The sequence below is a fragment of the Paraburkholderia caffeinitolerans genome (assembly GCF_902859945.1).
GTDB lineage: Bacteria > Pseudomonadota > Gammaproteobacteria > Burkholderiales > Burkholderiaceae > Paraburkholderia > Paraburkholderia caffeinitolerans.
In genome coordinates, this window is the sequence record NZ_CADIKL010000052.1 from 1 (window position 1) to 51,594 (window position 51,594).

At 60.1% G+C, this 51,594-nt stretch carries 40 protein-coding genes and 3 pseudogenes; 17 read left to right on the plus strand and 26 right to left on the minus strand.

What is annotated here, in order from left to right; genetic code table 11:
- Nucleotides 1–111: 111 nt before the first annotated feature.
- The 5 genes from HV773_RS32385 to HV773_RS32405 form a co-directional block, all read right to left on the minus strand.
- On the minus strand, nucleotides 112–1,230 hold the full coding sequence (locus tag HV773_RS32385) for a porin (RefSeq protein WP_175197970.1): 1,119 nt from the start codon (nucleotides 1,228–1,230) through the stop codon (nucleotides 112–114).
- Between the two features lie 43 nt (nucleotides 1,231–1,273).
- Nucleotides 1,274–2,593 (minus strand): MFS transporter, encoded by a 1,320-nt coding sequence (locus tag HV773_RS32390; RefSeq protein WP_129564270.1) that lies wholly within the window; start codon nucleotides 2,591–2,593, stop codon nucleotides 1,274–1,276.
- Nucleotides 2,594–2,861: 268 nt separating this feature from the next.
- The gene (locus HV773_RS32395) at nucleotides 2,862–3,869 is read right to left on the minus strand and encodes a fumarylacetoacetate hydrolase family protein (RefSeq protein WP_129564269.1); all 1,008 of its coding nucleotides are present in this window, start codon (nucleotides 3,867–3,869) and stop codon (nucleotides 2,862–2,864) included.
- The gene (locus HV773_RS32400) at nucleotides 3,866–4,444 is read right to left on the minus strand and encodes a VOC family protein (RefSeq protein ID WP_129564268.1); all 579 of its coding nucleotides are present in this window, start codon (nucleotides 4,442–4,444) and stop codon (nucleotides 3,866–3,868) included. The genes HV773_RS32395 and HV773_RS32400 overlap by 4 nt, the downstream gene beginning before the upstream one ends.
- Nucleotides 4,445–4,688: 244 nt before the next feature.
- Complete coding sequence (locus tag HV773_RS32405; protein ID WP_129564267.1) at nucleotides 4,689–6,413, minus strand: FAD-dependent monooxygenase; 1,725 nt, start codon at nucleotides 6,411–6,413, stop codon at nucleotides 4,689–4,691.
- A 138-nt stretch (nucleotides 6,414–6,551) separates the two neighbouring features.
- Between HV773_RS32405 and HV773_RS32410 the strand changes: the two genes are divergently transcribed.
- The gene (locus tag HV773_RS32410) at nucleotides 6,552–7,361 is read left to right on the plus strand and encodes a response regulator transcription factor (protein ID WP_160113508.1); all 810 of its coding nucleotides are present in this window, start codon (nucleotides 6,552–6,554) and stop codon (nucleotides 7,359–7,361) included.
- A gap of 343 nt (nucleotides 7,362–7,704) precedes the next feature.
- Here the strand turns inward: HV773_RS32410 and HV773_RS32415 are convergent, their stop codons facing one another.
- Nucleotides 7,705–9,354, minus strand: a complete 1,650-nt coding sequence (locus HV773_RS32415; protein ID WP_129564264.1) for an acyl-CoA dehydrogenase family protein — start codon at nucleotides 9,352–9,354, stop codon at nucleotides 7,705–7,707.
- 128 nt (nucleotides 9,355–9,482) lie between these two features.
- Between HV773_RS32415 and HV773_RS32420 the strand changes: the two genes are divergently transcribed.
- The gene (locus HV773_RS32420; RefSeq protein WP_129564263.1) at nucleotides 9,483–10,172 is read left to right on the plus strand and encodes a TetR/AcrR family transcriptional regulator; all 690 of its coding nucleotides are present in this window, start codon (nucleotides 9,483–9,485) and stop codon (nucleotides 10,170–10,172) included.
- Between the two features lie 10 nt (nucleotides 10,173–10,182).
- Here HV773_RS32420 and HV773_RS32425 read toward each other — a convergent pair whose 3' ends face one another.
- Both HV773_RS32425 and HV773_RS32430 read right to left on the minus strand, forming a co-directional pair.
- Nucleotides 10,183–11,994, minus strand: a complete 1,812-nt coding sequence (locus tag HV773_RS32425) for an AMP-binding protein (RefSeq protein ID WP_343052413.1) — start codon at nucleotides 11,992–11,994, stop codon at nucleotides 10,183–10,185.
- Nucleotides 11,995–12,370: 376 nt separating this feature from the next.
- On the minus strand, nucleotides 12,371–12,847 hold the full coding sequence (locus HV773_RS32430) for an Lrp/AsnC family transcriptional regulator (RefSeq protein WP_129564262.1): 477 nt from the start codon (nucleotides 12,845–12,847) through the stop codon (nucleotides 12,371–12,373).
- 42 nt (nucleotides 12,848–12,889) lie between these two features.
- Here HV773_RS32430 and HV773_RS32435 point away from each other — a divergent pair, with 42 nt between their 5' ends.
- From HV773_RS32435 to HV773_RS32455, 5 genes are all read left to right on the plus strand, one after another.
- On the plus strand, nucleotides 12,890–14,101 hold the full coding sequence (locus tag HV773_RS32435) for a branched-chain amino acid ABC transporter substrate-binding protein (RefSeq protein ID WP_227875469.1): 1,212 nt from the start codon (nucleotides 12,890–12,892) through the stop codon (nucleotides 14,099–14,101).
- On the plus strand, nucleotides 14,098–14,655 hold the full coding sequence (locus HV773_RS37130; RefSeq protein ID WP_129564261.1) for a peptide deformylase: 558 nt from the start codon (nucleotides 14,098–14,100) through the stop codon (nucleotides 14,653–14,655). Before HV773_RS32435 ends, HV773_RS37130 begins: the two co-directional genes overlap by 4 nt.
- Nucleotides 14,652–15,599, plus strand: coding sequence for an aminotransferase class IV (locus HV773_RS37135; RefSeq protein ID WP_129564260.1), 948 nt, complete (start codon nucleotides 14,652–14,654; stop codon nucleotides 15,597–15,599). Before HV773_RS37130 ends, HV773_RS37135 begins: the two co-directional genes overlap by 4 nt.
- Nucleotides 15,589–16,344, plus strand: a complete 756-nt coding sequence (locus HV773_RS32450) for an aminotransferase class I/II-fold pyridoxal phosphate-dependent enzyme (RefSeq protein WP_160113507.1) — start codon at nucleotides 15,589–15,591, stop codon at nucleotides 16,342–16,344. The genes HV773_RS37135 and HV773_RS32450 overlap by 11 nt, the downstream gene beginning before the upstream one ends.
- Before the next feature lie 156 nt (nucleotides 16,345–16,500).
- Nucleotides 16,501–17,766 (plus strand): MFS transporter, encoded by a 1,266-nt coding sequence (locus HV773_RS32455; RefSeq protein ID WP_160113506.1) that lies wholly within the window; start codon nucleotides 16,501–16,503, stop codon nucleotides 17,764–17,766.
- A 71-nt stretch (nucleotides 17,767–17,837) separates the two neighbouring features.
- Here HV773_RS32455 and HV773_RS37140 read toward each other — a convergent pair.
- Nucleotides 17,838–17,948: pseudogene (locus HV773_RS37140) on the minus strand (IS6 family transposase); the annotation flags it as partial.
- Nucleotides 17,949–18,340: 392 nt separating this feature from the next.
- Here HV773_RS37140 and gfa point away from each other — a divergent pair.
- Nucleotides 18,341–18,916, plus strand: coding sequence for an S-(hydroxymethyl)glutathione synthase (gene gfa, locus HV773_RS32460; protein WP_129564257.1), 576 nt, complete (start codon nucleotides 18,341–18,343; stop codon nucleotides 18,914–18,916).
- A gap of 102 nt (nucleotides 18,917–19,018) precedes the next feature.
- On the opposite strand, the gene HV773_RS32465 is transcribed toward gfa, so the two are convergent.
- From HV773_RS32465 to HV773_RS32475, 3 genes are all read right to left on the minus strand, one after another.
- Nucleotides 19,019–22,651: a hydantoinase B/oxoprolinase family protein gene (locus HV773_RS32465; RefSeq protein WP_129564256.1), complete on the minus strand. Its 3,633-nt coding sequence runs from the start codon at nucleotides 22,649–22,651 to the stop codon at nucleotides 19,019–19,021.
- A 47-nt stretch (nucleotides 22,652–22,698) separates the two neighbouring features.
- Entirely contained in the window at nucleotides 22,699–24,006 is a 1,308-nt protein-coding gene (locus HV773_RS32470) for an MFS transporter (RefSeq protein ID WP_129564255.1), read from the minus strand.
- A 151-nt stretch (nucleotides 24,007–24,157) separates the two neighbouring features.
- Complete coding sequence (locus tag HV773_RS32475) at nucleotides 24,158–24,982, minus strand: putative hydro-lyase (protein WP_227875535.1); 825 nt, start codon at nucleotides 24,980–24,982, stop codon at nucleotides 24,158–24,160.
- Between the two features lie 168 nt (nucleotides 24,983–25,150).
- Between HV773_RS32475 and HV773_RS32480 the strand changes: the two genes are divergently transcribed.
- Nucleotides 25,151–26,083, plus strand: a complete 933-nt coding sequence (locus tag HV773_RS32480; RefSeq protein ID WP_129564253.1) for a LysR family transcriptional regulator — start codon at nucleotides 25,151–25,153, stop codon at nucleotides 26,081–26,083.
- A 176-nt stretch (nucleotides 26,084–26,259) separates the two neighbouring features.
- Here HV773_RS32480 and HV773_RS32485 read toward each other — a convergent pair whose 3' ends face one another.
- The 7 genes and pseudogenes from HV773_RS32485 to HV773_RS32515 all read right to left on the minus strand — a co-directional run.
- Nucleotides 26,260–27,402, minus strand: a complete 1,143-nt coding sequence (locus tag HV773_RS32485) for a patatin-like phospholipase family protein (RefSeq protein ID WP_129564252.1) — start codon at nucleotides 27,400–27,402, stop codon at nucleotides 26,260–26,262.
- Between the two features lie 60 nt (nucleotides 27,403–27,462).
- On the minus strand, nucleotides 27,463–29,415 hold the full coding sequence (locus HV773_RS32490) for a hypothetical protein (RefSeq protein ID WP_129564251.1): 1,953 nt from the start codon (nucleotides 29,413–29,415) through the stop codon (nucleotides 27,463–27,465).
- A gap of 8 nt (nucleotides 29,416–29,423) precedes the next feature.
- On the minus strand, nucleotides 29,424–32,771 hold the full coding sequence (locus tag HV773_RS32495) for a WD40 repeat domain-containing protein (RefSeq protein WP_129564250.1): 3,348 nt from the start codon (nucleotides 32,769–32,771) through the stop codon (nucleotides 29,424–29,426).
- Nucleotides 32,768–33,946 carry an AAA family ATPase gene (locus HV773_RS32500; RefSeq protein WP_129564249.1) on the minus strand — a complete coding sequence of 393 codons (1,179 nt, stop codon included), beginning with the start codon at nucleotides 33,944–33,946 and terminating at the stop codon, nucleotides 32,768–32,770. The genes HV773_RS32495 and HV773_RS32500 overlap by 4 nt, the downstream gene beginning before the upstream one ends.
- A 52-nt stretch (nucleotides 33,947–33,998) precedes the next feature.
- The gene (locus HV773_RS32505; protein WP_129564248.1) at nucleotides 33,999–34,634 is read right to left on the minus strand and encodes a hypothetical protein; all 636 of its coding nucleotides are present in this window, start codon (nucleotides 34,632–34,634) and stop codon (nucleotides 33,999–34,001) included.
- A gap of 19 nt (nucleotides 34,635–34,653) precedes the next feature.
- Nucleotides 34,654–35,187, minus strand: coding sequence for a toll/interleukin-1 receptor domain-containing protein (locus HV773_RS32510; RefSeq protein ID WP_160113505.1), 534 nt, complete (start codon nucleotides 35,185–35,187; stop codon nucleotides 34,654–34,656).
- A gap of 714 nt (nucleotides 35,188–35,901) precedes the next feature.
- Nucleotides 35,902–36,396, minus strand: a pseudogene (locus HV773_RS32515) (TonB-dependent receptor domain-containing protein); the annotation flags it as partial.
- 197 nt (nucleotides 36,397–36,593) lie between these two features.
- On the opposite strand from HV773_RS32515, the gene HV773_RS32520 reads away from it, so the two are divergent.
- Nucleotides 36,594–37,451, plus strand: a complete 858-nt coding sequence (locus HV773_RS32520) for a glycosyltransferase family 2 protein (RefSeq protein ID WP_129564246.1) — start codon at nucleotides 36,594–36,596, stop codon at nucleotides 37,449–37,451.
- Nucleotides 37,452–37,696: 245 nt separating this feature from the next.
- On the opposite strand, the gene HV773_RS32525 is transcribed toward HV773_RS32520, so the two are convergent.
- Nucleotides 37,697–38,530 carry a 3-oxoadipate:acetyl-CoA acetyltransferase gene (locus HV773_RS32525; RefSeq protein ID WP_174220110.1) on the minus strand — a complete coding sequence of 278 codons (834 nt, stop codon included), beginning with the start codon at nucleotides 38,528–38,530 and terminating at the stop codon, nucleotides 37,697–37,699.
- 369 nt (nucleotides 38,531–38,899) lie between these two features.
- On the opposite strand from HV773_RS32525, the gene HV773_RS37315 reads away from it, so the two are divergent.
- From HV773_RS37315 to HV773_RS32535, 3 genes are all read left to right on the plus strand, one after another.
- Complete coding sequence (locus tag HV773_RS37315) at nucleotides 38,900–39,028, plus strand: hypothetical protein (RefSeq protein ID WP_257791197.1); 129 nt, start codon at nucleotides 38,900–38,902, stop codon at nucleotides 39,026–39,028.
- 252 nt (nucleotides 39,029–39,280) lie between these two features.
- The gene (locus tag HV773_RS32530) at nucleotides 39,281–39,793 is read left to right on the plus strand and encodes a hypothetical protein (protein WP_174220099.1); all 513 of its coding nucleotides are present in this window, start codon (nucleotides 39,281–39,283) and stop codon (nucleotides 39,791–39,793) included.
- Between the two features lie 874 nt (nucleotides 39,794–40,667).
- A complete protein-coding gene (locus HV773_RS32535) occupies nucleotides 40,668–41,129 on the plus strand; it encodes a CHRD domain-containing protein (protein WP_129564243.1) in 462 nt (153 codons plus the stop codon).
- 267 nt (nucleotides 41,130–41,396) lie between these two features.
- Here the strand turns inward: HV773_RS32535 and HV773_RS32540 are convergent, their stop codons facing one another.
- On the minus strand, nucleotides 41,397–42,599 hold the full coding sequence (locus HV773_RS32540) for a TIGR03118 family protein (protein ID WP_129564242.1): 1,203 nt from the start codon (nucleotides 42,597–42,599) through the stop codon (nucleotides 41,397–41,399).
- A gap of 329 nt (nucleotides 42,600–42,928) precedes the next feature.
- On the opposite strand from HV773_RS32540, the gene HV773_RS32545 reads away from it, so the two are divergent.
- Together HV773_RS32545 and HV773_RS32550 are read left to right on the plus strand one after the other, a co-directional pair.
- The gene (locus HV773_RS32545) at nucleotides 42,929–43,105 is read left to right on the plus strand and encodes a hypothetical protein (RefSeq protein ID WP_160113503.1); all 177 of its coding nucleotides are present in this window, start codon (nucleotides 42,929–42,931) and stop codon (nucleotides 43,103–43,105) included.
- On the plus strand, nucleotides 43,102–43,308 hold the full coding sequence (locus HV773_RS32550; protein WP_129564241.1) for a hypothetical protein: 207 nt from the start codon (nucleotides 43,102–43,104) through the stop codon (nucleotides 43,306–43,308). Before HV773_RS32545 ends, HV773_RS32550 begins: the two co-directional genes overlap by 4 nt.
- A gap of 453 nt (nucleotides 43,309–43,761) precedes the next feature.
- On the opposite strand, the gene HV773_RS32555 is transcribed toward HV773_RS32550, so the two are convergent.
- The 3 genes from HV773_RS32555 to HV773_RS32565 form a co-directional block, all read right to left on the minus strand.
- Nucleotides 43,762–44,583 carry a hypothetical protein gene (locus HV773_RS32555; RefSeq protein ID WP_129564240.1) on the minus strand — a complete coding sequence of 274 codons (822 nt, stop codon included), beginning with the start codon at nucleotides 44,581–44,583 and terminating at the stop codon, nucleotides 43,762–43,764.
- A gap of 578 nt (nucleotides 44,584–45,161) precedes the next feature.
- Entirely contained in the window at nucleotides 45,162–45,437 is a 276-nt protein-coding gene (locus HV773_RS32560) for a hypothetical protein (protein ID WP_129564239.1), read from the minus strand.
- Between the two features lie 716 nt (nucleotides 45,438–46,153).
- A complete protein-coding gene (locus HV773_RS32565) occupies nucleotides 46,154–47,764 on the minus strand; it encodes a S10 family peptidase (RefSeq protein WP_129564238.1) in 1,611 nt (536 codons plus the stop codon).
- A 1,243-nt stretch (nucleotides 47,765–49,007) separates the two neighbouring features.
- On the opposite strand from HV773_RS32565, the gene HV773_RS32570 reads away from it, so the two are divergent.
- Entirely contained in the window at nucleotides 49,008–49,484 is a 477-nt protein-coding gene (locus HV773_RS32570) for an LEA/WHy family protein (protein ID WP_227875533.1), read from the plus strand.
- A gap of 219 nt (nucleotides 49,485–49,703) precedes the next feature.
- On the opposite strand, the pseudogene HV773_RS37145 reads toward HV773_RS32570, so the two are convergent.
- Nucleotides 49,704–49,841, minus strand: a pseudogene (locus HV773_RS37145) (NAD(P)H:quinone oxidoreductase); the annotation flags it as partial.
- Between the two features lie 223 nt (nucleotides 49,842–50,064).
- Complete coding sequence (locus HV773_RS37675; protein ID WP_129564236.1) at nucleotides 50,065–50,352, minus strand: DUF2798 domain-containing protein; 288 nt, start codon at nucleotides 50,350–50,352, stop codon at nucleotides 50,065–50,067.
- 135 nt (nucleotides 50,353–50,487) lie between these two features.
- On the opposite strand from HV773_RS37675, the gene HV773_RS32580 reads away from it, so the two are divergent.
- Nucleotides 50,488–51,420 carry a LysR family transcriptional regulator gene (locus tag HV773_RS32580; protein WP_129564235.1) on the plus strand — a complete coding sequence of 311 codons (933 nt, stop codon included), beginning with the start codon at nucleotides 50,488–50,490 and terminating at the stop codon, nucleotides 51,418–51,420.
- Nucleotides 51,421–51,594: the final 174 nt, after the last annotated feature.

Here is a 51,594-nt window from a genome sequence, read left to right on the forward strand (position 1 = left end):
CGGCCCTCGGGCCGCTGCCTGAGACGCCACCGTACGTTTCTTCTTCATCGGCATATCCATGATTTTTACCTCTCATGATATGCCTCGCCCACAAAATGCCGGATAGGTCCCCTAAAACCGGTGGCGAATACCACACATCACCAAATTCTGGTTCGAAGTGGTCGACGGCGCATTGCCATAAATCGCCGCGACCGCATATCGTCCCGACGCAGCCTGAAAATCATCATAAACGTATATGTCGGTCCGTTTAGACAGAAGGTAATCGAGGCTGATCTGCGCAGTGTGCCAGTGGGCACGCGAATCGGCTGCACCGCCATACCGGCCCATCGAGAAGATGTATGCGGCACCAACCGTTAAGGCCGGGTTGATCGGGTAGCTATAAGACGTGTCGAAATTAGTAAGCCGAAAGCTCGTCCCATCGAGGTAGCGAAAGCTCGACTGGTCGACTATAACGTTCCAGGTTCCAGCTTTTCCGAATTGAACGGTCGATCCAACGCCGTAGTTGCGTTGCCGCTCGGTTCCGACCGATCGATTGATGGGGCTTGTCCGAAAGAGGAAAAATGGCGCAGCTGCATAGTCATCGGTCACCGCGCCAGCGGTATTTGCGGTACCTGGTCGATCCAGCTCCGCATATGCCGCGGCAATCTTGATGTTCGACCAGGTGTAGCTGCCGCCAGCACTCCACGCCCGATTGAAGTTGAACGCGCCTGCCGCATTGCTGAATGCGTAGAGGACCGACGCATTGAAACCACCGATTGACGGAAAGCTATATTTCACCGAGTTGTTGTAACGCCAACTGCCCATCAAGTTGTCGGCGTCGCCAGGGTGTGCGGCGAGGCCATTCGTCGTGAGCGGCGCCATCTGGCTGAGATAATCCCAGAACTCGTCGTACTGTCGTCCCAATGTTAACGTGCCGAAACGCTGGTCGCCGAGGCCTACGAAGGCCTGCCGTCCGAACATACGGCCCCCTTGCTGGAACGCGCCACTCGTTACGTCGAACCCATTTTCAAGTTGAGCGAGCGCGTAAAGACCACCTCCCAAGTCTTCACGAACCTTGAGGCCCCAACGAGAGTTCTGGTTTGCGCCACTCAACATCTTGTAGACGTGGCTTCCGCCTGAGTTGTTAACCCATTCGACGCCAACGGACATGATTCCGTACAGCGTCACGCTGCTTTGGGCAAAGGCATTGCACGACAGAAGTAGCGTGCCGATTGCGAGGTAGTGCTTCATTTCTGGGTATTCGGCTTGTTATTAATATCTCGTTGCATTCGGATCACGCTGCAATATGTGCAGCGCGACGGACGTTTTTACGTGAGTGAATGAGCACCACGATGCCGCCGGCAATCAGCAAAGCAGCAAGGACATAGAGGCCCGCATCAAGGCGCCCTGTGGAAGTCTTGATCCATCCGATTAGCGATGGGCTGAAAAAGCTTCCGAGTTGACCGAGGCTACTAATGAGGGCGATACCACCAGCCGCACCTGTCCCGGAAAGATAGTCCTGAGGCATGGACCAAAAAATTGGCAGCGCAGCGAAAGTCAGCACAACCGCGATACTGAGAAAGAGCAAAGCCGAGTAGAGATCGCTCCCGTACAGCCCGATCAGGAACAACGCAATGCCGCCGCCAATCGTGCAGAAGGCATAGTGAAAATGTCGCTCACGATGCTTGTCCGAATGTCTTGAGATCAGGATGATCCCAATAGCGCCGATTCCGTACGGGATGGCGCTCAGCAATCCGGTATCCAGAAGGCTGTGAATTCCCGCACCGTGGATGATCGTGGGCAACCAGAAACTGATAGCCATCGTTCCGCAAGTCAGCGTGAAATAGACCGCTGAAAACAGATACACCATCGGGTTGCGGAATGCACCCTTTACTGACTGCGATGCAGCCGGTGCTTTCAAGGCGAGATCACTGGCCAGGTCACGCTCGACAAATTGCTTCTCATGGTCGGTGAGCCATCGCGCGTCGGTGGGACTATCGACGAGAAAGAATCGAACGACGAAGCCCATCAGGACCGCCGGCATACCTTCCAGAATGAACATCCATTGCCAACCCGCCAACCCGTGCAGACCTGCTGCGTACTGCATGATCGCGCCTGACAGAATTCCACCGGTCACACCAGCGACTGCGACCGCAACGAACAACCATGCCGTGACTGACGCCCTGCGCGAGGCGGGGAACCAGTAGGTCAGGTAAAGGATGATCCCCGGGAAAAAACCTGCCTCAAATACGCCGAGAAGAAAGCGCATCACATAAAGCATCCATGGCGTGGTAACCAGCGCCATGCATGACGAAATGATGCCCCAGCCGATCATGATCCGCATGAACGTGCGTCTCGCGCCGATACGTTCGAGCAGCAAATTGCTCGGCACCTCGCAGATGAAGTAGCCCAAAAAGAACACACCAGCGCCGAGACCGTAGACGGCATCGCTGAATCCCAGATCGGACTTCATCTGCAACTGGGCGAAACCAATGTTAATGCGGTCAAGAAATGCAATGACGAAGCCCGTGAATACAAACGGCACGATGTGGCGGCTTATCTTGCGGTAAAGGCTGTTGGTGTCCCCTGGGTGTATCGTGGGATTCGGTGTCATGCTCGTCTCCAAACTGCAACGCAAGCGGCGTTGCGTGATTTATGTAGTACGGCCCGGCATGCCAGTGCCGGTGGTCTGCCCCATGCTCTGACTTGATCAAAGTTAAGTTGCATACCTTCGATTTTGAGAGAGTCGCAGCCCTTTGCTTGTCATAAATTATTAGGACGTGCTTTCCCTTATGATGTGCCCATTGAGCGGCGTGATTTGAGACCCAAAATAGAAAAAGCCCATCCGTCCGGATGGGCTTCTCTGTGATGATTCAGGCCGTTTAGCGTATTTCGACTGCCTGATCGATCGGGCCGAAGACAGACGTGCCGTCCTCTGCAATGGCCTCCATTTTGATCCGATCGCCGTTTTGCAGGTAACGCTGCTGCTCGCTCTCTGCAACGCCGGCAAGTGCTTGCCGAACTCGCGCTTCCGTCACGCACGCGCTACCAGTCGTCGGATCGGCGTTACTTATCGTGCCTGCGCCAACGATGGTCCCGGCGCACAGGGCGCGGGTCCGTGCCAGATGCGAAATGATCTGCCCGAAGTTGAAGACTGTATCTTCACCAGCATTCGGTGTTCCGAACACTGCGCCATTGAACTCGATCCGCACGGGTAGATGCAGCATCGCGTCGCGCCATGCGTTGCCTAGCGCTGCCGGAGAAACTGCCACCGGTGCGAAACTGCTCGCGGGCTTGCTTTGGTAAAAGCCAAAGCCTCGGGCAAGCTCACTGGGAATGAGCCCACGCAATGACACGTCATTCACAAGGACGACGAGAGCGATGCAATCGGATGCTTCTTCGACCGAAGCGCCTAAGGGCACATCGGTGGTAATTACAGCGATCTCCGCTTCGAAGTCGATCCCATGGTCCTCACTGATCGCGATAATGGCATCATGGCCCGCAAGCATTACATCGGAGCCGCCCTGATATACGAGGGGATCTACCTCGTAACGGTCAGGTATCGGTTCCTTTCGCCACTGGTACATGAGCCGCGCGTGGTTTCTATACACCGATCCATCAGCCCATTGATACGCGCGCGGTAGAGGCGCGAGCGCCATGCGGGGATCGAACGAGTCACATGATACCCAGCCGCACGCGTCAAGGCGACGGCACAAGGTTTCGAGTTGCGGTGCGATGTCAGACCAGTTATCGAGCGCCTGTTGAAGGGTTCTCGCGATGGTGGACACGGCCACGCATCGCTGATGGCTCGACGACACAACGACGAGTTCACCGTCACGAGTGCCGTTCGACCGTGTTGCCAGTCGAAGAATGGGAGATTTCATGCTCATGCTGTTTCCTTCGCGCTTTTCTTTCGTTCGTTTGCCTCAGCGGTCCACTCCGCTAATTGCTGATGGGCGTGTGTGGCAAATGCCTGGATGACCTCGGACGGCGCGACTTCAATTGTCAATTCGAGGCGGAATCCATTGGGATCGAAAAAGTAAATCGACTCAATGTAGCCATCGTGATCAACAACCCCAAGCACCTCCACGCCATGGTCAAGCAAGCGTGCTTTCATTTCCTCAAGCCGTTGCCGGTTATCGACCCGCAGGGCAATGTGGTTGACCCATGCAGGCGTGTTCCCGCTGGGTTCTGCGCGCGTGCCGTCGCCGAGATCGAAGAACGCGATATGAGATCCGTCGTACATGCGGAAGAAGATGTGGACATATGGGCAGTATTCGCCGGTGCTCGGCACGTGATCCTTTTTGATCACGTGGACGAGAGGCATTCCCAGAATGTCCTCGTAGAAATGTCGAGTCTCTTCAGCATCACGTGATCGCCACGCGAAGTGATGGAGACCGAGAACTGCACCGAGTGGCGCGGTGGCGTCAGGGCCAGTCGAAGTATTCGTATGTGGTGTGTTCATGGCGAAATCCCGGACGAGTGATTGAGCCAACGTGGTTGTATGAACGCTGAGCTTTATGCAGAAAGGGAAGGTGTCGGCAGATCACGGAGCGCCGTTCCGATTGCTTCCTCGCAGAGCACTTCGTCTCCCACACGCTCGAACAGCAGTAAAGTCAGTCTTGCAAGAAAGAGCGATTCGGCTTCTCTACCTGCGCTGCTCACGGCTCGAGCGCACAGTGTGTAGATTCGATCCCTTGCGCTCGCATTCAGCTGTGACATGATTCCTCCAATTCATCAAACACCGTGGCGCATGCGCGCGATAGACCATCCCATACGTCCTCGACTGACGGTTGACGCCACCTTGCCGCAACGTGTCCATCGGGTCGCAACAGGTAGGCACACCCGTCGGCGGCACCGTACGACTGCAGGATTTTTTCGTATTCATCGGCGGCGGCAAAAAGGTCAGCTTCGCTACCGACAACGCCCAGATTTCGAACCTGAACCGGAACCGGGATTTTGGCGACGAGATCCGCAAGCGTTCGCACACGGCCCGCAGACATGCCGAATCCAAGCAGCGTGAAGGCCGCGAAATCGAAGACATCGCTAAGGAACCGGCCTTCGATATCCAGCGGCAAATCAACAGCAACAGAACCGGGAGCCGGACCGGCATCGAATCCGGTGTCAGGCGTCCCCGCGTTCACTGAATATGTGACTGCGTGGGTTTGCCGAGGATTGACGAGTTTGGCGATGGACGGATTGTCCTTTGCGAGCGACAGGCACGCTTCTCGCATCAGATCGAATCCGCGCGAAGGGGGGGACATGAACTCCGTGCTTCGCATGGCATTTGCGGCGTTCTCATGAAAGGCTTCGATTCGCTCGGCGCTATAACCGTCGAGAAGCGCTTCATTGGCGCGACCCGTTGCGACAAGTGCGAGCTTCCATGCCAGATTGTCCGCGTCATCAAATCCCGAGTTGAGACCGCGTACCCCAAAAATCGGCATGGCGTGTGCCGCGTTGCCTGCAAACAGAATTCGCCCATGGCGATACGAATCGAGCGTCATCGCTCCTGCGCGGTAGACCGATGTCCAAACAGGCTTCCAAGGCAAGTGCCCCTCGCCGATAGCGTCGAGATGGGTCTGCACGAATTCCTGCACGCGTGACGGTGAAAGCGCATCTTCAGGGGAATCCCCGTCTCGCAACTGGTAGTCAATTCTCCAGATGTTGTCGGGCTGACGATGCATCAGGATGGTCGAGCCAGGCCACCATGGCGGATCGAACCACGCCCGTCGTTCAGTCGGTGCGTTGCTCGGAAGTTCGATATCGATAATGACGTATCGACCCTCATAAGCCGTTCCTTTCAGCTCAAGCCCGAGCTCTTTGCGGACGAAGCTTTGGCCGCCATCGCATGCGACAAGCCAATCCGTGCTTGTTCGATATTTTTCGACCCCGTTGTCGACTTCAAGCTCAGCTCCGGCGTCGAGCGCAACAAAGCGTGTCACCCGTGAGTTCCAGCGCACATCAATCACGCCGGGCGTAGACGCGTTGACTCGCTCGATGGCCTGAAGCAGGAAATGCTCGATGTAGTATTGCTGAAGATTGATCATCGGCGGCAGCTTCTCCGATGGGTCATCGTGCATCGTGAAGTCAAAAACCTCATGCTCGCGATAAAAGCTGCGGCCGCGACTCCATCGCAGGCCCTTTTCAAGAAACTGGTCCAGCGCACCCAGTCTTTCGACGATCTGCAAACTGCGCCGCGAAATGCATGCAGCGCGGCTTCCTTCACAGACCGAATCGTCAGCTTCGATCACCACCGAAGACACGCCAAAACGCGCCAGTCCCAACGCGGTGGCAAGTCCCACCGGTCCGCCGCCGACGATGATGACTTTGTGTCTGACAGGCTCCGATCCGTTGTCCAGCAGCGGAACCGTGGGAGCAAAGCGTTGATATGCAAAGGGACCGATACGGTCGATACCTTTGTATGTGTCGTTCATGAAATGTCTCCTTCGCTGATTGCGCTTAGCACGCCCTTTAGCGTCTAATGTTTGTGCATCGACGAGCTGGTGCTATTGTTCGCGAAATGTCGTGTTTCGTTGTCGTATGTTCTTATGACGTATAAACCCTGGGGAACAATGAAATACTGGAGAATCAAGGCGCCAAACGAGGACGTCCCGTTGCCTTTCGTGACCAAAGTCGTTGCGGGAATCGGCACCGAGGAACTCGCGCAATACATACTTGACGCGATGCAAGCGCTAGTTCCAGTAAGCCACTGCACCGTGTTTGCTCTTCAGGCAAACGGTCGTGTGTCGGCTCTCTCGACTGCCAGTGCGCATGGGGCCGTGGCCACGATTACGGCGGTCGATTACTACAGCAACCGATTCGACCTACTGGATAGCAACATGACGTGGCTTTCGCGCAAGCGCTCGCCTGCACGTTCGCAGCTTTGGATGAGTCACCAGTTTGCTGAAGACGTTAGCGACCTGAAGTATCGAGACCTCTGCTACACGAAGCCGGGCATTCGGGAACGAGCCTCAATCCTGCTGCTCGACTGTCAGGGGCTTCGCGCCGCGATTAGTCTTTACCGGAACCTGTCTTTTGCGCTTTTTTCGGAACGGGACTTTGAGACAATCACGCGGTGCGCGCCTGTGCTACATGAAGCCGTACTCGCTCAGGTACGGAAGTCATCGCGTCGAGCGGTCAGCGACGAATTGCACCATCGCATACTGACGAATCTTGCACATCGCGAGAAGCAGGTTATTTCGTACCTGCTTGAAGGAAAGACGTCCAGAGAGACTGCTGCGCTGCTGGAGCTATCCGAAACGACAGTCTTAACTTATCGCTATCGAGCCTTCGCCAAGCTGGGGATAAAGTCTCAGCGCGATTTGCTAACGACACTTGATCGCCTGCCGGCAAATTTGGGGGCTCCAAAGAAGCGTCAATAGCGAGTAAGCAAGCCGAGGACACGGAACTCGGTCGGAGCAGTCAAGTGCAGCGCCGAACGCCCCTTCAGGGGTTCCCGGACCAGCCCTCAGCCTCCATACGTGTTGTCCGCCTTTGAGCGTGGATCTGAAGCGGTCCTCGCGACGGGAGTCGCCTGGGGCATCGGCCTTGCCGTCGCCGGTGCGATCTTCAGCGACTGCAACTCGTGCTGGAGAGGTGGCGACGTCAACATCAACTCCGACAGGGCCACGAAGATCGACCGACGCGCGGATCACGCCGTGGAGAAAGTTGGTCGCGACCTTGTCGCCAATCGCGACGATCAAGTTGCAACCCGCGCGCAATGAATTACGCGATCGGAAACGCGCGCTCCAGAATCGCGGCCACATTCACGCCGGCGGGCAGCGTGCCGAACACGCGGCCCCACTGGTCGTCGAAGCGGCTGGCGATGAACGCGTCCGCGACCGGTGCGGGCGCGAATTCGCGCAGCAAACGCGCCTGCACCAGCAGAATCAAACGTTGCGCCTCGCGACGCGCGAGGAATTCGAGCGTATCGGCGTCTTGCCGGAACGCGCGCGGAATGGCTTCGAGGCTGGGGCGCAAGCGCGCGTCGTCGCCGCACACCGAGGCCAGATCGGCCATCAAGGCTTCGAGCGCATCCGGCTCGCGGCCGATCGCACGCAGCATGTCGAGCGCCATCACGTTGCCCGACCCTTCCCAGATCGAGATGACCGGCGCTTCGCGATACAGGCGCCCCATCGGGCCTTCGTCCATATAGCCATTGCCGCCGAACACTTCCATCGCTTCACCGGTCAGTTCGATGCTGCGCTTGGCGACCCAGTACTTGGACGCAGGCGTCACAATCCGCTTGTAGGCGCGCTGAAGCGGCGAGTCTTCCGCACGCGCGAACGCTTCGGTCAGGCGCATCATCAATTGCGTCGCGGCCTCGCTTTCCAGCGCCAAGTCGGCCAGCACGTTGCGCATCAGCGGCTGGTCCACGAGGTATTTGCCGAATGCCTGGCGACCGCGGGCGTAGTGAATCGACTGCACGAGCGCCTGGCGGATCGTGCCGGTGCTGCCCATGACGCAATTCAGGCGCGTATAGGACGCCATCTCGATGATGGTCGGGATGCCGCGCCCTTCTTCGCCGATCATGCGCCCCCAAGCCCCCAGGAATTCGACCTCGCTGCTGGAGTTGGAGCGGTTGCCGACTTTTTCCTTCAAGCGCTGGATATGAATGGCGTTCTTGGTGCCGTCCGGACGCCAGCGCGGCACGAAGAAGCACGAAAGACCATTCTCAGTGCGCGCGAGCACGAGGTGCGCATCGCACATGGGCGCCGAAAAGAACCACTTGTGGCCGGTGATCTCGTACTCCGCGCCGCGCCCTTCGCCGCGCAGCGGCGTGGCGCGCGTGCTATTGGCGCGCACGTCGGAGCCGCCCTGCTTTTCCGTCATGCCCATACCGACGAGCATCGACGACTTCTGCTCAAACGGAATATCGCGCGCGTCGTAGCTGAGCGAATAGAGCTTCGGCGCAAGCTGCTCAAATAGTTCGGGTTCCTTCTGAAGCACCGGGATGCATGCGAAGGTCATCGAATTCGGGCATTGCGAGCCGGCCTCGATCTGGCCATGCATCGAAAAACCCGCCGCGTACGCCGCCCATGCGCCCGGACGCGAATCGCTGAATGGCCGCGCGATCAGATCATGCTCGCGCGCCATTTTCATGAAGCCGTGCCACGCGGGGTGGAATTCCACGCGGTCGATGCGATTGCCCTGGCGGTCGAACGTGTGGAGTTCGGGTTTGAAGTGGTTGGCGTCCTCGGCCATTTGCACCATTTCCGCGCTGCCGAGCAGCCCGCCATGGCGTGTCAGCTCCTCCTCATAGGCCGCGCCGCCGCCGCGCCGGACCGCCTCTTGCAGCGCGATATCGGTGCTGTAGAGGTTATAATTTTTTAATTCCGGCACGACATTCGTGACTTCATGGGTTTTCCAGTTCATATCGCAATGTCCCTTTCCTGTTCCGTTATCTTGCGTCGACACCCACTGGCACGCGAACTGCCCAGCCAGCGGCCGACACGGGATTCACATAACAGTGTAGGGAGGAATGCTCGCGGGGGTGTTCGGGTTTGAAAAACGTCACGCCGCCAACCTCAGGCGCAATAGCGACGACGGCAACAACCGCATCGAAGCGCCGCCGGCCCGCCCAATCACGGGCACTCGCCACAACCGAAGCCATTCAGCAAGCGTTTATCCAGTTGCTGGTCGAGCGCAGCTACCGCGCGGTATCGATTCGCCAGATCGTGGCGCTGGCGGGCGTGGGCACCGGCAGCTTCTACGAATACTATTCGAGCAAAGACGAACTGGCCGCCGTGTGCATCCGCCTGCGCATCCGGGACATCGCGGCCACGATGCTCGAATGCATCGACGCACACCAGAACGAACCGTTGCCGCAGCGCGTCGACGCGCTGATCCATGCCCAAAGCGCCGCGCCATTGGCCGATCCCGAACAGTGGAGCGCCCTGTTCGTTCTCGAGCGCCGCATTTCGGAAATGGAAACCTATCGGGATCTCTACGGCGAGTTCGTGCGGATGTGGACAAAAGCGCTTGCTGGAGGGCCCGGATGGCCCGATGGCGCGCCAACCCAGGACGCGGCCTTCGCCGCTCACTCGATGGTCTACGGCCTCGTAACGCAGGCGCTCATAACCCGAACGGTCCCGCCCGATGCCGACGCGATCGGCCGGTTGCTGCGCACGGCGGTGCACGGCTATCTTTCAGTGGTCGCGCCGCTGGCGTACCGGTTGCATCGTTTCGCCTAGTCCGCCAGCGTCAGAGGCGATTCACCAGCCGGTCCCGCAATTGCCGGCGCAACACCTTGCCGATCGGCGATTTCGGCAGATCGTTCACGAAGATCACATGCCTCGGCACTTTATAAGCGGCGAGGCTCGTGCGCGCAAATTCAATCACGTCAGCCTCGGTCAGCCCCGCGTCCTTTTTCACCACGAAAGCGGCAGGTGTTTCTCCGGATTGCGAATCCGCCACGCCTACCACCGCAACCTCCAGAATGCCCGCGTGCTGAAACAGCACGCCCTCCACCTCGTTCGGGTAGACGTTGAAACCCGAAACCAGAATCATGTCCTTCTTGCGATCGACGATCTTGATCACGCCGCGCTCGTCCATGATCCCGATGTCACCAGTCGCAAAGAACCCATCGGGGCCGATCACGCGCTCGGTTTCCTCCGGCCGGTTAAAGTAGCCTTGCATGACAGAAGGCCCAGCGACACAGATCTCGCCCGGCATGCCCGCGCCTACCGCCGCGCCGCTGTCATCGCGGATTTCAACGCGCACGGAAGGCAGCGGCACGCCGATCGTTCCATCGAAGGCAGTACGCGTGACGGGATTGGCCGTCACGGCTCCTGCGGCCTCGGATAAACCGTAGACCTCCAGCACCGGAGTGCCCGTGAGTTTTTGCCAGCGTTCGGCCACTGCGGGCTGTGTCGCGGTAGCGCCGCCAAAGGTTTTGCGCAATGCGGAGAAGTCGAGTGCACCGAAGTCTTCATTGTTCATCAGCGCCGTGAATAGCGTGTTAAGACCACCAACGAAGGTTGGGCGGTGCGTTGCGAAATCTTTCACGAGGGAGGGAATATCGCGTGGGTTCATGACCAGAACGCAGCGCTGCCCCAGATGGAACGTGACCAGACATTGGCACACCAGAGCCGCCACGTGATAGAGAGGCAGCGCGACGAGCGTAATTTCACCGCTCTCGCGGAACGCCGGCTTGATCCAAGCCGCAACCATCAGCACATTCGCGACCACGTTGCCGTGCGTTAGCGCCGCCCCTTTGGGCTCGCCGGTCGTGCCGCCGGTGTATTGCAGAAACGCCCGGTTTGCGTGATTCAGTTCTGGTTTCGTGAAGTCCGTAGCCGCGTGCGTGGTCATGGCCACTTTGAAGGCAATCGCAGCGTCGATCGTCCAGTCCGGGACGAGCTTTTTCCTTTTTCGAACGACATAATCGACAATCACGGATTTCGGAAAGTGCTGCATATCCGACACGTGCGCAACGATAACGTGCTCGATCGAGACATGAGCAAGCGCCTGCTCGACGGTGGCGGCGGAAATCTCAAGGACCACGATTGCACGCGCACCGGAATCCTTGATCAAATTCACCAGTTCCGGCGCGGTATACAGCGGGTTCACGTTGACCACGGTGAGCCCGGCCCGGAGTGCGGCGAACATCGCGATAGGATATTGCAGAGAGTTCGGCAACATTAGCGCGATGCGGTCCCCGGGGTTCAGTCCAAGGTCCTTCTGGAAATAGGCGGCGAGGCGCGCGGAGTACTCGTCCAACTGGTGATAGGTGAGATCCACGCCGAATTGATGAAAGGCGATCCTGTCGCTGAAGCGCGCAACGGCTTGCTCCAGGAGAGCCGCCATCGAGGGACAGTCATTGAGGTCGATGTCCGCCGCAACGCCAGCGGGGTATTGCGAAAGCCAGGGCTTGGGTGACATTTCGTCCTCCGCTGCGGATTGCTGCGAAGTTTGCTGTTTTTCCAGCGAGGTTTCTGAACGTTGTACGGAGAACGTTTGGCGTGGTGAGCTGGAAGCGTTTTGAAGGCTCGACTTCCAGAGTAGTCTCGCCATGAAGTAGCGCGTGTGTTGTAGCGCACATATGCGTGAGATCGGATGGGCATATCTGCGCTAAGGTCTGTTGATTAATGGCGGCCTTAAGATTGTGGCCATCCTGCCTACGATCTGACGCGGTCGTCCGAAATCGAGCCCTTGCAGCCGGTCAAGAGAGCGCGACCACGAGTGTCAATTCGCTCTCCTTGTTTGGCTCTTCCCGGAAAACGTCAGGCACGAGCTGCTTCGCATCCCCTTCCCAGCCGGTGAAGTACGTTTCAGAGCGGCTTCGTTGATAGCTTTTTCCTGTTTCGTTCAGATGTAGTGCTTATCAATGCGTTTGTGGTATTCGGGTTTTATTCCCGGCGTGATGAAGTGGCGACTTTCAGAAATTGCGTCAGATCGGCAACGACAAACCAAATTTCACGCGCGACATCACCACCATCGTTTCGAAATGGCGAATGTTCGGGTTTTGCCGAAACACTCGATTGGCAAATTCCTCGTAGTTATCGATGTCGCGCACCGAAATTAGTAGCACGAAGTCGGCCCTTCCGGTTACGACGTAGCACTGCATGACTTCGGGCACTTCGTTCAAAAAACGCTTGAATTCGTCGAGCAGGTCGAGCCGTTCCCGCTCGACCTGCACCTGTACCCACATCATGATCGGCAAACCGACCTTGTTCGGCGCCAGCACAGAAGTGTCCTGCAGGATATAGCCGTCCTCGCGCAAGCGCTTGACGCGCCGCAAGCACGCAGGTGGGCTCAAATTGACCAGCGCGGCGAGCGCCTGGTTGCTGATCTGGTTGTCGATTTGAAGTTGGGCCAAGATGCGGCGATCGTAATCATCCAGCGGCGACTCGGGCGGTTTGTCCATATTTCGCGCATGCATTGAAAAACGAAATCCAATTAATCAAAAATGGCCTTCGAGAATATTGGATTTCTCAAAGCCTCCCTAGAATCGTATCACCACCCGGTGCTTGATTTCACGGAGAAAACCATGCGACACCCGCTCCTCACCGCCGCGCTCGCGCTGGCGTTTTGCTGCGCCGCCGCGCATGCGCAAACCGTCGTCACAATTGGCTATGCGGGCGCACTCACTGGCGCTCAGGCTCATTTCGGCAAGGACAGCGAACGCGGCATCCGGCTGGCGTTGGACGAAATCAACGCGTCGCATCCGGTGATCGGTGGCAAACCCGTGAAGTTCGAGCTCGACGCGCAGGACGACGGCGCCGATCCGCGCCTGGCAACCACGGTCGCGCAGCGGTTCGCCGACAATCGTGTAAGCGCCGTCATTGGTCATCAGAATTCGGGCACGTCAATCGCGGTAGCACGCATCTACGCGCAGCAACACATTGCCGAACTGACTCCATCAGCAACTAGCCCCGAGTTCACCCGGCTGGGTTTCGATACCACATTCCGCATGCTGGCCAACGACGATTTCCTCGGTGAAGCGCTCTCGCGCTATGTGTCCGACACGCTGCATGCCAAGCGTGTAGCAGTCGTCGACGACCGCACCGCCTACGGCCAGGGCATCGCCGATGTGTTCGCCAAGCAAGTACAGGCATCCGGTGACACGATCGTCGCGCGGGAATATACGACCGACAAGGCCTTTGATTTCGCGGCGGTGCTCACCCGTGTCAAAAGCGCCAACCCGCAGGCGATTTTCTTCGGCGGCATGGACACGCAAGGTGGCCCCATGCTCAAGCAAATGCGCCATTACGCTATTGAGGCGCCGCTCATTGGCGGAGACGGTCTGTGCACCGCCGAGATGAGCAAGCTCGCAGGCGCGGCACTTGACGGCAACCTGTATTGTGCCGACGGCGGCCGCAGTCTTGCGAAGATGCCAGGCGGGCCAGCCTTCGCTGCGAAGTTCACGAAGACCTACGGCGAACCGGTGCAGTTGTACGCGCCCTATGCCTATGACGCGATGATGGCCATCTACCATGCCGCCGTGCTTGCACAATCAACCAAGGCACCGGACATCGTATCTGCCCTGCATCGTGTCGTGTTCCAAGGCGTCACGGGGTCGATCGCCTTTGACGCCCACGGCGACCTACGCACGCCTGCCGCCACTATATCCACCTATCACGCAGGCAATAAAACGGCTTTGACCGAGGTATCGAAATGACGCGGGAAATCCTTCCAGTCGGCACGCCATCGCTGCGCGAAACGGCATCTCCTGTAACCGACTTGAGCGACCTCGCTGTTGTCGCCGAAGCGTCTGCCCTGGGAGACGCGATACGCGCCTTTCGCGCCAAGCATGGCTTCGGACGCGCCATCGCGGCGCCTCAGATCGGGATACACAAACGCATGATCGGCCTCGCGCTGCCCGGCTGGCCCGAGGTAATCGTCAATCCCGAAATCGTCTGGCAGAGCGACGAACGCATGACGCTTTGGGACGATTGCATGTGCTTCCCCGACATGCTCGTACGCGTTGAGCGCTTCGTTTCGATTTCGGTGCGCTTCACCGATCTCACCGGCGCGGTGCATCTTAAGGAACGCTTGTGCCAGGCGGACGCAGAGTTGATGCAACACGAGATCGACCATCTGGACGGCAAGCTCTCGTTTGACCGCGCGGTAGGGGCCAACCCGATCGTGCACCGCAGCGTCTTCGAAGCTGCCCGCGTCGACTTCGCCCGCGAAGTCGACTATTACCCCCAAACTGTACGAGATCCTTCATGACCCAACCTGACGTGGGGCGCATCGATGGCCTGACCTACCCGCACGGCGTCGCTTATATGGCGGGGCGCTTCCTTCCCATGTCCGAGGCGCGCATCTCGGTGCTTGATTGGGGCCTGCTTCATTCTGACGTGACGTACGATACCGTGCACGTCTGGGACGGCAAGTTCTTCCGCCTGGACCTGCACATCGAACGCTTTCGCCGTTCGCTGGCCAAGCTGCGCCTTACCGTGCCACACGACGACGACGCGCTCCGCGGCATTCTCATCGAGTGCGTGCGCCGCTCGGGACATCGCAACGCCTATGTCGAGATGCTCTGCACGCGCGGCATCTCGCCGACTTTCAGTCGCGATCCGCGCGAGGCGCTCAATCAATTCGTCGCTTTCGCCGTGCCGTTCGGCTCGGTGGCTAACGCCCGCCAGGTCAAAGAGGGCCTGCATTTGTACCTGATCGACAGCGTGCGGCGCATTCCGCCAGAGTCGGTCGATCCGCAGATCAAGAATTATCACTGGCTCGACCTGGTGACCGCGCAGTTCCATGGTTTCGACGCCGGTGCAGAAACGGTTGTCATCAAGGACATGGACGGGAATATCGCCGAAGGCCCGGGGTTCAATATCTTTGCCGTCAAGAACGGCACGCTATACACGCCCGAACGCGGCGTGCTGCATGGCATCACGCGCCGCACGGTGTTCGACATCGCCGCGCAAGAGGGCTTTGCCGTGAACGCAGGCGCAGTGGACGAAACATTGCTGCGTGATGCCGACGAGATCTTCATTACTTCGACAGCAGGCGGCATCATGCCGGTCTCACGTCTGAACGACACGCCGGTAGGTAACGGCCGGCCGGGCGAGATCACCCAGGCGGTCTTCCGTGTCTACTGGGCCTGGCACAATGATCCGGCGTACACGCTCGACGTCGATTACGACGGGGACCATCATGCTCGATGAGGCGTTGCGCTTTCGGCTCGACGCGCGCCAGCAAGCACTGGCGACACGACACGCGACCACGCGTGAATTGGCGATCACCTCGGCGCAGGGCGGGACTGTAGTGGCGCAAGCGTCGCCGGGCGGCAGGACGCACGACTACGTCAACCTATGCGCCAACCGCGACGCGGCCACTGCCGCGCACGCCCTTGCCGCGGCGTCCGACGGAGGCGCGCGGCTGCTGGTCACGGACGGGGTCTTCTCGATGGACGGCACGCAGGCGCCGCTGGCCGCGCTTGGCGCCGTGTGCAGGCAGCACCGCTCGCAGCTGGTAATGGACGATTCGCATGGCATCGGTGTGATCGGTGCAACTGGGCGGGGCACTGCCGAGGTCCGGCAGCAGATAGCGGCGGTCGATCTCTACGTCGGCACGTTGTGCAAGGCACTGGGCGGCGCATCGGGCGGCTTTGTCGCAGGTCCCGCCGTCGCCGTGAACACCATCCGCCAGTTCGGCCGTCCCTACTTATTCTCGAATGCGCGGATGCCGACTATCGCGGCGGCGTCGATCCGCGCACTGGACCTCATCGAGCGTGGTGAGATCGATTTCGCACGACTGACTGCGATGAGCATGTACCTGCGGCGTGCGCGTTGGCCAATTGCGGTGTGTTCGCCCAGTCCTTCTCGTATCCCGTCGTTCCCGAAGGACGGGCCCGTCTTCGTTTGCAGGTCTCGCTTGCCTTGTCCGACAACGATCTCGAGTGCGTGCTGAGCGCGTTCCGTTCGATACGCCGCTGAGCGCCGACTGCGCTACGCCATGACTTGATGGCGTAGCGCGTCTCTCTTCCCCTTACCTTTCGTAGGTCCGACCATGAACACGCATACTTCCCGAGCGCACGACACTCGGGCTCGCCCCGGCACGTCTATCGTGACCACGCCGACCCGCGCTCGGCGGGCCGTGATTGCGGCATCCCTCGGCAATATCCTGGAGTGGTACGACTTCGTGCTGTATGCGTACTTCTCCCCCCAAATCGCGCATCACTTCTTTCCGGCCGCCAGTGAGACGACGTCGTTCCTGGTCGCCACCGCCACGTTCGGCGTCGGTTTTGTGGCGCGGCCACTGGGAGCGATCGTGCTCGGCGCCTACGGTGACCGGGCCGGCCGCAAGGCGGCGTTGCTGTGGGTGATTGTTATGATGTCGATCGGCACTGCTCTGATCGGCTTGACGCCAGGCGTTGAAGTGGCAGGCGTCGCCGCCTCGACGTTGATCGTTGCCGCACGGGTGTTGCAAGGCTTTGCGTCGGGAGGTGAATGGGGCGGTGCGACGAGCTTTATTGTCGAACATGCCCCGCCCAACCGGCGAGGTCTCTACGGCAGTTGGCAGCAGGCCAGCCTTGCCGTGGCGTTGCTGCTCGGATCCCTGAGCGCGGGGACGATGACGTGGCTGATGTCGGCCGCTACGCTGGCCGACTGGGGGTGGCGCCTGCCGTTCGTGGCGGGGGCAGTGCTGATCGGTGCGTTCGGCTTTTGGCTGCGGCGCAATGTCGAGGACTCCCCGTGCGCCGTGGCACATGATACCGACACGGCACCGATCCGCACCGCGCTGCGCGAGCACGGCCGCGTGTTGAGCATCGGCAGCCTGTTCACGATCGGTTGGACGGTTACCAACTACCTGTACCTGCTTTACATGCCGATCTACCTGACACGTACGCTCGGCCTACCCGCGTCGCAGGCACTCGTGGCCGCAAGCCTGCAGATCGCCTGCTTCATGATTTTGTCGCCGGTCATCGGACATCTCTCGGATCGCTGTGGGCGTCGCCCCGTGATGACAGTGGGCGCGCTATGCGTGTTGCTCGGCACCTATCCGCTATTCGCTTTCATGGCGACGCAACCACATCTCGGTCAGATTATCGGCGCCGTGTGCGTATTGGCCATTTTTATGGCGACGCTGACCGGCGCAGCACCCGCTTGGCAGGCCGAGCTGTATCCGTCGGCAATACGCACCACGTCGATATCGCTCAGCTACAACTTTGCCGTCACCATCTTTGGCGGCTTCGCCCCGTTCGTGGCGACTTGGCTAATCGGCATGACGGCGGACGCGCTCTCGCCAACCTGGTACATCGCTGGCGGCGCTCTCGCGAGCCTGGTCGCAGTACGCCTCTCACGCGAGACAGCGCATGTACCGTTGCGCTAATGCACAAGAACGGAGGGTTGTATCGCGATAATAGAAGTGAGGCGTGCGCACTCCGGAATGAATAGGAATGCTTACATGATCAGCAAATAGAATTTCCCGGCCGCAGTTCTAATGTTTCGCTCGTCGTGCATCTGCCTTTTGCGAATCATGTGCATCAACTCGATGCCGGACAGAATGCTGCGCGTCATCAACAACGTCTCCGAACCATTAATACCGGCGTTCAAGGTGGTGCGAGACTCACGCCAGGTCTGGGTGGATCAACGAAACACGTATACTCCCCACCAGTACTGTCATATACTACCATCCAGTATCCACACTTCGATGCCGTCATACCCCTTTCCCCTGACAATTAAGAATCGCGTACTCACGCGAGTGCATCAGGTTCGCGGTTCGATTCGCCGTTGGGAGATACTTGGCATAGTGGAAGACGTCATGAAGGGCAAAATCCAGTTCGCGCCTTGCGTCACGCACACAAGCCGCTCACCTGCATCAATGAAGCCTTCGATCTGACGCACGAAGGCAAGTCGGTCCGCACCCGTCGTTCACTGTTGATACTCAAGAAAGGAGAGAGACTATGGCTTCAGCAATTCATCCATCGGTTGACAACGGCATTCAGAAAGGCGCCGATAATTTCGCGGGCGGCACGTTGCGCTGCCAGTGCGCGCATGATCCTGTTGAGGTTCGCGTCGACTCGCAGGTCGCGTTCAACCATGCGTGCGGATGCACCAAATGCTGGAAACCTGAAGGCGCGCTGTTCTCCGTCGTGGGTGTCGTATCGCGCGACAAGCTGACGGTGACGGCGCATGCGGAGAAGTTGAAGGTCGTGGACGCTCAGGCCGTGATCCAGCGTCACGCCTGCACCGTCTGCGGTACGCATCTGTATGGCCGCATCGAGAACAAGGACCACCCGTTCTACGGCCTCGATTTCATTCACACGGAATTGTCGAAGGAAACCGGCTGGGACGGCCCCGGCTTCGCGGCTTTCGTCTCGTCGATCATCGAGAGCGGCACGCCGCCTTCAACGATGGCCGAGGTGCGCCAGACGCTGCGTAACAAAGGCCTGGAGCCATACGACTGTCTCAGCCCCGCTCTGATGGACATTCTGGCCACTCACGCAGCCAAGGCGAAAGGCACCTACCGCGAAGCTTAGTTCCAGCTCTGTCACGTTGCCACCGCGGTAACGTGATATCTGGGCATGAAGGATGCACGTCGTACGAAGGCCGCGCGTGCAGCACGGCCCTCGGCAACGCGCTTACGCCTTCCCGAAACCGCCGCCACCCGGCGTTTCCACCACGAACACATCGCCCGCACCCATCTCGACGCTCGCAATGTGGCCCAATGCGACGACATTGCCATCCGCGCGCTCGACGCGATTGCTGCCCCGTCTTCCCGCGCGTCCACCCGCAGCGCCGAATGGCGCGTGAAGGCGGTTGTTGGAGAGAATTGAGGCGGTCATCGGCGCGAGAAAGCGGATGCGCCGAATCGCACCGTTACCGCCGCGCCAACGTCCTTCGCCGCCCGACCCTTCGCGGATCAGGTGGGACTCGAGTCGCACGGGATAGCGCCATTCGAGCACTTCCGGGTCGGTCAGGCGCGAGTTGGTCATATGCGTCTGTACCGCGTCGACGCCGCAAAAGCCCTCGCCCGCGCCGCTGCCGCCTGCGATCGTCTCGTAGTACTGGTAGCGCGCGTCGCCGAACGTGAAGTTATTCATCGTGCCCTGACTCGACGCCACGATGCCCAGTGCACCATAGAGCGCATTCGTGATCGCGGACGACGTCTCCACGTTTCCAGAGACCACCGCCGCCGGATAGACCGGATTGAGCATCGAGCCGTCCGGGACAATGACCGAGAGAGGCTTCAGGCAACCCGCGTTGAGCGGGATATCGTCGCCAACGAGCGTGCGGAACACGTATAGCACGGCAGCCATGCAAACCGCCTTCGGTGCGTTGAAGTTGTTCGGCAGTTGCGCGGACGTTCCGCTGAAGTCGACGGTCGCGCTACGCGTCGCTGCGTCGACGCGAATGGCGACGTCGAGCACCGCGCCGTTATCGAGTTCGTATCGGTACGCGCCGTCCTTGAGCGCGCCGATCACGCGGCGCACCGCTTCTTCGGCGTTGTCCTGAACGTGCTGCATAAAGGCGAGCACCACGTCGCGGCCGGAATGGGCGACCAGGCGGCGCAGTTCGTCCACCCCCTTCTGATTTGCTGCGATCTGCGCGCGCAGATCGGCCATGTTCTGCGCGACATTGCGTGCCGGATAGCGGCCCGACGCAAGCAGCGCGCGCGTTTCGGCGTCGCGCAGCACGCCCGCCGACACGAGTTGCCAGTTATCGATCAACACGCCCTCTTCTTCGATATGCGATGAGGCGGCTGGCATCGATCCGGGCGTGACGCCACCAATATCCGCATGATGTCCTCGCGAGCCGACATAGAAGAGCGGCTCGGCCGAATCGTCGGCAAACACGGGCGTAATGACGGTCACGTCGGGCAAATGCGTGCCGCCGTGATAGGGATCGTTGAGCATGAACACATCGCCGTCTCGCATCGCACCGCAATTTCGCTCAATGACGGTCTTGATGCTCTCGCCCATCGATCCCAGATGCACAGGCATGTGCGGCGCGTTCGCAATCAGATTGCCCGCGGCATCGAAGATCGCGCACGAGAAGTCGAGACGCTCCTTGATGTTCACTGAATACGCGGTGTTCTGCAGACGCAACCCCATCTGCTCGGCAATCGACATGAACAGATTGTTGAAGATCTCGAGGCGCACCGGGTCGGCCTCAGTGCCGATCGAGCGGCGTGTCGGCAGCGGTTGTCCGCGCGTCATCACCACGTTGCCCTGATTGGTCAGCACTGCCTCCCATCCCGGCTCGACCACGGTCGTGCCATTCTTTTCCGCAATGACCGCCGGACCGTCGAGCACGTCGCCTGCACAGAGCGTCTCGCGCTGGTAGAGCGATGCGTCGTGCCAGCCGCCGCCCGAATACATGCGCACGACCGTTTGCGCGCGCGGCGCTTCGCCCGCCGCGCGCTGCGGCACCGCGCCAACATCGACGGGTGCGTCCGAGCGACCGATGGCTTCGACCGAAGCGAGTTCCGCGACGAGCGGCGTATCCCCCATCAAAAACGCATAGCGCTGACGATACGCGGCTTCGAAAGCGGTGCGCATCGCCTCAACGCTGCCCGCTGGCACTGAAAGCGTCGAATCGGTGCCCTGATAGCGCAGATGAACACGTCTCTCAGTCGTGATACGCGCGGCATCCACACCCTGATCGAGCAGTGCGCTGGTCGCCTCGGCTGCAAGCCCATCAAGCGCGGCTTCCAGGGTCGCTAGCGAAGACTCATCGAGCGCGATTTCGAGCGCTCGCTCGCGCATCGCGGACTGATCCGCCAGCCCCATCCCGTATGCGGAGAGCACGCCCGCGAGCGGATGTGCGAACACCCGCGTCATGCCGAGCGCGTCGGCCACGCCGCACGCATGCTGGCCGCCCGCGCCGCCGAAAGTCGTCAGCACGTACTGCGAGACGTCGTGACCGCGCTGCACGGAAATCTTCTTGATCGCATTCGCCATGCTGCCAATGGCGATCTCCAGGTAACCTTCCGCGAGTTCTTCTGGCGTGCGACGCTGCCCCGTCGCTGCGAAGATTTCATCGGCGAGCGCCTGAAAGCGTTCAATGACAATGTCGCGGTCGAGCGGCTCGTTCGCGTGCGGACCGAAGACGCACGGAAAATAGTCGGGCTGAATCTTGCCGAGCATCACATTGCAGTCGGTGACCGCGAGCGGGCCGCCGCGCCGGTACGCAGCCGGGCCAGGATTAGCGCCCGCCGAGTCGGGGCCGACGCGCAAACGGGCGCCGTCGAAACCGAGCACCGAGCCGCCCCCTGCCGCCACAGTATGGATACTCATCATCGGCGCGCGCATGCGCACACCCGCCACCTGCGTTTCGAATACGCGCTCGAACTCCCCGTTAAAGTGCGATACATCCGTCGACGTGCCCCCCATGTCGAAGCCGATCACGCGCTCGAAGCCCGCCGCCTGTGCCGCGCGCACCATGCCGACGATACCGCCGGCCGGACCGGAAAGAATCGCGTCTTTGCCCTGGAATACGTCGGCGCGTGTCAGTCCGCCGCTGCTTTGCATGAACTGCAGGTTCACGCCCGGCATCTCGCCGGCAACCTGGTCCACATATCGGCGCAGGATCGGCGACAGATAGGCATCCACCACAGTTGTATCGCCGCGCGAGACCATCTTCATTAACGGCGAGACTTCGTGGGAAACCGAGATCTGCGTAAAGCCGATGCGGTGCGCCAGCTCCGCAAGCCCGCTTTCATGCGACGTGTAGCGATAACCGTGAATCAGCACGATCGCGAGTGCGCGAATGCCCTTGTCGTAGACCTCCCGCAGCGCGTGCTCCGCAGCCGCGCGCTCGAGCGGGGCGACCACCTCGCCTTGCGCGCTCACGCGCTCGTCGATTTCCACCACACACTCGTAGAGTGCTTCCGGCAACGCGATGTCGAGATCGAACAGGCGCGGACGATTTTGATACGCGATGCGCAATACGTCGCGAAAGCCGCGCGTGGTGATGAGCGCGACGGGCTCGCCCTTGCGTTCGAGCAGCGCGTTGGTCGCCACCGTCGTGCCCATCTTCACCATCTCGACGTCGCGCGGCGTAATGGGTTCTCCGGCTCGCAGGCCAAGCAAATGGCGAATCCCAGCAACAGCCGCGTCTTGATACTGCTCCGGATTTTCGGAGAGCAGCTTGTGCGTGGTGAGCGTGCCATCCGGGCGGCGCGCGACGATGTCGGTAAACGTGCCGCCGCGGTCGATCCAGAATTGCCAGCGGGAGGGGGTGCAAACGTCGGATGCGTGATCGTGATTCATGGTGTCGTCGTGATGCGATAGGGGTAATGGAATACGCAAGGTGCAAATCAGGCCGATTCGAGTTCGCGGCCGCGCGTTTCAGGCAGCGTGAGTGCGGCGACGATCAGTACGCCATACGCGGCCACGGCGAACATGCCGATGCTCGCGCCGAGGCCGAAGCGGTTCGACATAGCGCCGATCAACACCGGAAACAGTGCTCCGATCGCGCGGCCGACGTTGTAGCAGAACCCCTGGCCCGAACCGCGCACACGCGTCGGAAAGAGTTCAGTGAGAAACGCGCCCATGCCGGAGAAGATGCCCGAGGCGAAAAAGCCAAGCGGAAAGCCGAGCCACAACATCGATGCGTTTGTGAGCGGCAACGACGTGTACGCGAAGGCGATCGCCATTGAGCCTGCCGCGAACAGAATGAAGTTAGGCTTGCGTCCGAGGCGGTCCGTGAGCCATGCGCTACATAGGTATCCCGCGTACGAGCCGGCGATGATCATCGCCAGATAGCCGCCCGTGCCCATCACCGTGAGATGACGTTCGGTCTTGAGGAAGGTCGGCAGCCAGGTCGTGATCGCGTAGTAGCCGCCTTGCGCGCCCGTCGTGAGCAGCGCGGCGCGGACCGTCGTGGAGAGCAATTTCGGAGAGAAGATCTCAGTGAAGCGCGGTGTGTCGTTTGTGTCCCGCTGCTGAACCTTGGCCTGCTCGAACACTTCAGGTTCCTTCACGTAGCGGCGAATCACGAGCACGAGGAGAGCTGGCACGAGGCCGATCAGAAACAACGCGCGCCACGCGATTTCAGGGGCCATCGTGGAGAACAGCACCGCGTAGAGCAGCGCCGCGATGCCCCAGCCAAGCGCCCAGCCCGACTGCACGAGACCGACCGCCTTGCCACGGTCGCGGGCGCGGATCACTTCGCCTATCAGCACCGCGCCCGCCGTCCACTCGCCGCCGAAGCCGAAGCCCATCAATGCTCGAGCCGCGAGCAACTGGCCATAGTTCTGGGCGAGGCCGCACAGACCCGTAAATACCGCAAACCACAGGACGGTGAGCTGCAACGTGCGCACGCGGCCGATGCGATCCGAAAGAATCCCCGCGATCCAGCCACCAAGCGCGGAGGAGAGCAACGTCGTGGTGCCTATAAAGCCCGCGTCCGCGAGCGAGATGCCCCAGGTGGCGACGAGCGTCGGAATGACGAAGGAAAGCATTTGCGTGTCCATGCCGTCGAGCATGTAGCCGATCTTGCAGCTCCAGAACGCGCGCCGTGCGCGTGGACCGGCTTCGGCGTACCAGGAAAGTTGCGGGCTTCCGGTGGTTGCCTGCATGTCGGCGGCATCGTCGACGCTTGCCGTGAGTGTCTTGCTGTCCATCTGCTGCTCCTGGGGATAGACGCATGGGTAACGATTGAAGCCACGCATGAGCGTAGGGATGCGTCATTCCCTCCGGGCTGCGCGGCCGGATGGCTTCAAGGTGCTATGAATCGCGTGTTGTGCAGCGGCGCGGCGCGCGCCGCCGGGATGATCAGAAAATAGCGAGCGACGTGTTGGTGATATCCGTCATCAGCATGTGGCCAGGCGCATGCGCGATCGCAAGCGGCAGCTTCGCGGCCATCAGCGCCGTTTGCGGCGTCACACCGCAAGCCCAATAGACAGGCAGTTCGCCCGCGCGGATTGTCACCGCGTCACCGAACTCGGGGTGCGCGAGATCGGCAATGCCGAGTTCGGCCGGATCGCCGATATGCACGGGGGCGCCATGCACGCCCGGAAAGCGGCTCGTAATCTGCACGGCGCGGATCGCGTCGGCGCCGCGCAGCGGCCGCATCGACACGACGAGTTCTCCGCCGAACACACCCGCGCGCCGGTTGGGGATATGGGTGCGGTACATCGGCACGTTGCGGCCTTCTTCGACGTGGCGCAGGCCGATGCTTTCCTTCGCGAGCATGTGTTCGAACGAGAACGAGCAACCAATCGCGAAGACGACAAAATCGTCCTGCCAGATCGCTTCAATCGATTCGACGCGCTCGCTCATATGGCCGTCGCGATAGACGTTGTACGCGGGGACGTCGGTGCGGATGTCTATGTCGCGACCCAGCATCGGCACGCGGAAGTCACCGGGTTCCCCCACGCCGAGCAGCGGACACGGTTTCGGATTCGCATGACAAAAGCGCAGGAAATCGTGAGCGTACGCGGCGGGCAGGATCGCGAGATTGGCTTGCGCATAGTCGCCGCAGTGTCCGGCCGTCGGACCACGGAAGTCGCCGTGACGAACGGCCTGGCGGAATTCGAATGGAGTCATGGTGTCAGCGGTGCTCTGGTGGGTTTGCGTCGGTTGATTTGCGGTGGCGATGCGTTTTTCTTACCGTCAGGCGAAGCATAGGAAAGAAGGTTTTTTGACGCCAACTAGTTTTCTTTGCCTCCGATGGATAGAATTTCTTAACGGATTAGCGGGTTTTCCCGTAGTCGCGTTGAGTTTTTTGGATCGGTTTGACCCACTGGCAGCGGCCAACTTTGGGCTATGAATACGCGCTTTCTCGAAACCTTCGTCACGCTCGCCAAGCTGCGCAGCTTCCGGACCACCGCGACAGCCCTGCACGCCACGCCTGCCGCGATCTCGCAGCGCCTGAAGGCACTGGAAGACGAACTGCATACCGTGCTCGTCGATCGCGAGAGTCGCGAATTCCGGCTCACGCCGAACGGCGAATATCTGCTCGGCTACGCGAAAGCTGTGGTCGAGGCGACGCGTCAGTTGCAGGCTGCCGCGTCGCAAGAAGGCGCGATGCGCGGCAAACTGCGGCTCGGCGTGATCGAGACGGTGGTGCATAGCTGGCTCGCCGATTACATGCGACGACTCTCGAAAGACTTTCCACAGCTCGAAGTGGAGCTAGCGGTAGATGTGAGTGTGGTGTTGCAGCGGCGTTTGATGGCAGGCGAACTCGATCTCATCATCCGCGTGGAAGGCAGTGACGAAGAATCCGTGGTGTGCGATGCGCTCGCGAATTATCCAGTGCACTGGATAGCGCGGGCGGGGCTACTGCCGCTTTCGCGCAGTGGACTCGCGAAGCGCGTGCTGCGTCATCCGATCCTGACATTCGGGCGCGGGACGGCACCGCATCGCGCGCTGGAGGACATCGTCGGCAAGCTTGCGCTCGCCAACGGCGTGCCGCTCGCGGATACGCGCATCACCGGTTCGCCGTCGATTTCGGTGATCGTGCAACTGGTACGCGACGGCTTCGGCGTGGCGGCGATTCCACGCCTGTTCGTCGATGATTTGATCGCGCGTGGCGAGGTGGTCGAATTGCCATTGCAGCCTTCGCCGCCGTCGATTGTGGTGTCGATGTCGCGACGCGCAGATGCACCGCTTTTCGTGCATGGAGCGGCCAACGCTGCACGCACGGCATGCCACGAGTATTGTGAACACGGCGACGCACGACTGATCGAGCGGTTATAGATTGTGGCTTTGCGCGATTGATGTGAGCGCTGTCTGCACTATATTTTTTTATCACCAGCGCGCTCTTCAGCATCTTGCGCGAGGCAAACTTAGAGGGTGTTAAGTACTTTCCACGACTTTCCGCCTTGGAAGCTTATTTACCAGCAGACGCAACGCTGGATTATTTCGGCGTACGGCTAGACGTTGGCATCGAACGCAGCCGGCAGATGTTCCGCCTTCACCTGGCGTGTCGCCGCACGCTGCCCGATATCCGAGAGTTCCTGCATGGAGCCCGTGTTGTCCATCTCGGCGATCGCTTTCAATCGCGCGTCGTCGTATTGAAGGTCCAGCTCGTGCTCCATCCATTCCCTCTCGAGCAACACGTTGTAGCGCACGTAGGTGGCGAGGTTCGGGCCGTCCTCGCTGTCTTTATGCATGTCGCCAATACCCGCGTCGATAGTCCACGGCGTGAGGGTCGCACTCAGCCATTGCAGCATCATTTGATTCACGCGCTGGCAATCGTCCATCAGCGACTTCAGCGAGCGCACGCCCTGCTCCGCCGGCAGCATGCGCATCACTTCGTCGGCGGGCGCGGTGGACCGTCGCGAGCCCGTGCCGACCGAGACGATCAGCAATTGCTCGCGGCCCGTGCGCCAGCGAAAACCATGCTGATGCAGGATGGCCACCATCAGCAATTGCAGCGCGGGATCGTTGAACGGGCTCACGCCGCCGTCGACGAACACGCCCTGAAGTGGCGCGCCGGTCCTCGTTTTGAGCGTGATGCGCTCGGGCGCGAAGTAGGTCGGCGCGGCCGTGCTCGCGCGGACCACCTGCGAAAGCAGAAGCTTGTGGTCTTGCGCCGCGTACACCGAGCCGGGATGATTGTGCAACGACCACAGCGCGCTGTTGTCGAGGCGCTTGGCCATGATCATCAGGCCGGTACGGATCGCGTCGTCACCGAGCGTGACATTCGCGCCCAGGTTTGCGTTGAGCACGGCCTGGACCCGCGACGCAGGAAATTTCGCGGCAACGAACGGCAGTCGCAGTGGCGAGGTGGCGAAGACGTCCGTGCCGATCTGGCGATACAGCGTCTTCAACTGATCGACCGACATCCCGCAGGCAAGCGCGGCAGCGATGATCGCGCCTGTCGAAGTCCCGCCGATCAAATCGAAGTAGTCGCTCAGACGCAGGTCAGCGCGGCCATGGCGCGTGCGCAGCAGCGCCTCCAGCACGCCGAGATATTCGAGCGTCAGGATGCCGCGTATACCGCCGCCGTCGAGCGAGAGCATGCGCTTGGGCGCGAGTTCCCGATCGAAATGTTGCTCGCGGGTCATGGCCATGACTCTTCTCCCTGGGGCGAGAATGGAGCGTCTCTATTGAAGCTGGTGAGGCAGGTGTCGTTAAGGCGGCGACCCGGATACGGTGAACGACGGCGGCGTGAAGTCGGCCGGAGCACCTTCGTCCGTGCGCAGACGCCGGCGCGTTCGCCGGTACCAGCTCGGCACCGTCCATCCGAACAGCCCCCCCACGCCGCCGCCGAAAACGACCGGGAAATACAGCCTGGAAATGTGGCTGTGCGGTAGGCGCGCGAGGTCGAGCGCCGTCCACTTCATGATGGCGAGTCCCGTCACCGCAAGGCACACCGCCAGCCCCGCGCTTTCCACCCACTTGAGCCAGCGGGGATCGACGGGCCGGGCAGCGAAGTTATCGCAACACCACGCGAGCGCGACGGAGAGCACGATGGACTGGATCAGCCATCGGATCTGAATGTAGAACGGCGTGATTGAGCCTTCGGCAACGAACGTGCGAATGACATAGTTCACCGTGGAAAGCGTGCCAACGGTGATCATGGCGAGCAGACCCGACAGCAGATACGTCCTGATGAGCCTGCGCTGCTCCCCAAGCGGCGCGACGCCCGGTGCAAGCCTTCGCGCGAAGATGGCGCAAGCCGCCGCCACACTCTGATTGATTGCGATGGAGATTCCGGTCGAGAGCCAGGCCACGGTGCCCGCAGTGTGAGGAACGCTCGCTGCCGCGGCGCAGAACAGCAGGACCACGGCAAATCCGTTCACGACCAGCAGCTTCCACGGCAGCGCCGGCGGTGGGGGCGGATCGGGCGGCCGCACGAGGTTGTAGAGCCGGTTAGCGAGCGTGAGCGCAGCCTCGACGTCGTGCCTGCCTAGCAGCCTCACGTGCAGGCCCTGGAGGCTCGCCGCCATGACTTCGCTCGTCAGGACAAAGGTGCGGCCAAGCGGCAGCAGCGCACGGATGCCGTCGAGGCGGCGCTTGGCCTGATCGGCCTTGGCGAGGTCCTCGTTACCCGCAACGAGCAGTACCCAGCTTTCGGGGCTCAGGCAGTGGGAGAAACTCTCGGCCAGCAAGGGTTCGTAGGGGTAGAGTTCGCGCGCGGGCAATGCCTTCCACGACTGTTCCGGTGGAAGCCGTGCCGGCAGGTCGCGCAATATGGGCGCCGCACGCGGGAACAGCAGGTCGAGCCGCCCGGCGCGTGCGGCCACGCGCGCGTAGGCACCGTGCAGCGCAGGGGCATCAGCGGCCGGGGCGATCAGCGTGACCGGCCCCGGCGACCAGTAGCCCGCCAGCCGCGAAATCAGCCGCCGCAGCGAACGCGGGTTGCCCGAGTCGAGCATGACGATCACGAGCGACGCGGGTGTATGGGCATCCGGCCGCGCGTACCAGACGCGGCCCGACACAAAGGCGATAACCGTGGCCCATTGGCTGAACGGCCGGAAGAAGTAATCGTGGATCGAGGAGACCCAGTAACCCCATCCACCGAGCGCGCCCATCGACCAAACCACGGCGGCAAACCACAGGCACTCGTCGGCGGCGAGGCTCGTAATGCGCCCGGCGAACTGCAGGCGGCCCAGCAAACGCGGCAGATACACCAGCGTCGGCACGAGCACGAGCGCCGCGATCACGCCCGAGCAAAGCCAGAAGCCCGGCACCATGCCCTCCAGCGGCGTTGCTCGAAAGCTGCTGTCGGCCAGTTCGTCCACCTGGTCGGCTAGCAGCAACACGAACCTCACAATCAGGAGCGAGCCGCCGCCGTAATAGAACAACGCCCAAAGATTGCGTATCAGCGAGGCGCCATAGGGGCGGTGGTCTTCGACCGAGGCGAATGCCCACGCGATGAGCCACGCCAAACCGATGAAGGTCAGGTTGCTGAGCGGGACTTTCGTGAACGCCACCGGCAGTCCAACGCCGTTGGTCATGGCCGCCGTCAGGTCGATGGCCGCGCCGGCAAAAATGGAAGCGCACAGCGCGATGACGCGCCCCGGCGCGAGCAACGGCGGCAGCTTGAAGCGCAGCACCGGCGGTTCCATGCTCGCGGTCATGGTGTGCTTCATGTCGTGCCGGCCACGGCCGGTGCGCTCAAGCGCCTGACCCGGCGCCGCAGCGTGAATGTGTACGTCCACGCTACGAGCGCGCAGTAGATCAAGCCGACGACGCTGCAGCCCAGTTGATTCTCACGCAAAAAGCCGCGCACGCTCTCCTGGATTGCAGTAATACCGCCTTCGGCGATCGAGTTCGCGCGGCCATCGCTGCCCCAGAGCCGTGCCTGGTCGCCGTCGCCTACCACCATGTAGCGGCCGTCGGGGCTGAATGCCGCTGTCGTAACCGCCCCTCTGACCCGTATCGAATCGCTGGCGCCTGTGTTGGGGTTGCCCGCGGTCACGTCGTAGAGCCTCCCTTTGCCGATCGCCGGCGACGCGTTGCCCTCACTTTCTTTGCGGCTGTCCCACAGTCTCACGTACTGCCCCGAAGCGATCAGGGCTTTGCCGTCCGCGCTTAGCGCGGCCACGACGCTGCTGTCGGGGTCGCGCATCATGAAGGGGGTCGAAGGATCGTCCGGGCGGAGACTCAGCATGTCGTGAAGCTGGGCGCGACCACCGGCTACCGTCAACAGCTGCTCTCCGGCAGGGTCGAATGCCGCCGCCTGGATGTCGCTTTGCCAGCGGTGAGCGACTTCGCCTGTCGCGACGTCCACCGTGCTGATGCCGAATCGTCCCGCCACCACGAGTTCGTTGCCGTCCGGCGAGAATGCGGCGGCGAATGGAAACATGGATATTCTGAGGCTGGACAGTTTTGCCGCGTTCGAGCCCGACGTGTCCCAGATCTGGACCATGCCGCGCAGTGACAAGGTGGCGAGACGCGTGCCTGCCGGGTTGAAGGCGACGCCCAATATAGCCTCGCCGCGGTCGAGCAGAAGGTTGTTGAAGCCGCCGTCGGTCGTATTGAACAAGTGGACCGTGCCGTCGTACGACGCACTGGCGACGATCCGGCCATCAGGGCTGAAGGCGACCGCCGAAACCTGACCATCGTGGGGCGGGAGTTCACGCGAGAGATTGCCGTCCGCGGTATTCCAGATGCGCACATCGCCGTCTGATGCGCCCGTGACCACCCTTTTGCCGTCGGGGCTGAAGGCCACCCTCGTGACGCTGGCGCCGTAATGCCCATAGCCCACCCGATGCTCCGCCTTCGCGAACAACATCGTTGTCCAGAAGTCGCTGAGCCATGCGGGCCGCGCGAGCGCGAGCGCGCACAGTGCGCCGAGCCATAGCAGAAAGCACGCGGCGAGCAGCCAGATCGTGCGCCGAGGTCCCTTGAAAGCGAGGCCCTCGTGAAAGGCGAGCCGCGCGCACGCAGCCCGGATCCAGTCGCGTGCGCCGTCGAGCCGGTCTCGCAGGCCCCAGCCGTCCGCGCGCTGCGCGGCCAACAGCTTGCGCACCCACGGCTGCCATTTCGCGGGGGCGCGCATCACGAGCTGCCGGGCCGTGAGTCCGCTCATATAGCCGAGGTATAAGGTGTCGCCGTCCTTCGCGTCAGGTTTGAACCTGGGCGTGTGCTTGCCCGGCGGCGGTTCGATACTGAGCAGCACGCCGCCGCCCGCGTGCGGATGCAGCGGCGCAAGCAACTCGCGCACCGCCTCGCGGATGCGCTTTTGCGTTTCCTTCGACAATTCCTCGAGCAGCCGCACGCGCAGCCAGTCCGGCATGTGCCCCGCCCTCATCCACGGCAGCCGCGCGAGCCGCCGGTAGTTGCGCGATATGACCAGGCGCAGTTCTGTTTCCTTCCTGACCCCGGCCATTTCGAAGAACGCTTCGCCGAGCAGAAGTGTCAGCTCCCAGCGCATGACGGGCGCAACCGCACAGGCCGCGAGCCACTGATAGCCGTTATCGCCAAGAAAGAGCTTGAGTTGGGCGATCAGTCGCTCGACCTGTGCGATCGGCGTGTCGGAAAGCACGTCCACGCTGCTATCCATGAGCAGGCGCGGATAACGTTGCGGGTCGGCCAGCAGAACATCCGGCAACTCGCCCGAGGCAAGCAGACCCGCCCAGGCGCGCAAGGCATCCTCTTCAAGCGGCAGCACAATGAAGCCGGGGTCGGCAACCCGCTCGGGCTGCTCGATCGACTCTTCGCGCGCGCCCCAGTCGCGCGGTTCGTTCGGCGTGAACAACACCCGCTCGCGCCAGCGGTAAAAGCGCGAGCTCTTCATCCAGTCCGCCCAGTTGCCCTCCTCGTCGGCGAATGCATCGCCGTTGGATACTACGACAAGGCGTTGCCCGACCGGTGGATCGTCGAGGCGGTCGAGCGGCGAGCCCACCGCGCCTTCGCGCCAGCCCTCGCGCCAGCTTTCGGGGTCGGCGCGAACCCAGACCGGGACGCCATCGCCAGTGCGCCGAAAGAGCCTGATCTCCACGTCCAGACCTTCGAGCCGCAGCCGGTCCGCCCACAGATAGAACAGCCTTCCGCGTGGGTCGCTCTCGCCTTCGGTGTCGACCAGCAGCAAATACGACGGTCGCAGCTTGGTGTGGCGGTAACGCAATTGCGGCACGCCGAAGCTGCGCAAAGTGGCTTCGATCGTGCGCCGCAGGTGCAGCGGCGCGCGGCGCGCAAGCGGCGCATGCGTGCTCGCCTCGGCGCGCACGTGGCGCTCGAGCGGCGCAGCGATGTCCCCGGCCAACTTCGGCACCACTTGCTGTGCGGCCTTGCGCAGTAGCGTGGTATCGAGTTCGACATGGCTGCCGTTCTGGCGGCTGCGGCCGTGCGCCATCAAGACCGCCGGCAGACACAGCACGACCAGCGCGAGCAACGGGAACGCGACCGCGCCCCACGCCAGGCTTGGGCGTAGTTCGCGGTTCCAGCGGTACATGGGCAGATAATGGCTCACGCTCGCCACACTGGCGCGCGCGCCGGAAGCCTGAGCGGTATAACCGGCGAGCGCGCTAGTCGTGAGCTCGGCTGTAGACGCAGGATTGGGTTTCGGCGGATGAACAACACGCGGCATGCCGACAGCGATAAACAAAACCAATGCGAGCGTGCTAAGCATTCCGAACTGCCAGCGTCGGCGGGGCGGAAAAAAGCGGTGCCAAAAGCGCTCGAACCACGAGTGAGGTATGCCGCCGTCTTGCTCCGTGTCGCTTCGCCCCGTGACGTCTGACGCCGGTTGAATCCAGTTCGTGAACGCGATATCGAAGCGCTCTTCGTCCAGTGGAGACTGGCAGAAGATGGGGCGCAGCTTGGCCCGCAGCGCCGCCAGCGGCACGGCCTGCTGCCGCTCGTCGAGATACCGCAGCAGCCGGCAGGCGTCGACGAATTGCGACGGTCCCGCTTCGAGGCGGACACGCTGGAGTTCGTCCATGAGCCTCGCGAATCCCGGCTCGCCGGACGTGGCGCCTGGTGTGCTCATGAAGCGGCGCCCCAGTTCGCAAGCGCGTCGTCAAGCAGTTTGCGGTCCTCGCGGTGCTTCGCGACCGAGCCAAGCGTGCGCTGCAGCGGGCGGCGATTGTCGGCGAGCGTGCCTTCGGGCTGAAGCTCCGTGTCGCGTTTGAGCGCGCGCGCCCAGTCGATCAGTTCCGACGTGCCGGATCGATAGTGCATCTGCTCGCCGTGGTGGTCGCGATACTCCACGAAAAAGTCCAGCAGGTCCTCGTAGACCTGCCCTCGTTCGACGGCGGGCGGGCCGCCGCTATTGAGCGGGAATACGCGTGCCAGCAGGATTTTGCGCAGTACGTCCTTGTCTGGGTCCTTGATATGGTAGTAGATGCAGCGCCGCAGGAACGCATCGGGCAAATCGCGTTCCGAATTGCTGGTAATAATGACGATGGGCCTGAACCCCGGGTCGTCGGGCGCGACGATGGTGTGATCCTGAAGCTCGCGAATGCGGAATTCGAGCCGCTCGATACCGTTGAGCAGGTCGTTCGGAAAATCACGGCTCGCCTTGTCGATCTCGTCGATCAGCACCACGCTCGGGCGCGGCTGCGGCTGCGGCTGCGGCTGCGCGCTGCTCACTTGCGCGGGCACGGCGACATCGAGCAGATTCTCGTTGCCCCGCGGCGAGGCGCGCAAAATCGCCTCGCCCAAGGGGCCGAAGGTGATGAAGCGGCGCGGGTTCGTGTCGGGCAATTCGGGGCGCAGGTCTGCTGTGCCGCCCTGCTTGAGGTTTTGCACGGCGGCCCCGGCCTTGAGCATTTCAACCGCGCCGAGTTGCGCGACGAGGTCGTAGCGGTAGAACAGGTCCTGCGCTTCGCTCATCGACTGCGCCTCGAAGCGCAGGACCGGCGAAAGATTGAACTCCCACGCCACCCGGTCGGCAAGCTGACTCTTGCCAGTGCCCGGCCGCCCGGTGAGCAGCAGCGGTTTGCCGAGGATGATCGCGGTATTGACCGCCTCGGCCAGTTCCGGATTCGCCGAATAGCCCTCCGGATGGTCCTGCACCAGGCGCTCGCCCGCGCCGTCGTCCAGCGCGCGGCGCCGCCAGGGGCCAATTTCGCCGCCCCACGGCGGACCGGCGTGCGGCAACGCCCGCAGTTCTTCGCGAGTACCATGACCGATAAACACCATGAAGGGTTTCGAATTCTGCATGGTTGCGCTCCCCTAATTGCACACGGGCGCTGGCGGCACCCGCACGCAGACATCAATGTGCCGACAGGCCGCCGCGCTTTGCGGGGCTGCGCGCGGACAAACAGCAATCGCAGTGCTCGGCCTCATGCTGCAGTAGCGCCTTCACGGACTTGTGCACTTCGTCGTTGAGCAACAAGCGCGTGTCCTTGTCGCTCGAATAGGGTTTGCCGCTGTTGAGCTTGTGCCATGCGAGCTTGCGCGACTCCTGCATTTTTCCAACCAGCCAGTACTCGACCCGGGTGACGAAGCCAAACCAGATGGCTAGCTCGGGTTCGTGATCGACCTGCACGCCAGCTTTCTTTTCGGCCTTTTTGCGCTGGACTATGTAATCGATCTCGCACGACACGCGCTGGTCGTCCCACTCGGTCCCGCAAAAGTAGTAGTCAGAAAAGAAACCGATGAAATCCGTGATGCCGTGAAGCACTTCCCTCACTGCCGGAATCGAATTCTGGTCCCCGGCCAGCCGGCTCGAGCATGAATCGATCACGCTGATCGGAACGTCGTGGGCGTCGCGAGGAATAACCTTCAGCTTGCGCAGGAAAATATCGACGCAACTCTTGGCCATCTGGTCGTCGTCGGGCACCCAGGACATGTAGAGCACGCGCGGTTCGCGCACCTTGTCCTGAACCTTCGTCTTGAACTTTGTCATGGCGCCCCCCGTTGCCGGATCAGTTGCCCGCCTGCGCGGGCAGCGTCCTTTGCAGCCTCACGCTCATTTCGTGAATCTGGTCCGCAAGGCGCACCGGATTTTCGAGATCGAGACGAACGAGGCGCAGGTTTGGGTCGAATGGTCCGAGGAAAAGCAGGTCGCTGACTCGGGAGAGTTGGGACTCGCCGCCATCCGCGTCCCTGAGCGTGCCTGTGGGATGGGCTGCATCGAATATCAGGTAGTGCGGATTCATCGCCTCGGCGAGCACAAACAACAGGCGCGGCGTGCCCGTTTCCTGATAGCGCCGGACCGCATAATCCAGCTCTTTGCGGCACCACTCGGAAAGCCAGTAATCGTCGCAAAGCAAAACAATGAAATGACTGGTTTTGTCGAGATTATTTTTTATTATTGTTTCGAAACGATCGGCGGCTTGAATATCGGAGTCGTCGAGGAAAAGCGTAAAGCCCAGTGGCCCTGATATAGGCAACAGGTGGTTATGAAACTTTCGAGCGATGCGCGTCCATGGGTCGCCGTGGCGATAGGAGATGAACACGTGCGAAGCCAGTATGGGTGTGGGCATTTTCGAACGGCACTTGGCCCCCATGGAACGGAATTCGAAACCCTGGATTGAAAATGCAGAGTTTCTTTGAACGCCACCAAGCCTAATCAATATAGACATGGTAAGCGGGAACGTCCAGACCTTTTATTTATACGATCGGCTAATAAGCGCACCGGATATGCTTAATTAAAAATACTCATTCTTGATTTTATAGCCTCGTCGCCGACCGATCAGCATAAGACGCACCTCGGCAAGCAACGACCAGCAATAGCCTCCGAAGACTGTAGAAGCCGATAGAAACCGGCAGTTTTTTGTTCGCCCAGAGAGTGCAAGAATCTGGATATATGGCACGACTGTTCTTCTTCCCGCTACTGACAAACGCTATATCAGATTCATTTCAAACAGGTAAACGTTTCGCCGCGATGCGTGCGGCAGCGAACAGATGATAGACAAGGGAGTGGATGCCGCAGCCAAGCTGTATTCACTGCTCTAAACCGCAAACCTCAACGGCATCGATATCGAAGCGCATCTGCGATTCGTACTCGCACGTATCGCCGGCCATGCAATTACCCGCGTCGACGCTAAAAATCCATAAGGCACGCTTCCATTGCCCGTCCGATTCACATAGGTTACCTGCCCATGTTCCGTGACCTGCATGCCATTGCTGACCACGTCGCCGTTGTAGTAGCGCTGCGATGTCTTGTCGTTCTGGATGAAGTTGTCGACCTGATCGCTAAATGCGCCAACCCTCACGCGATTGCCCGGTGAGATCGTCCAGACGACGCCGCCCTCCACATTGGTCGAGCGTTCGGGCGCGAGCGCCGCGTTGCCCTGTGTTGGGTCGAACAACTGGTCCAGCGACGGGAATCGAATCTTGCGCGACCAGGATGGATACGGCTGCAGCCAGCCGGTCAGGTCATACGTCGCGCCGAGCATCCATTGATTGCCGTTATCCTGCGCAACCGACGTGTCGTAAATCTCGTGACTCACGCCGGCCGTCAGGTGCAAACGGGTTAGCGGATCAACCCGGTACTCAAGCGCAGTCGAATACGTGCGCGCAATGTTGTATTCATTGAGTGCGCCGAACGCGTAGGTTGGGCTGCTGCCGCTGCCGCCGCTCCCGCTGCCCGCGGTCACCGCAACGTTGCGAATGTATCCGCTCAGGTCGTCCTGCTCCTCTCGAAAGTTGAATGCCCCAGTCACGCTGCCGAACCGGAGAAGTCGTATTCCGCCTGCGCCCGCCCACCGCTCACGGTCATGTCGTCGATCTCGTGATACGTCTGAACGCGCGCGTCCGTCATCGTCGAATACCTTGTGGGGTATGCGTCCTTTTCGTGCAAAATCCTGCGTAATCGCTTGCTAAACCGCTCGTAGCACGATAACGCGACCTTGCAGTTCCTGTGCAGTCGATTGATCCGCAAGCCTTTGAACGATCGACGCTTTCCCGAACAAAGTGTCAGATTTTTCACGATTCGAACGATTACCCCAACCTCTGCTGGGAAATGCGCAATATGAAAAAAATAGCCGTGGTGACGCCCTATTACCGTGAGCCGATTGAAGTTTTGCAGCAGTGCCATGAAAGTGTGCTGACTCAGCAGGTGCATGCCGACGTCGTGCACCTGATGGTCGCGGACGGGGTGCCGAACGACGCGATCGATGCCTGGAAAGTCGAGCACATCCGGCTACCCAGGGCGCATGGAAACAATGGCAACACGCCAAGAGCGGTTGGCGCCTTGCTCGCGGACGCACAGGGATGCGATTTCATCGCTTTCCTCGATGCCGATAACTGGTACCACCCCGGACATCTGTCGAGCCTGCTGCGCATGCACGAATCGTCACGGGTCGACATCTGCAGTTCGCTGAGGACCTTTCATCGGCTCGACGGTTCGAACCTGAATGTTTCGGAAGCGGGAGAGGATCAGCTCCAGCATGTCGATACGAGCTGCCTTCTATTGCATCGCAATGCGTTTCCGTTGAACAACGTATGGTTCCAGATGCCGAATGAGATCTCGCCGATTTGCGACCGTGTGTTCCTCAGGGCTGCGCTTCATCAGCGACGCAGTATCGCCTCAACCCAGCAAAGAACGGTTGCATTTAGAACGACTTATGAAGTCCATTATCGGACAGCACATGAAGTGGCACCGGAAATCTGCAAGTCAAAGGAAGAGGATGTACGCAAGGCACTGTCGTTTCTGATGTCGGTGGAAGGCGTACAGAAAACGGTGGAGAAGCTGGGCTTTTGGTCCGCCTCGTGGTGAACGCCTTCCGAGAAGCTCTGTGATTTCTCCGAATCGGCGGCCGGCTTGCAGAGACAGACCAGGAATGGGTAACTTCGCCAGCAGTAGCTCGTGCGATCGCTTCCATACGCCGGACTTCCGCCATTCGTCGTTGAGCACATCCGGCTTGAGATTTGGTTGGTCCAAGTTATCCTTTTCTAGTTGCCCGTGGGCTGACCAGCCGGCGGAGATCCAACGCCGGGAGTCAGGATGACTAACACACCTGATCACCCCACAGGCCTAAGCGCCAAAATCTCACGAGCCTGCTTTGCCGTAGCAACCGGCCGTCCAAATTCGCCACACAGCGAAGCCACCCGTTCAACCAACTGAGCATTGCTTTTCGCAAGCGTATCTTTATCCCAGCGGACGTTATCTTCCAGACCCGTGCGACAGTGGCCGCCCATTTCGAGCGTCCAGCGGTTCACCTCCAACTGATGACGGCCAATACCCGCGGCAGTCCACGTCGCCGTCGGCAGCAGCTTGTTCAGCTGCGCGACTTCAAATTCGAGGATTTCGCGCCGGGCTGGCAATGCGTTCTTCACGCCAAACACGAACTGCACGTGAACGGGCTCCTTCAGCAGACCTTGCTGCACAAGATCCACGGTGCTGTAGAGCATCGCCAGATCGAAGATTTCGATTTCGGGCTTCACATCGAGGTCGAGCATCGTCTGCGCTAACGAGCGCACGAAATCCGGCGGATTTTCATAGACGATGGTCGGAAAATTCACCGAGCCGGTTGCCAGCGATGCCATATCAGGCCGCAAATCGAGCATTGCGCCGCGCTGCTCGAACGACCGGCCGCGCCCGCCCGTCGAAAACTGGATGACGATGTCCGGGCAATGCTTGCGGATGCCTTCCTGAAGCGCTGCGAAGCGGTTGCGATCGGAACTGGAGCGCTCCTCTTCGTCACGCACGTGCAGATGCACGAGTGTCGCCCCAGCCTCGTAGGCCTCGTGCGTACTTTCGATCTGCTCGGGCACCGAAATCGGCACGGCCGGATTGTCCTTCTTGCGCGGTACGGAACCCGTAATGGCTACGGAGATGATGCAGGGCTGCTTCAAGGTCGAACTCATCGTGACACCTTTTTCAATGTACAGATATCAGGCTGCTTGCGTCGAAGGAACCCTGAACACAAGCAGGCCGAAGCGCCCAAGGATAGGCGGACGCTGGTCGGACAGCAATATTTCGAACTGTGGTGGAGCGCGTTTATCGCACAGGTTCGTGCGATAAACGCACATTTTTCGGGTTTGCACCGAGAGCCAGCCTCCCGCCTTCTACTGGTCTTCAATAACTTAGCCATACGAATCAATCAGATTGCCAAGACCGACAAGTGCAAGCGGCCGACCTGGCTCCGATGCAACTTCGCGGGAGAGCTCGCCAATTTAATCATAAAATGTACCATTTAGTTAAATTAGACGAATTGCACTGGCATGTCCAAGCAAGCAAACACAGAACCAATCTCCGCGCCGGCCCGGATTGGCTTTATCCTGGCCGGCCCGCTTCTGGCGCTTTACTTCACCATCGGCGGCGGCATGCTCATCGCGCGCGGCGGCAGCTGACATTACCTCCTGGCGGGTCTTGCGCTCTGCGCAACCGGCGTTCAGCTCGGCGGTATGGTCTGTTCGACCAGACGACGCAGGTGTTGCATGCAGAGAGAGAAGCGCCCAGGCGTGCGCCATAGGGCGCGTGCCTGGGCGGCGAGAGGGGGAGTTTGCACACGCCGGATCCTGAACGCATGATGCGGGTAAAGTAGGACTATCAGGCGAACTCAGTCGCCAAGGATGCGTTCGCGATATCCGTGGGAGAGACCGATGAGAAAAGGCATCTCACTCGCGTTGACGCATGGAGCGTGCATCATGACGCTCGTGCTCGGCGCTTGCGCACAACCCGAGCAGCGCGTGCAAACAGGCATGAATGAGCAGGCGATTATCGCGAAGCTCGGTCCGCCAAAGGAGACGTACGACCTGCCCAACGGCGGCAAGCGTCTTATGTGGCCCACGCAACCCATGGGGATGACCACCACCGCCGTCGATCTCGATGCATCGGGAAATTCGACCAGTGTGCGGCAAGTGCTTAAGGAAACTGAGTTTTACCGCGCCGAAGTCAACAAGTGGACGCGCAACGACGTGCTGGTCGCGTTCGGGCGCCCGTTCGAGACGGTGTATTTCAAGCGGATGGATCGAGAGGTGTGGTCGTATCGATACATGGAGAGCAACGTCTTCCACATGATCTTCAATTTCTACTTCGACCCGCAGGGCGTACTCAGGCAAACGCAGAAGCAGCCAGACCCGAAATACGATCCGAGCCAGAGCAACAAGTTCTGAACGAAGACGGATACGCAAACCGATCCGAACGGCTTCGCATGGAGCGTGCGGGGTACGCTCGTGCACACCATGCTACTGGCGAATGCGCCAATCCGCCTCGTTCCTCAACAGGAGATGCCACGGTCACAGGGCTAAAATGCGTCTTCGAGGCCGCGTGGAGGCAACCCGAACCGATGGCTGGCATGCAGCCAGTGCTCATGGCCCGCATGCGCAAACCCCTGCATTACCCGCTTGATGTGATCCTGACTTGCGTTCGCTGATATGGGGCCTATCCGCTCAGCCTGCGAAACCTTCAAGAAGTAATGGCGGAACAACGGCGCTCTACAAACTTGCGCCGGGCAGTTCTATTCGTTGTCGGCATAAGTAGTCCTAGGCATATCAGGATTGCAGCGTAGCGAGTCACTTTTCCGTGTGATCCAGCCCTTCACCCAAGCAGGCATCGCTACTGCGCGGGGGGAATAATAGATAGGCGCGGCACGTTAGTAACTATGTCGACGCCTGCGTTCGCGATGAACCGCGTGACGCGTCCGCAATGCACGCACGGCTCGGCGTCGTCGGTAACAGCGCGGATAATGCCTCGCCGGATTGCCTTCCACGGGGCTTCCTGCGAGCTTCCCAAGAGGAAATCATCATGAAGCGGTTTCGGATGGTTCTTGCGTGTCTCGTTTGCCTCGGAATGGCTGCGGTTTCCGGGTCCGTTGCCGCGAGCGGCGATACGAATCAAGGCGGCAATGGCGCGTCGAGCACTTCAACCGATTCCTCAGGCGGTGGTTATTGAGTGCCGCACGCCGTATGCGCAGTACGTCGCCAGGCCTCTACGCGATCCGCTGCATATGCGATGCGCGTGCGCGGCGATGTCTCGAGGAGATAGCTGATGAGTGCATTCCAGTTACGGCGCGCTATTCTCGCGCTTGCCTGCGCCTTATGCGCTGGAGGAGTGAGCGTCGCGCTTGCGGCACCCATATCATTTTCAGTTTCGCTCAACGGCTCGGAGCAGGTGCCCTCCGTACAGACCAAGGGCACCGGAGACGCGAAGCTTACATACGACCCCGAAACACGTCAGGTCACCTGGAACGTAACGTACAAGGATCTTTCAAGTCCGGTGACGATGGCGCATTTCCACGTTGGGGCAGCGGGAAAGAATGGCAAACCTGTGGTCTGGCTAACGAAAGTGGGTAGCACCAGCACCCCCATTGAGGGCCCCATCAAAGGCGAGACTACGATGACGGCCGATGAGGCGAAGGAATTCGTTGCGGGCGACTTGTACATCAATGTCCACACGAAGGACCACCCGGATGGCGAGATCCGCGGTCAGGTAATGCCGCCGAAGCAGTAGTGGTTGTGGGAAGGCGCGCGTCAGCAGCGCTCTGGCGCGCATTGCCTCAGAAGTACATCGCAGCACGATGCGTGTTCGTCAACTTGAGCGCACAAATGCCAATCCAGACGTGCACACGTTCGCCAATCGTCTAGCCGTTCAGCTTGAACATTCGCCGCTGGGGAGTCAGCTCAGGAAACTGTCCACCCGCATGGCAAGCATGGTCTTGCGAAAGGAACATGGCCGCTCTCACATAGGGAGCGGCCATCGACAATTGTGCGCTCAGCGCTACATGCCCACGCCCATCCCTCCGCCCGCACTTGTGCCGGCGCCAGAACCCGCACTTGTGCCGGTGCCAGAACCCGTGCTCGCGCCTGCGCTCGACGCTGGACTCAGATCGATCCTTCCATAGACGCCATTGGCTTCGTCATTCGGGCCCGCTGCGAAGAACAGCGTACTGGAAGGTTGATTACTGACGTCGTTGCCGAACCCAATGCCCCAGACGCCGTGCTCGACAATCGAACTGCCGTTCGAGCCGGAGAGCGGTCCCATCGACCGCCCGCTCGATGCATTGAACGCGTTGATCGTACCGTCGCCGAAATTGCCGATCAGTATCGCGCCGCTCATCGTGCCGAAGTTTGCGGGTGCCTGTGCAATGCCCCACGGCGCGTTGAGCGGGGCTCCCGTTGCGAAGTGCTGCTTCAGGTTACCCGCTGTGTCATACACATCGATCATGCCAAGTCCCGCGCCCGCGACATCATCGTGTTTGGCCGAGTCTTGCATTGCGTACGTGACGAAGAGGTTCGAGCCAATCGCCTGAATGCCGAACGGCGCGAAGCCGGCTGGAATTGCCGGATCCGTGAAGGTGCCGGGCATCGCGACCTTTTTGAATGAGGTATTGAAGACGTCGATCTTGTTGTTATGGAAATCCGTTGCGTAGAGGAAGTTGTTATTGTTCATCGTTGCGAGTGCGAGACCCTTGTACACGGCGCCTCCCGTTCCGTCGTCGTACATGACGAACGCGTTGGTGGGCCCAACAGCGGGTGCCCACGCGGTAATGCTTCCGCCCTCACCCGCGAAGATGAACGCAGCGACGCCGGACTTGCCGTTCTCCGTGACGGTGAAACTTTGTGTGCCGTTGAAGACTATGCCAGTGGGCGATGCCGTGCCGTTCATACCGTTGGGTATTGCGACTATCAGCGATTGCGGGACGCCATTGCCGTCGTAGAGCGTCGCGACATTGGTGCCGTTGTCCGCAACCCACGCGAAACCTTTCGGATTGAAGGCGACACCCCACGGGTTTTTCAGATTCGAGTCGATGTGCGGGGCAGCCACCGCGCCATCGGAGACAAGGGCCGTCGGCGTGAACGATGACTGGACGGGTGGGCTTGCACCGCTCGAACTGGAACCGGAGCCGCCGCCGCACGACACAAGAGTCGCGATAGCCGCGCTGCATGCTACAACGGTGAATACGGCGAGTAGAGACTTCATGACCGTACTCCTTGCTCCCAAGACCTGACGGTCAAAGAACGAGGCGGACGCGGGACTTATTCCGGAAGAACAGGCCTTTTTTCACAGGTGATCCCGAGACATCGCAGTGGCTGAACTGACTAGATAAAAGTGAATGCCGATTTGATCGCGTTGCCCCTCATACAACTCGATTCGAGCCAGTGGGATTGCCTGGACTGGCAAGACTGGTTCGAACACTTCGGCGTGCAATACGAGACGAGATCCCCCGCAATGCACTTACCTTTAATCAGGTGACGCTATCGTTCAACGCGGCATTACAGGGGCTTGGAGTATCGCTTGGCGGGGATTTCATGGCACGTCAATCGATGGACTCCGGTGCATTGTTGAGTTTTTCTTTCAAAGGCGCCAGAAGCGCACTGCGCGCACTCGCGCCGAATCTCGTTGCCCGCCCGCGCCGCCAACTTGCAGCAACTGGGTATCTGGATCAAGATCAAGTCGTGTTGCGAGGAACAGGCGACTTTCCATGACCGACCATCCCGAAACCGATCTCGATCCTGATGCCGACCCAGACAAGCTGAAAGGTCCCGGCGGCATGACGTTAAGACAAATCCACGAGCAAGTGCAGAAGAGCGTTGAGCGGGATCGCGAGGCGCACCACTCGTTCGTTCCCCAGCAGAGCCGGTGGCAACGATGGGTCCGGTATGTTTGGGGCCGCAGTGGTCGGCGCTAAGCGCTGCTTGACTCAACGCTGTCGTCGGAAATCACCTCCCCTACAATCAGTCGCGGGTCTGTCGACCGAGTGTCGGATATAGGGGCAAACCTGCCGGCTTTACGGCAAGCTTGGCGTCGCGTCAAACAAGCGAAGTGAACCGCACCGTGAATCGTGGAGGCCGATTGGTTTAAGTTAATTCGGGTTCGCCGGCTTGCCTGCGGAGGGCTGCGGTGCCAACCCTGCTGGAAATGCAATCTAGAGTTGGCGTCCGGGACCAGAAAGCCGGTACTTTTCCATCCTGCAGGTTAAATCAACGGGCTCGTATGCACTCGTCAACTCGCGAGCCAGTTTGAGTCTGCTTTCGAGTACCTGCGGCGAATATACGATCATGGCATTCCGCCTTGTGAGCGCCCGGACATGCGACGGACCAGTCCACCTTCATGGCGTGGTCCGCCGCGTGGTCAGCCATCCTTATTTCAGCCTGTCCATGAACTCACGAACGCGACTCGCGACGTGAACTCGCATCTTCTCGTCGCTTCGACGCTCCCGCTTCAACTTCAATGGACCATCACCCATCGCCGCATGGATTGCCTCACGCCATGAAAGGCTTTCATTGAGAGCTGAAAGCGCATTGTATTGAGGCGGTTGATTCGGATCGACCCAGAGAATTTGCTGCCAGTCCCCGCTTTCATCGATATACGAGATATAACCACCTTTAAGCAAGTCGCGCGGGCGCGTAACGCTGCCAGTGTAGCTATAGCTGACACCAGCCGCACCTGTGGTGTCGTAGAAGTCTGGTGTAATGAAATCGGAAACCGCGATCCCGTTTATTTCGTACGCAAACTGATTTGCTTCACATGGATCGCAAACCTCCACCAGGTAGCTGAATTCGCCGGTGGTATCAGCAACGCCATCGCCCTCGATAGCGATGGCCTGCGAAGACTGCATGCGGTTGCCGTAAGGATCAACAAGCATTTCACACATTTCGTGACTGGCATCGATGGTCCAAGTCGGATCATCCGGGGAGGCGATGACTTCGGCGTAAGGCTGTTTGCGCTTGTCCTGGTGGAATCCTCCCTCACCCGGCGGCAGCGCCTTGACCAGGTAAATCGGCCACGAATTGGGCGGTAACACTTTCGCGTTGCTCGCATAACTAACCGTGGCTGTTGTCCCACTCCAGCACCCGGGCAAATGCTTCGACGCTTGCAAACTTAGCGCCGCAGCTGCATTTTGAAGTAACGCGGGGTCGATCGCCTTGGTTTTGTCAACGAGTACGACCTGATGAAGAGTCATTGCCTTCTCCTTCCTGGTACTACGTATGAACCCTGATCGCCGGTATCGGAAGACGATCAAGACCTGTGGTGCCAATCCGTATTTCGTGAATTACGCCGACAGGATGAAGCTAAGCTGATCAGCCTCGCTTTTTTCCACAGCACCATGCTTTTCAAATCGATAACAGATGCTCGGGAAAACGCGCTGGTGCACTATTGTTCAATCACCAATCGGAACTGATTTCCGGTCATCCTGATTGACTGCTAAAATCTGCCATTCGACATTACGACTGCGTACATAACTTCACTCTGGCTGTCGGAAGTCGGATGTTTCGTAAGCAGGTACACGGCTCCACGAGCAGCTGTGAAGGACGTACCTGGTAACATCTGTTCGGCGGTCGACGGGTTCTTTGGCATCACGTTCGGTTGATTTGCAATTGCATAGTTGGATGGGCGATTCAGCTCACACTTCCTGTGGAAAGCTTCAATCCTCGAGATCTCAATGGGCGGATAGACCTTGCTTTCATCCATGCTATCCAGACTTTTCGCGTAGTTTGCGTAATCCGCATGGTACGTCGCGTCGATTGCGCCAGAAATCAATTACGCTATTTCCTTTTCATAGATGTCCTTGTTAATCGCGAGTCGAGTGCCAGACGACACGGTCGCTCCCGAGATCAACGCGTGAGCCGTAGAAATCGGTGCAAAAACCGTTTCCTTGGCATTTAGTGTTGTTGTCAGAATATCGAATTGGGTGTTGGAAATGCGCTGACCGGAGGAAAGTGAGCCGACAAAGGCAGTGCACTTTTCTTCGGAATCATGCAGCACTATTCCCAAGTATTTCTTGGCATTTTCTGGGGATCGCTGCGAATCCGGCACCGCCAACTCCGCTCCCCCTTCCTGCAGTTGCTGGCGCGCTCAGATCACCGCACACGTTCTTGAGATTTAGCGGTACTGCAGCCGTCATGATTGCCTCGTCCTGCTGCGTGTCCCGGATCATCTTGCTCGTCAAACTGACCGCTCAAATACATAACAGAGCATGATCTCCGTCACAACCCTGTTAGGATTACAAATCATTTTCTCGACCTCGTTACAATGTGGTATAGGTCCGCCGCATCGGTTCTGCAAACGCAGAAATTGGCGCGTTCAGTGCGGGGCCGCACACTTGCGGGTGCGTTATGCGCTTTGCATTTACGCTTGGCTTACACAACGGCAGAAGTGACGCGCGAGGAGCAGTCCCGGGCGTGCCAGTGAACACCTCCTGAGTCCTACCCGCAGAAGGGTGGGCATATCCAGCGAGGCATTGCACGGCAAGCAGCTACGACTATCAGAAATCCCTGGTGGGAATTGCGGAGCGGCATATCCTCACTTTTCGGCAGGATCTGTCCAAGGCTGCATGGTCGCCTCACTGCGCCTGTTTCCGACTATCAAAGGTTCTGATCGCCGGCGCGCCGGAGTAGTCCCCATGGATGAACGCGAGTTGCTGTCACAACTTAAGTGGAGACTGAAAACGGCGCGAGCATTCGCTGCGCCGTCCGACCGATATGGAGGCTCGTGCTGAGATCGCCAGAAATCGAGTCGCTTTGGTCTGTCGCTCAGTACGGCGTGCGATTCACTCGCCGGCGATATTGAACGATACCTTCCACGGCCGTCTGCTCCGGCTGTACTGCCGCCCTGATGGCGGCGACATGGGCTTGTGCCTCGCCATAGAAGGACGAGAGGTCTGCCTTCATCGCGGTTCTCGATGCGTTGTCGAGGTAGATCATATGGCCCGAAGGATAGTTGTGGACCGACAGGTTCTGGTCGATCTGCTCGCTGCCCACCGGCATGGTCTGGAACGTGATGAAGGTCTGGAAAAATGGCGTCACTGCATCGTAATATCCGTTGGCCGAAAACACCCTCAGGTACGGATTGACGGACATCGCAGCCGCAAGGTCGCCTGCTGTATACAGCGTTCCAATACCACCTCTCTGGGCGCCCGTTGGGTCGATATGGCCGAAATCCCAATTCTCGAAGGCCAGGTCGTTCAGGTCCATGAACGGCGATACCGATGTGTATTGCAATTCTTCGTTGAGGTAGACATTCCACATCGCCGTATACACCCCGCTCACGGCAGCCATGGTGGGATCGTTTCCACCTGAATCCGGTGAGACGAATTCTGCAATGCCCGTGTCGATTCCCGTCACGCGGCCATCGTAGGCGCCCACGGCCAGCCCGTTATCGAGCAACAGGCTGGTCAGGAACGCGGATCCGTTTCCGAGCGCAGGATCGAGCTGCCAGTACTTGAGGACCATCGGCGGGATGCCGAGTATGTCACTCAAATGCTGCAGTCCCGCCTCATCGACATCGGGGAACGTGTTCAGCGCATTCGCATATGGACCGCTCGCGAACGCGCTCACCTCGTCCATGAACTGCGGCAGATCTGTGGGCACCGGATTCAACGAAACCTTCTTGTGGAACCAGGCATCGGCCGCGTACGTCGGGAGGATGCCAATCGGATTGCCCGTCTGCGAATAATCGAGAATCGAAGACTGCAGAACGATGCCGTTCAGATCTACACCGTCCTCGTGCAGCAGCCAGGTGAGCACACAGGTGCGTGGCGTCCCGTATGATTCGCCAAATAGATACTTGGGGGAATTCCAGCGGTTGAACACGGTCAGGTAACGCTTGATGAACTGCTTAATGCAGCCCGCGTCCTCGTCCACGCCCCAGAAGTCCTTGTTGGTGTGCGGCTCAACCGCAGTCGAGTAACCGGTGCCCACCGGGTCGATGAACACGAGGTCGGTCTGATCCAGCAGACTGTCCGTGTTGTTTTCGAGTTCATAGGGTGCCGGGGGCGTAAAGTTCGGCATGCTTGTCTTGATGCGCCGCGGTCCGAATGACCCAAGAAGCAGGAACACCGACGACGAGCCGGGGCCGCCGTTGTAGAAAAACGTGACCGGCCTCGAAGATGGCGTCGCATCGTCGGCGGTAAATGCCACATAGAACAGTTTGGCGCCTGGCCGTGAGCTATAGCTGTCAGTCGTGACGAGATGACCTGCTCGCGCCGTATAGGCAATCGACTTCCCGTTGAGCTTCAGCGTGTGATGCGTAATGGCCGCATTTTCGGTGACGTCGCTGATCGAATCGTCGGGACCGTATCCGTACGGCGTCGTGTCGACAAGCGGCTCGTCGGGCAGTGCGCCGTTCCTTGCAGTTGCATTCATCGCTGATCTCCGTTTTCCGTTCGTTCGAAGTCGCGCCGCGGCTTCGACGTCCTCTGGCTCACGGTCTCACCCACCAGCCGTCACCAGCAATTCATCAATCGATGCGAAGACGATAGTAGACATTTGAAGCAACGTACCCGGACCGTTCACGCAGATGCAAGGTGCTGCTGTTGCGCCGGGGGCAGATTGACGGCCGGCTTGAAATCACTTGCGACGCGATGAACGTCATTCCTATGCCTCGCACATTGCGAAGTATAGAAAATGATGAAGGCCGCCGCCAGCCGGGTTCAATGCGACACCCGTTTGCGCAAACGTTATCAACTCGTTTCTACGCCGGTCACGGGTTAGTAGATAGACACATCATATTGCCCCCCGTCAGGCTCGACGACTATTAAAACCAGGGGTCCCGGAATACTACCGCCTCCATCCTCAGTCCGAGCAAGTAGTGGAGGCCGTGCATGACGAACTGCAGGCACGCCAAGACTTCATACTCCCTTTCCGGTCGGCTATCTGCGCGTCTCGCATCGATGTTTGGTTGGCAAATTCGATCATGCTTTCGCTTAAGGTGTTCGCGTAGCGCCCATAGTTCAAAAACCAGCCAATCTCCTTTACTGTGCGTACCTGGCCCGCGCTTTCACGCTCTCCATGATGGCCGAAACTGTCTTCTCGCGTGCGGCCCGATTGCGCTCGCATCCCGGCGATGCGCCTGCGCGCCGACCTTTCAGCACTCCCTCAACTACCTCCTCGGCAGCCGACGCAAGATGGAGGACGGAAAATCTGCCTCAATTGGAGAGATATAGCCCAATCGCCGTATCGAGCATCGATCGAGCAACGTCGAATTTTTTGTACTCACGAACTACGCGTTCCATGGCGGTATGGTTGTTTTCCGTTGTTGCATTGGCGTGTGGCCTTGAGAAGCCATTTGCACGTTCGAGCGCAACTGCGACTATGTAGGGGTTACGCACGAACGCCACCGATGTCACTTCGATCCTTTCTGGCCTCGGCGGCCAACCTCGCGTTCGATCCACTCTTTGAACCGGCCAGTGACCTTCGACCATCGACCATTGTTCGCGAAGTCTGTCCCGTCACATGTTCGCCAACGTCGCGAGCGAGAAAATGTCCGCGACCCGCTGCCTCTGCGCGGCATCCGCCCGATTGTTCCGCTGGCAACGGTAGAAGACGCTACACTAATCAGCACTCGAAAACTAATCAGACGAGGCTTGCCATGCTGGCTCCTGATGCGATGCGTTCGTTTCGCGTCTTCTGTGTCTTCTTTTGCCTCGTCTTCCTGCTTGGCGCCTGCGCAGGGATGATTGGCCAGGAGCCGCTTCGGGTCAACGTGGCGGGCATCGAGCCGCTCAAGGGCGAAGGACTGGAGATGCGCTTCAACGTGAAGTTGCGCATTCAGAATCCCAACGATACGCCAGTCGAATTTAACGGTGCGTCACTGCAACTGGATCTCAACGGACACTCCTTCGCCAGTGGCGTCAGCGATCAGAGCGGCGTCGTGCCTCGCTTCGGAGAAACCATTATCGTCGTGCCGCTGACCGTTCCGGCATTCTCGGCTGTGCGCCAGGCGTTCGCCTTTGGGGACAGCGTGTCGTCGGGCGGCTTCCCCTATGAGATGCGCGGCCGGTTGGCGGGCGGCCTGGGTGGCGGTACACGCTTCGTCGATCATGGCAAGCTGTCGCTGCCAACGAACAGCATGATGGGCGAGTGACGTCCATCAATGCATCGCCTCTTTAATTAATCAGGATTGCTATTTTATTTATTGAAGAATTTATCTGGGAAAACTGGCGATTTTTTGAGCTTCGCGCATTCCCTTCGCCCCAGCGAAAGGGGCTTGAAACGCGCAGCTTGACATGCTGATGGAGCGGCGACCACGGAGCGCGCGACCGTCCCGTTTACCCGGCGACAAAACGAACAGCATCGGCGGTTGGCCGAATAGTTTGTCTGCAATTTTCGCGATCAATTCACCTTGATAGCGCGCGCCCTCAAGCTCGATGGTGCTCGGCTGGCGCTAACCTTGTCCGCCTGCAATGGTCGTCGAGACGACGTTCTCATCGAGCGTTATCTGATACGGCCGAAACGCGTCGGCGAAATCGCGGTGCTGATGGCATCGCCCGTGCGCTTTTCGGGCGCGACGACGTGCACGACTTGGGATCGTCGTGCTTCGGAGGGAGGCGCCGCAGCGTGCACCATGCAATCTTCGGCGCGTCAGCAGGCACGAAACAAAACGCGCCGGCCGATTCCCGGCGCGGCGCGCTTCGCGCGCTGAAACGGCGCAAAGTCGCAGCGCGTCAGTGCGGATGCACCGTCCACGCGACGAGCCGCGCCACGATCGGTCGAACAATCAGCACACAGACGAAGGCCGCCGGCATCGCCACTCGGTACGCATTCTTCACGTTTTCCATGTAATGCTCATCGACGCCGAATTCCGTGACGGTGATGACGAGACACATCAGGAACGCCATGATGGTCGCCATATAAAGCGCGAACACATAGGGCGTCAAGGGGCGGGGAATACGAAATCGTGTGGATTTTTGCGTGGCGTTTTGTGCTGTGCTTTGTGACGTGCCTGGGATCATCGATGCGGCCTCTCCATGCGTGAAGGGTGACGGGGAGCCAAAAGCGTATCAAGGGCGTCAGCTCCTCACTAGCCACGTTGTGCTTGATTCATTCATAAGCGAAAATTACGAATCAGACACAACACAAGTGTGACGATGCCAACGAACCTTCTGGGCTTGATCCACTGCTACACGCGGGTCGTTGAGACCGGCAGCATCGCAGCGGCGGCGCGTACACTCGGCATGAGCGCGGCAGCCGTCAGCCAGAACGTCGCGCGGCTCGAAGCGCATCTGGGCCTCCGACTGCTCTCGCGCACAACGCGCCGCATGGCACTTACCGAAAGCGGCGCGGCCTACTACGAAAAGGTCCGCCATATCCCGCGCGACCTCGAACTGGCGCACGAGGCAGCCACCGGCGCGCAAGAGCCGCAAGGCGCGCTCTGCGTGGCGACCACGACCGCGTTCGGGCGGCACGTGCTCGCGCCGCTGATGCCGGCGTTCAAGGCGGCGTATCCACGCATTGCAATCGAACTCATCTGCACCGACCGGCGCGTGGATCACCGGCTGGAAGGCATTGACGTGAGCCTGCGCATTACGGCACAACTCGACGAGCGGCTCGTGGCGCGGCGCATTGCCTCGCGGCCCTTCGTGTTCTGCGCTGCGCCCGCCTATCTCGAACGCGCTGGAGTGCCCACCGCTCCCGAAGACTTGAAGCAGCACGCATGCCTCGTGTTCCGCTATCCGACTGATGGGCGCTTCCTGCCGTGGGGCTTCATCCGCGACGGTCAGCGCTTTGCGGCGCCCCTGAATCCCAGCTTTATCTGCGACGACATCGACATGCTCGCGCAGATCGCCGTGAATGGCGGCGGCATCACGCGGCTCGCGAGCTTCGTCGCGCAGCCGTTGATCGAGAGCGGCAAACTGCTACCGCTCTTCGAGGCGCACGCGCGCAACAGCGCATGGGCCGAGCCCGAACCGATGGAGATCTATGCGTGCGTGGCCGAGCGCGCGGCGCTCAATACGAAGGTGCGCGCGTTTATCGAGTTCGTGGAGACCGCGCTGGAGGAATGCGTGCTCAAACGCCTTTGATCGGGTCTTCGAGAGTGGGGGTAGAGTGCGCGCTGGACTTCTTACGATGCGTAAACGCCAGAGCCCCGGTGCTCTTTCGGAGCCACCGGGGTTCTGGACGTACTGCATAGGGAGCCTGACGATTACCTACTTTCACACGGGCAATCCGCACTATCATCGGCGTGGAGCTGTTTC

What these genes read in the sequence shown, in the direction of transcription:
- HV773_RS32450 (WP_160113507.1), top strand. Translation starts at nt 15,589, where the DNA reads ATGCTCGATGAGGCGTTGCGCTTTCGGCTCGACGCGCGCCAGCAAGCA.
- HV773_RS37130 (WP_129564261.1), top strand. Translation starts at nt 14,098, where the DNA reads ATGACGCGGGAAATCCTTCCAGTCGGCACGCCATCGCTGCGCGAAACG.
- HV773_RS32500 (WP_129564249.1), bottom strand. Translation starts at nt 33,946, where the DNA reads ATGCAGAATTCGAAACCCTTCATGGTGTTTATCGGTCATGGTACTCGC.
- HV773_RS32490 (WP_129564251.1), bottom strand. Translation starts at nt 29,415, where the DNA reads ATGACCGCGAGCATGGAACCGCCGGTGCTGCGCTTCAAGCTGCCGCCG.
- HV773_RS32395 (WP_129564269.1), bottom strand. Translation starts at nt 3,869, where the DNA reads ATGAGCATGAAATCTCCCATTCTTCGACTGGCAACACGGTCGAACGGC.
- HV773_RS32580 (WP_129564235.1), top strand. Translation starts at nt 50,488, where the DNA reads ATGCCAACGAACCTTCTGGGCTTGATCCACTGCTACACGCGGGTCGTT.
- HV773_RS37675 (WP_129564236.1), bottom strand. Translation starts at nt 50,352, where the DNA reads ATGATCCCAGGCACGTCACAAAGCACAGCACAAAACGCCACGCAAAAA.
- HV773_RS32470 (WP_129564255.1), bottom strand. Translation starts at nt 24,006, where the DNA reads ATGGACAGCAAGACACTCACGGCAAGCGTCGACGATGCCGCCGACATG.
- HV773_RS32480 (WP_129564253.1), top strand. Translation starts at nt 25,151, where the DNA reads ATGAATACGCGCTTTCTCGAAACCTTCGTCACGCTCGCCAAGCTGCGC.
- HV773_RS32465 (WP_129564256.1), bottom strand. Translation starts at nt 22,651, where the DNA reads ATGAATCACGATCACGCATCCGACGTTTGCACCCCCTCCCGCTGGCAA.
- HV773_RS37315 (WP_257791197.1), top strand. Translation starts at nt 38,900, where the DNA reads ATGTCCAAGCAAGCAAACACAGAACCAATCTCCGCGCCGGCCCGGATT.
- HV773_RS32570 (WP_227875533.1), top strand. Translation starts at nt 49,008, where the DNA reads ATGCGTTCGTTTCGCGTCTTCTGTGTCTTCTTTTGCCTCGTCTTCCTG.
- HV773_RS32550 (WP_129564241.1), top strand. Translation starts at nt 43,102, where the DNA reads ATGACCGACCATCCCGAAACCGATCTCGATCCTGATGCCGACCCAGAC.
- HV773_RS32495 (WP_129564250.1), bottom strand. Translation starts at nt 32,771, where the DNA reads ATGAGCACACCAGGCGCCACGTCCGGCGAGCCGGGATTCGCGAGGCTC.
- HV773_RS32545 (WP_160113503.1), top strand. Translation starts at nt 42,929, where the DNA reads ATGGCACGTCAATCGATGGACTCCGGTGCATTGTTGAGTTTTTCTTTC.
- HV773_RS32410 (WP_160113508.1), top strand. Translation starts at nt 6,552, where the DNA reads ATGAAATACTGGAGAATCAAGGCGCCAAACGAGGACGTCCCGTTGCCT.
- HV773_RS32400 (WP_129564268.1), bottom strand. Translation starts at nt 4,444, where the DNA reads ATGAACACACCACATACGAATACTTCGACTGGCCCTGACGCCACCGCG.
- HV773_RS32425 (WP_343052413.1), bottom strand. Translation starts at nt 11,994, where the DNA reads ATGGCGAGACTACTCTGGAAGTCGAGCCTTCAAAACGCTTCCAGCTCA.
- HV773_RS32435 (WP_227875469.1), top strand. Translation starts at nt 12,890, where the DNA reads ATGGCCTTCGAGAATATTGGATTTCTCAAAGCCTCCCTAGAATCGTAT.
- HV773_RS32555 (WP_129564240.1), bottom strand. Translation starts at nt 44,583, where the DNA reads ATGACTCTTCATCAGGTCGTACTCGTTGACAAAACCAAGGCGATCGAC.
- HV773_RS32415 (WP_129564264.1), bottom strand. Translation starts at nt 9,354, where the DNA reads ATGAACTGGAAAACCCATGAAGTCACGAATGTCGTGCCGGAATTAAAA.
- HV773_RS32505 (WP_129564248.1), bottom strand. Translation starts at nt 34,634, where the DNA reads ATGACAAAGTTCAAGACGAAGGTTCAGGACAAGGTGCGCGAACCGCGC.
- HV773_RS32405 (WP_129564267.1), bottom strand. Translation starts at nt 6,413, where the DNA reads ATGAACGACACATACAAAGGTATCGACCGTATCGGTCCCTTTGCATAT.
- HV773_RS32565 (WP_129564238.1), bottom strand. Translation starts at nt 47,764, where the DNA reads ATGAATGCAACTGCAAGGAACGGCGCACTGCCCGACGAGCCGCTTGTC.
- HV773_RS32530 (WP_174220099.1), top strand. Translation starts at nt 39,281, where the DNA reads ATGAGAAAAGGCATCTCACTCGCGTTGACGCATGGAGCGTGCATCATG.
- HV773_RS32485 (WP_129564252.1), bottom strand. Translation starts at nt 27,402, where the DNA reads ATGGCCATGACCCGCGAGCAACATTTCGATCGGGAACTCGCGCCCAAG.
- HV773_RS32540 (WP_129564242.1), bottom strand. Translation starts at nt 42,599, where the DNA reads ATGAAGTCTCTACTCGCCGTATTCACCGTTGTAGCATGCAGCGCGGCT.
- HV773_RS32430 (WP_129564262.1), bottom strand. Translation starts at nt 12,847, where the DNA reads ATGGACAAACCGCCCGAGTCGCCGCTGGATGATTACGATCGCCGCATC.
- HV773_RS32390 (WP_129564270.1), bottom strand. Translation starts at nt 2,593, where the DNA reads ATGACACCGAATCCCACGATACACCCAGGGGACACCAACAGCCTTTAC.
- HV773_RS37135 (WP_129564260.1), top strand. Translation starts at nt 14,652, where the DNA reads ATGACCCAACCTGACGTGGGGCGCATCGATGGCCTGACCTACCCGCAC.
- HV773_RS32385 (WP_175197970.1), bottom strand. Translation starts at nt 1,230, where the DNA reads ATGAAGCACTACCTCGCAATCGGCACGCTACTTCTGTCGTGCAATGCC.
- HV773_RS32535 (WP_129564243.1), top strand. Translation starts at nt 40,668, where the DNA reads ATGAGTGCATTCCAGTTACGGCGCGCTATTCTCGCGCTTGCCTGCGCC.
- gfa (WP_129564257.1), top strand. Translation starts at nt 18,341, where the DNA reads ATGGCTTCAGCAATTCATCCATCGGTTGACAACGGCATTCAGAAAGGC.